Source organism: Nonomuraea sp. NPDC003560, from assembly GCF_042878785.1.
GTDB lineage: Bacteria > Actinomycetota > Actinomycetes > Streptosporangiales > Streptosporangiaceae > Nonomuraea.
This window is the reverse complement of record NZ_JBIAOF010000005.1, coordinates 212725-267815: the sequence shown is the minus strand read 5'-3', so window position 1 is coordinate 267815 and position 55091 is coordinate 212725. Positions and strand designations below refer to the sequence as shown.

Here is a 55091-nt window from a genome sequence, read left to right as displayed (position 1 = left end):
GGAGTACGGAGAGGGACGGCGCGCGCACATGACCGCGTTCGCCGCACTCAAGCACTCCTTCGAGAAGGTCGGGGACCACTGGGAGCCCAAGGGGCAGAAGGGACCGTCCGACAAGGGCGCGACCGACCGCTCCGGCAGGACCCAGGAGGGCGTGGACGCCAACGCCAGCAAGGAGCACTTGCAGGGCGTGGCGTCCAGGCTCGGGGTGCGCGGCCGATCCAGGATGACCAAGAAGGAGCTGGTGGACGCCATCAAGAAGGCCAACAGGAAGGCCACGGCGAAAGCCCGCTAGTTCCTTCACAACAACCGCTTGACCGCCTCGGCAATCGCGTGGCGGTCTATGCGGGCGTCCGCGAGCTGTTCCTCAGGCGTCGCCGACCCGGGCAACCCGGTCACGGCGAGCTTCACCACCCGCGGGCCGAGCTCGCTGACGGCGTCCAGCACGGCGTCGCCGAGACCGCCCTCCAGCCGGTGATCCTCGACCGTGATCAGGTTGCCCGTCGTCGTTGCGGCCTCCACCAGCACCGCCGCGTCCACCGGCTTGACCGAGTACAGGTCGATCACGCCGACCGGGATGCCGGCCGCCGTCAGCTCGTCGGCCGCCGCCAGCGCCTCGTGGACCGTGATCCCGGCCGCCACGATCGTGGCCCGGTCGTCGGGCGAGCGCCGCAGCACCCGCGAGCCGCCCACCGGGAAACGTTCGCCGGGCGGGTAGATGACCGGCGTCTCACCGCGGGTGGTGCGCAGGTAGGACACCCCTGACACGTCCGCCATCTCGACGGTCAGCGCCGCCGCCTGGTTGGCGTCGCACGGGTACAGCACCGTGCTGCCGTACACCGCCCGCATCATGGCCAGGTCCTCCAGGCCCATCTGCGAGGGGCCGTCCTCGCCGATCGAGACGCCGGCGTGCGAGCCGACCAGCCGGATCGACGCCTGGCTCACGCCGGCCATCCTGATGAAGTCGTGCGCCCTGGTCAGGAACGCCGCGAAGGTGGCCGCGTACGGGGTCCAGCCGCGCACCGACAGGCCGACGGCCGCCGCCACGAGCTGCTGCTCGGCGATGTACATCTCGAAGAAGCGCTCGGGGAAGGCCTGGCCGAACTCCTCGGTCTTGGTCGAGTCGGCCACCTCGCCGTCCAGCGCCACCACGTCGCCGCGGGCCGCGCCGAGCGCCGTCAGCGCCGCGCCGAACGCCGCCCTGGTCGCCGCCTTCGCGCCGACCTCGTACTCCGGCAACGTCGCCGGGCGCGGGTCGAAGTGGAACGGCTCGGCCGCGCCCTCCGGCCGGTGCACGTCCACATGGACGCTGCGCGGTCCGCCCAGCTCGTCGATGGCCTTGTCGGGGTCCTTGAGCGCCTTGCCGTGCGCGCCCTCCCGGTTCTCGACCTCGACGACCCCCTCGCCCTTGCGGGTCTTGGCCAGGATCACGGTGGGACGCCGGCGGGTGTTGCAGGCGTCCCCCAGCGCGAAGTCGATCTGGCCGGGGTCGTGGCCGTCGATCTCGATCGTGTGCCAGCCGAAGGCGCCGAACCGGCGCGCGTACGCCCCCGTGTCCCATCCGTGCCGGGTCGGGCCGCGCTGACCCAGCCGGTTCACGTCCACGATCACGACCAGGTTGGCCAGCCCCTCGGCCCCGGCGTGCTCGGCCGCCTCCCAGATGGACCCCTCGGCCAGCTCACTGTCACCGCACAGCACCCACACCCGGTACGGCAGCCGTTCCAGCCGTCCCGCCATGGCCACGCCCACGCCCACCGGCAGCCCCTGACCGAGCGAGCCGGTCGCGACGTCCACCCAGGGCAGCCGGGGGGTGGGGTGCCCCTCCAGCCGGCTGCCCCGGCGCCGGAACGACAGCAGCTCCTCGTCGTCGATGACCTTCGCCGCCTTGTAGAGCGAGTAGAGAAGGGGGGAGGCGTGGCCCTTGGAGAAGATCAGGTGGTCGTTGCCGGGGTTGTCGGGGCGGTCGAAGTCGTACCTGAGGTGGCAGGAGAACAGCACGGCCATCAGGTCCGCGGCCGACATCGACGAGGTGGGGTGCCCGGAGCCGGCCGCCGCGGCGGCGCGCACGGAGTCGACGCGCAGCTGCGCGGCCAGTTCGGTCAAGTACTGGAGATCGCGTTCAGGCATCAAGACCCTCCTCGTGAGTTTCACGCCGCCTACCCCCTGCGCGGCGCTTAACTCGGGCCTGACGTCAGCTGACCCCATTTGTCGGCAGTTGAAACCTCCCTCGCCTGGGCGGTCCGCGGGCGGCGTCAGGCGTCGAAGCGGCGGCGGGCGGCCTCGATGTCGCCGAGGTGGCGTTGCGTCCACGCGCACATCGCGTCGACCGTCGCGCGCAGGGCCCGCCCCGGCTCGGTGAGCGTGTACTCCACCCGCGGTGGCACGGTCGGATACACCGTCCGCTCGACCAGCCCGTTGCGCTCCAGCATGCGCAGGTTCTGGGTGAGCATCTTGTGGCTGATGCCCTCGACCTGGTCGCGCAGCTCGCCGAACCGCAGGGTGCCCTCGCCGATGGCCTCGATGATCAGGAACGCCCACTTGTTGGCGACGTCCGTGAAGATCTCCCGCGCCAGGGAGTCGGCCCGCCTCAGGTCCGCCGCGCCGTCCGAGCCCTTGAACTGCTTGGTCACCATGAGGTTCCCCAGTCACTGAAAAGTGCGTTCTTCCACGTCAGCGAACACTCTCCTACAGTTCCTCAGTAACCACAAGAGAGTCTTGGGGGCCGTACGCGCGTTCCGGCCCCCCTGTCAGGAGGCGCACGCCATGCCCGTCACCCTGCTGAACCCCGAGGGCCTGCCCGAGATCGACGTCTACCACCAGACGGCGGTCGCGTCGGGAACGAGGCTGATCTTCGTCGCCGGCCAGGTCTCCTGGGACGCCGAGGGCACGACCGTCGGCGCGGGCGACCTCGCCGCGCAGGTCGAACAGTGCTACCTCAACGTCGCCACCGCCGTCGCCGGGGCCGGCGGGTCGTTCGACGACGTGGCGAAGCTGACCGTCCACGTCGTGGACTGGACCCCCGACAAGATGACCGCGCTCCTGGACGGGATCTCCCGGGCGAAGGCGAAACTGGGCACGACGGCGACCCCGCCGGCGACCCTGCTGGGCGTCGCGGCCCTGTCCGTCCCGGACCACCTGGTCGAGGTCGAAGCCACCGCGATCCTCCCGTAAGGGACGCGCGACGTACTGAGAGCAACTGAGAAACGTCGTTGAAAACCCACTTCTCAGTTATCCTCAGTGAAGTGAGGCATGACGAGGTGGACGCGGCGCTCGCTGTGGTGGGGGAGGGCGTCAAGGCGGACTCCCTGGAGTCGGAGACGCTCGACTTCAAGCTGGTGGCCGAGTCGCTGAAGGCCACGTTCAATCTCATCTCCGACGCCCTCGTCTGCTTCGTCAACGCCCACGGCGGCACCCTCGTCCTGGGGGTCGACGACAAGGCGACCGACCGTGTCCGGGCACTTCGCGGTGTGCCCGAGAGCTACACGGTGGAGGGCGTCCGGAAGGGGATCTTCGACCGGACGAGCCCACCGATCACCGCCTTCGTGGAAGAGCGGGTCGTCGAAGGCGCGCGGCTGATTCTGATCACGGTCCCGCAGGGGGCGATGCCGCACAGCAACGCCGCGGGCCTCGCCACCCGTCGTCTCGGCAAGGAGTGCCTGCCGTTCCCTCCGCATCAGCAGCGCGAGGTCATGATCGCTCGCGGCCAGGTCGACTGGTCGGCCGACGCCTCCAGCCTCAGCATCAGCCAACTGAGCGCGGTGGAGTTCGAGAGGCTACGGCGGCTGCTGATCGCCAGCGGACGCGATCATCTGGCCGAGCTGGCGGACCGCGCTCTCCTGGAGTCGCTCCGCCTGATCGCCCCCAACGGAAGCGTCACGAATGCGGCAGTGCTGCTGCTGGCGGATGAAGAGCTGATTCCGCGAGTAATCCCGAGTTATGGCTACTCCTACCAGTTCCGTCCCACCTCGGGCAGCGAAGCCACCGGGCGGACGAGAGGAACCAGGCCGTTGATCGCGGCGATCCAAGCCATGACCGACGCCATGGAGAGCCGTAGAGAGGTGTGGCCGCTCAATCTGGCAGGTGGCGTGCAGCTCCAGCTCACCGACTATCCCAGCGAAGCCGCACGAGAGCTGGTCATCAACGCCTTCATCCATCGGTCGTACGAGACCGGCGGAACCGTCGACATCGAGCACTCTCCCGAGCGGATGATCATCACGAGCCCCGGTGGCCTGGTGTCGGGAGTGACCCCCGCCAACATCCTCACCCATCCGTCCACTCCCAGGAACCGGCTCCTCACGGAGACCGTGTCCGTCCTGCAACTCGCCGAGCGGACAGGACAAGGGGTGGACCGCGCCTACCGCGAGATGCTCAGAATCGGCAAGGAGCCACCGCTCTTCGAGGACCACGGAACGTTGGTCCGCGCGACCCTCGCGGGCGGCATCGGGAACGCGGCCTTCGTGCGGTTCATCAGTGATCTGCCACTGAGGGCGAGCAGGGACATCAACATCCTGCTCTCCTTGACGCACCTGCGTCACAGCAGAAGCATCGACGCGTTCGAGCTGGCTGAGATCATTCAGCGGGCGCCCGTCGAAGCGCAGGAAGTGCTGCGCATGATGCTTGACGACTACAGCCTGATCGCGCCCACCAAGCGAAGCGCCTCCAAGCGGTTCCCCACATATCGGCTGCGAGCAGAGGTGCTCGCAGCCATGTCCCGCTCGGTTTCGTATCGACATGTCGACGTGGATGACATGGGTCGAAAGGTGATCGAACACGTCCGGGAGTACGGCTTCGTCACCAACCAGACGATACGCCGCCTCTTCGATCTGCATGTCTACGCGGCGCGGGACCTGCTCAACAGTCTGCGGGAGCGCGAGATCATCGACAAGATCGGCGACGCGCGTGGGGGAGCGGGCGTGAAGTACGGGCCGGGGCCCAGATTTCCGAAGTCCAAATCCTGAAAGCCGGGTGCGCGGATGGGCCTGGCTCCGGATGTCGTCGGTGCGTCACCTTCGGCGAATGCGTTCTCGTGAACTCGTTGAAGGGGTGCGGTGGCTGACCGTGGGGCTGAGGGATCGGCCCTTCAGCCCCGGACGAGTCGGCAACGGTAGCCGGTACTAGTGTCCAGGTCATGCCTGACGTGATCACGGTTCACCCCGCGCAACCCGGTGACGGGGACGTCCTCGGCGAGATCCACGCCCTGTCCTGGGGCGTCTCGCACGGCCCGCTGTGTGCGCCGAAGGTCGCCGCGGCCGGGATCGAGGAGCGGCGCGGCAAGTGGCACGGCATCCTGGCCGAGGGCGGGGACCCGATCCTGCTGGCGCGCCTGAACGAGCGGCCCGGGGCCTTCGCCCGGTTCGGGGCCTCCACTTCCCGTCCCGGCTCCGCGGAGATCTATACCTTCTTCGCCCATCCGGACGTCTGGGGCAGCGGCATCGCCGGCGTTCTGCTGACGGCCGTCCTGGACGCGGCACGCGACGCCGGGTACGACGACGTGCACCTGTGGACGCTCCGGGACTCGGCCCAGGCCCGCCGCTTCTACGCCAAGAACGGCTTCACCGAGACCGGCAGGACCCACGACCACGAGTTCGAGGAGGGGCCTGCGCTGGCCTTGATCGAGCTGGAGCGAGCCTTGCCAGGGCGAGCCGAACTGCCCTGATCCTCGGGGCCTTCTGGAGCCGAGTGCTGCGACTCTGAAGATCGCAGTGGTCGGAGACGCTCCCGTTGCCCAGCCAGTGATCTTTGGGACGGCTGGTGGGGGATGAGTAGGTCCGCTGCCGGGTCGGACGGTAGGGGCATGGCCGGTACATCGGCAGAGGACACTTCGCTGCGCCCCTGGGCCGGGTGGGCTCCCACGGCCCACCCGGTAACCAGGTGCCAGGCGGGGGCCAGAAAGGCCCCCGGTCAGCGAGCGAGCCGGCGGGCCACCGTGACCGCCGCGGCCACACCCCCCACAGCCGCCATCACCGCCCGCCGGTGCTGGGAGAGCCACACCTGCGGGCTGTGACCGTGGGAGCGCCGGTCGAACGTGCCGTGCGCCCCGTAGTCCTTGTCCTCGTCGGCCGGCTCCCAGAGGTTCGACACCCCGCTCGGCTGCTTCTCGTCCGTCTGCTGGGACTGGATGCCGGTCCTGGCCAGGTACCGGTCCACCAGGGCGGGGGCGACGCGCTGGGCCATGAGGGTGGCCGCGGTGCTGGCGCCCACCCAGTATTCCTTGCGTCCGGGGTGCTCGGCGGCGTACACGATGGCGCGCGCCGCGACCTCCGGCTGGTAGATCGGGGGTACGGGCTGGGGGTGCCGCCGCAGCTTGGACAGGACCCACTCGAACTGAGGGGTGTTGACCGCGGGGAGCTGGACCAGCGTGACGTCGATGCCGCTCCGGTCGGCCAGGAGCTCGGTGCGCAGCGACTCGGTGAAGCCCTTGATGGCGTGCTTTGCCCCGCAGTACGCCGACTGGAGGGGGATGCCGCGATGGCTCAGGGCCGAGCCGACCTGGACGATGGTCCCGGCGTTGCGAGGGCCCATGAGGTCGAGGGCGACCTTGGTTCCCCACACATAACCGAGATACGTCACCGAAGTGGTACGAGCGTACTCATCTGGCGAAATATCGGTGAACTTGGCGAATACTGAGGAAAAGGCGGTGTTGATCCAGGTCGAGATCGGTCCCATCTCCGCCTCGACGCGCTCCGCCGCCGCCTTCACCTGCTCGTAGTCCGCCACGTCCGCCTCGTAGACCTTCGCGTCCCCGCCCGCGGTTCCCACGTCCACGGCGGCCGCGCCCAGGCCCGCCGTGCCGCGGGCGATCAGGGCCACCCGAGCGCCGCGAGCGCCCAGCTCGCGCACCACCGCCCGCCCGACCCCGCCGCTCGCGCCCGTCACCACTACCACGCGTCCTCGAAGGGATGCCATGTCGGTTGTCAGCCTGCCTCTCCCGTGTTTCGGTCCTTCTGCCGCCGGATCGCCAGGGCGATGTCGACGATCGTGATGATGAACAGCACGATCGCGATCCCTGCCATCACCGGCGCGCCTGCTATGAGTCCCAGCACCGTGAACGCGAAGAGGAACACCAGGATGAACGATCCCACCCTGATGTGCACCACGTCGCGCGGTGTGGCGGGCACCATGGGGTGGCCCTTCCGGTCACCCTCTTCGTGCCATCTACCGTCATCCGTGTTCTCAGGCATGCCGCTCACCTGCCCGTCCTGTTTGTTGCCTAACGTGCTGGGTAGCCGCCCTGCGTGCCCGAGCTACATCCCAGTGACCAGAGTGAGCCGGGGATCGTCCGGCGCCGTCGCGGGCGCGGGTTCAGCTACGAAGGACCGGACGGGCGGCCGGTGCGCGACAAGGCGACGCTGGAGCGCATCAGGTCGCTCGTCATCCCCCCGGCGTGGAAGGACGTCTGGATCTGCCCCTCCCCGTACGGCCACCTCCAGGCCGTCGGCGTGGACGCGGCCGGACGCCGGCAGTACCGCTACCACGACCTCTGGCGCGAGCAGCAGGACAAGGCGAAGTTCGACCACGTGCTGGAGGTGGCCGAGCGCCTGCCCGCGTTCCGCAAGGCCGTGGACGACCGCCTCAAGGGCCGCGGCCTGACCCGGGACCGGGTGCTGGCCGCCGCCGCCCGCCTGCTGGACGTCGGCTTCTTCAGGATCGGCGGCGAGAGTTACGACACCTACGGCCTGGCCACCCTGCGGATGGACCACGTGACCTGCAGCAACGGCGTCGTGACCTGCGCCTACCAGGCCAAGGGAGACATCTCCCGCGAGGTCGTGGTGGCCGATCCCGGAGCCTGCACGGTGCTGCGTTCGCTCAAGGCGCTCGGCGCGGAGGGCGAGCTGCTCCGCTACCGCCGCCCGGAAGGCGGCTGGGGCGACGTCAGGAGCGAGGACATCAACGACTACCTGCGCGAACTGGTCGGCTGCGAGGTCACCGCCAAGGACTTCCGCACCTGGCACGCGACCGTCCTGGCCGCGGTGGGCCTGGCGGTCTCCAAGCACGCGCGGGGGAACGGCACCGCCAGGAAGCGGGCGGTCACCCGGGTGATGCGGGAGGTGGCCGAGTATCTGGGCAACACGCCGACCGTGGCGCGGGCGTCGTACGTGGACCCGCGGGTGGTGGAGGCGTACGACCAGGACAGGACGATCGCCGGGGCCCTCACCGAGCTCGGAGCGGACGCCGATTACGGGCAGCTCGCCACCCACGGGACGGTGGAACGGGCCGTTATAGACCTTATTCGCGCCGTTTGAGCCGTTAATCCCCGGGCATGCGGCGACAATAGAAGGAGGCAAGCGATGGAAGCTCCGCAGTACGTCGCGGCCCGCGTCCAACAGGCGCTGGCCGAGGACGGACGCACGAACGAGCTGGGCATCCGGGTCGACGTCCGCGGCGACCAGTTGTTCCTGCGTGGTCAGGTGAGCGGAGCCGAGCAGCGCGACAGGCTCGGCCAGGTGGCGCGGGAGATCGCGCCCCAGCTGCACCTGCACAACGAGATACGCGTGGTCGACGTCTCGGTGCCGGGGGAGGATGAGCATCTTGACTGACCTGCGAATAGCGGCGGTGGGCGACATCCACCTGGGCGAGGACGTCAGAGGCCAGTACCGGCGCAGGCTTGAGGGCATCGAGGAACGTGCCGACGTGTTCATGGTCGCGGGAGACCTCACCCGGCACGGCACGCTGGAGGAGGGCCGGGTCGTGGCCGACGAGCTGCGCGGCCTGCCCATCCCCACCGTGGCGGTCCTGGGCAACCACGACTACCACTCCGATCTGCAGTACGAGATCGCCGCCGAGCTGCGCGACGCCGGCGTCATCGTGCTCGACGACGACGGCACGGTGATCCAGTGCGGTGACCGGAAGCTGGGCGTGGTCGGCGGCAAGGGGTTCGGCGGCGGGTTCGCCGGCAAGAGCGCCAGCGAGTTCGGCGAGCGCGAGATCAAGAACTTCATCTCCCACACGCGCTACATCGCCGAGGCGTGGAAGGTCGCGCTCAAGGAGCTCGTGGCCGACCAGCGCGTGGTGCTGTCCCACTACTCCCCGATCAAGGAGACGCTGGAGGGCGAGCCGCTGGAGATCTACCCCTTCCTCGGCAGCTACCTGCTGGCCGAGGCGGTGGACACGGCGGGCGCCGACCTCATCCTGCACGGGCACGCCCACAAGGGCACGGAGAAGGGCACGACCTCGGGCGGCATCCGGGTGCGCAACGTCGCCCTGCCCGTCCTCGGCAGGGCGTACGGCGTCTACTGCCTGGAGGAGCCGGGCAACGGCTACGACGACTGACCCCGCAGGCGTCACAACACGCGTGCCGCGATCACGCACACGTCGTCGGTGGAGTCGTCGGCGCCGAGCCGCCGCAGCAGGCAGTCGATCGTCTGCTCGGGATCGTCCCCCACGCACGAGCGCGAGGCCCGCAGGAGCGCGGCCATGCCGACGTCCAGGTCCTGCCCGCGCCGCTCCACGACGCCGTCGGTGTACAGGACCAGGGTGTCGCCGGGTTCGAGCTGGGTGACGGTCATGTCGTACTCGGCCGCGTCGAAGGCCCCCAGTAGCGTGCCGGTGACCCCGTCGATGGCCTGCCCGTGCCCGTCCCTGATGAGGACGGGCGCGAGGTGCCCGGCGTTGGTCCAGGCGAACGTGCGGCGCTCGGGGTCGAAGTGGCCGATGATCGCGGTTCCGGTGACGGTGACGTCCTCGTTGGAGTGCACGATGAGGTCGTTCAGCCAGGTGGCGAGCTGACCGGCGGGAGCGCCGGTGTACGCCAGGCCGGCCAGCCCCGAGCGCATCTGCAGCATGATGCTCGCGGCGGTCAGGCCGTGGCCCATGGCGTCGCCGATGGCCAGCAGCACGCGGCCGTCGGTGATCAGCCGGGCCTTGAACCAGTCGCCGCCCAGCCTGGCCAGGTCCTCGCTCGGCAGGTAGCGCACGCCGACGGCGAGCCCCGGGAGCGGGATGAGGCCCCGGCGGATCGGCAGGATCGTGTTCTGCAGCTGGACGGTGATCCGGTGCTCCTGCTCGGCCCGTTCCTTCTCCTTGGTCGCCTGCTCGTGCGCCACGGCCAGCGCGCGTTCCCTGCGGCGGTTCTTGGTGACGTCCTGGACCAGGCAGCGGACCTTGAGCGGCACGCCGTCCCCGTCGAGGATCGGCTCGCTGTAGACGCACAGGTGGCGTACGCCGTGCCGGTGCTGGATGCGGAACTCGTTCTCCACGGCCTCGCGGAACTCCAGCAGCGTGCGGATCTGCTCGTCCATGACGGGCAGGTCCTCGGCGACCACCACGGCGGGCAGCTCCTCCAGGGGCATCGGGCCGTCGGCGCGGGCGCGGCCGAACATCTCGTACATCTGCGGCGTCCACAGGGTGCGCTCGGTCGCCAGGTTCCACTCGCCCCAGCCCAGTTCGGCCAGGCGCTGGGCGCGTTCCCAGCCGGAGACCAGCAGCTCCTCGTCGTCGAGGATGCGCCAGCTCACCAGCAGGCCCTCGTCCACGCGCGCGGCGCGCACGGCCAGGGTCGCCGGCCACAGCCGGTAGTCCATGGCCTCGACGAACTCCAGCGGCATGTGGTGCAGGGACTCGCCCGACTCGTACACGGCGATGTAGTCGTCCAGCAGGCCGGAACTGGCCACGCCGGGGCTGACCGTGAGCAGGCGGCGCCCGGCCAGCTCGTCGGCCGTGCGCCCGGCGGGGGTCCTGGCGTGCTTGTTCGCGGCCAGGACGAGGAAGTCCACGACGCGGCCCGCGTCGTCGTGGACGGGGGTGAGGAAGAGGGCCGAGGCGTGCACGCCCGCCAGCATGCCGCGTACCCACTCGGGCACCTCGGGCCGTTCGAGCACCTGCTCGGACGGCCGTTCGATGCCCTTGGCGACCTCGGTCAGGTCCAGACCGCTGTGCTGGGCCATCCTGGCGAGTTGCTCGGCGGCCTCGCCTGGGCGGATGTTGAGCCGGGTGGCCAGGCGGGCCGTGGCCTCGTCGAGGATGGCCTGGGTACGCAGGTGGCGGCGTACGTGAACAAGTTGCTCACGGACCCGTGCCGAAGCCGCGTTCATCTCGTAGCGGCTGAACGGCGGAAATCTGCTCACTCGCTCCCCATGCCCGATCAATCGGGATTGAGGGCTGGTGGTGCTGATATTTCGGCAAAACTAGGTGGTCCGCTGGGCCGTTCTCGAGGTTCGGCCCAGCGGGTTGTCACGGACGGAGTGCGGGGCGGCGTGCGCCCTACACATTGAAGATGCTGACCCCGCCCGGGCCCACGAGGAAGCCGAGGACGATGAGCACGATCCCCCAGAGGAGGTCGCGACGGGCCAGAATCACGTAGATCCCGGAGATGACGAGGATTACGGCGATGATCCAAAGCAAAGTAGCCATGTGACTGCAACTGCCCCCACGCGCGACTCAGTAACATGTTTTCCTCCGCCGTAACGGGCAGGTGGTGATTCATGACGACATTCGGCTATTTCTTGTCGTGTGAGGAACACGGACCCAAAGAACTGGTACGTCAGGCCAAAGCCGCCGAACGCGCCGGTTTCGCGGCTCTGTGGATCTCCGACCACTTCCACCCCTGGCTGGACGAGCAGGGCCAGGCGCCCTTCGTCTGGTCCGTGATCGGCGCGCTGGCCGAGGCGACCTCCCTGCCCATCACCACCGCCGTCACCTGCCCCCTCATCCGTACGCACCCGGTCGTCGTCGCGCAGGCCGCCGCCACCACGGGAGCGCTCACCGGCGGACGTTTCCGGCTCGGCGTGGGCACCGGCGAGGCGCTGAACGAGCACGTCGTCGAGTCGCGCTGGCCGCCGCTCAGCGAGCGCCTGGAGATGCTCGAAGAGGCCGTCGGGCTGATGCGCGAGTTGTTCACCGGCAGGCTGGTGACCCACCGGGGCGCCCACTACCGCGTGGACACGGCCCGGCTCTACACGCTCCCCGACGAGCCGGTGCCCATCCTGATGTCGGGGTTCGGCGAGAAGTCCACGACGCTGGCCGGCCGGCTGGCCGACGGCTACATCTCCACCGCGCCGGACGCCGAGTCGGTCACGCGCTTCCGCGAGGCGGGCGGCGCGGGCAAACCGGCGCTCGGCGGCCTCAAGGCGTGCTACGCCGCCGACGAGGCCACCGCGCGCAAGACCGTCCACCGCCTGTGGCCCACCCAGGGGATCAAGGGGGAGGCGTCGCAGATCCTGCCGCTGCCGCGCCACTTCGAGCAGCTCGCCGAGTCGGTCACCGAGGACGAGGCCGTGGGCGGCAGCCCGGTCGGCCCCGACCCCGAGGTCCACGCGCGGGCGCTCAAGGAGTACGTGGACGCGGGGTTCGACGAGGTCTACGTCAACCAGATCGGCACGGAGCAGGACGCGTTCTTCGACTTCTACGAACGCGAGGTGCTCCCGAGAGTGCGCTGACAGCTAGTCGGCCGACTTCATCAGCTTGGCGTACCCGAGCTGCAGCCAGTCGGAGATGGCCACCGCGGTCATCGTGGCGCCGACGAGCCTGGTCACCCTGGGGGCGAAGACCAGGCCGACGGCGTACGCGGTGGCCGCCCACTGGGCCAGGCAGAACGGGCAGGCCAGCAGCTCGCCCATCGGCCCGCGCGGCTCCTCCTGGACCTCCGAGGGGCCGCCCTGGCCCTCGTACCTGGTGAAGGGCGCCCGCAGAGGGCTCATGACCGGGTCCTTGGCCAGGCGCCGGGAGACCTTGTGCGTGCAGGCCGCCATGAGCGCGAGGTCGAGGACGCCGACCCGTTCGGGCAGCTTCCGCTTGGTGAGCACCGCGGCCGCCGCCGCCCCGGCCACCCCCGCGCCGTACGTGGCGAGGATGCCCAGGTAGCCGCCCAGCGGACGATCATGCCCGTTGCCGTAGGCCCGTTCCGTCTTCTCCAGCATCTCGGTCATAGGGTGTGGCGCTACCCTCAACCCCTGCCTCTACGCGCCGTCCCCGGGGCTGTCTCTTGGGCTGTTCCCGACGTCTACATGACGATCGTGAGGGTAGCCCGGAACCATGAGCAGCCATGGTCATGCGGTCACTGACGCCATCCTTGACACGTTGAAGCGCGCCAGCTCCGGGCTGAAGGACGCCGGGGTGAAGTTCGCGCTGGCCGGCGGCTGCGCGGCCTACGCCAGAGGCGCCGCCCCCTCCTTGCACGACGTGGACTTCGTGCTCACCGAGCATGACGTGCCCGCCGCCTTGGAAGCCCTGCGCGGGCTGGGCTTCGAGACCGCCAAACCGCCGGAGGACTGGCTGGTCAAGGCATACGACGAGGGCCGGCTGGTCGATCTGATCTTCCGGGTCTCCGACCATGAGATCACCGAGGAGCTGCTGGACCGGGCCGAGCCGTTGAAGGCGTCGGCGGTGATCGTGCCGGTGCTGGAGGCCACCGACCTGGTCATCTCGTGGCTGCTGCCGCTGTCGGAGCACGCCTGCGACTACGGCTCCCTGCTGGCCCAGGTGCGGGCGCTGCGCGAGCAGGTGGACTGGCCGCGGGTGGTGGCGGTGGTGGCCGACTCGCCGTACGCGACGACGTTCGTGACGCTGCTGGAGCGGCTGGGCGTGCTGAGCGAGCCGGTGGTGGCCAGCGGCGAGAGCCGGTGGCCCTGACCCGGCAGCCCTGACCCGGCAGCCCTGAGGAGGGCGGCCCGGAACGGGCGGAGGGCCGCGCCCGGATCGGACGCGGCCCTCCCTCTAGGGCAGACTGCGAGGGTCACCCGCCGTAGCGGCCGTAGTAGTCACCCAGCCGCGTGCGGTACTCGGTCTCCTTGTAGCTGCCCTCGTCGAACTCGGGCGCGTCCTTGATCTCGGCCTTGGTGCGCGCGACGTGCACGTTGCGCTCCTGAGGGTCGATGCGCGTGACGACCTGCGCCGGCAGCATGACCTTCTTGCCGAAGATCCAGGGACCGGTGTCGACGATGATGTAGCTCTCGCCGACCTCGTACGTCGCCTCGTCGACGGACCCGATCTTCCCGTCGGTCGCCTGGACGTGGTACCCCACGAGATCCAGACTCTGACCGCGGTCATAGACGTCAGGACGATAGTTCCAGAGCTCCATCGGGCTCTCTTCCTCTCTTCTTCCGTCTTTTCTCGGGCAAGACCTCCGCTACCCGGACAGACTCCGGTAAACCCCCAACAAAGCGTCGGTGGCGGCGGCTACGATCCGCGTCACGGACTGGAAAGGGGGCCGGATGACCGTCGGCGAGGCGCAGGAGTGGGCCCCTCCGGGCGTCGACGTCACGCGTCCCAGCGTGGCCCGCGTGCACGACTGCCTGCTCGGCGGCGTGGAGAACTTCTCCGTCGACCGCTCGGTGGCGCGCCGGCTCAAGGACGCCGTGCCCGAGGTGGTCGACCTCGTCTGGTGCAACCGGGCCTTCATCGGCCGGATCGTCGACTTCCTCGTCCGCGAGGCGGGCATCAGGCAGATCATCGACCTCGGCGCCGGGCTGCCGACCATCGAGAACACGCACGAGGTCGCCCAGTTCGCCGACCCCCGTACCAGGGTCGTCTACGTGGACATCGACCCCATGGTCGAGCCGCACGCCCGCGCCATCCTGAGCGGCAACCCCGGCGCCACCGCGATCACCGCCGACGCCCGCGACGTCGACGCCGTGCTCGGCCACCCCGAGCTGGGCCGCCTGATCGACCTCGACCAGCCCACGGCCCTGCTGGCCATCGGGCTGCTGCACCTGTTCCCCGACGCCGACGACCCCCACGGCCTGGTCCGGCGGTACGTCGCCGAACTCGCCCCCGGCAGCCACCTGGCCGTCTCCAACATGCTCGCCTCCGGCAACCCCAAGGCCAAGGCCCTGGAGGCGCTGCTCCAGGCCACCATGGGCACCGGCCACTTCCGCGAGCGCGCGGCGATCGAGGCGTACTTCGACGGTCTCGTGCTGGTCGAGCCGGGGGTGGTGCACTTCCCCGAATGGCACCCCGACGAGCGGCTGCCCGGCCCGCTGGCCCCTTGGGAAGAGCTGCTGCTGGGCGGCGTGGCCCGCAAGCCGTGAAACCCGGGTGCCTTCGCGGCGGACGGACGGCTAGGGTGACGCCCATGCCGCGTCGATTCCTCGTCTGCTCCCCGCCGCCGGCCCTCTAGCGGGCGGCGGCGTTTCAGGATTCTCCGGGTCTGACCGATCCGGGGGTGGTTGCTGCCCGCATACGGGCCCATTCCAACCACTCCATCCGGAGAACTCCTGTCATGACCCCTGTCTCCGCCCGCCGTGGCGCCGTCTACGTCTCCGTGGCCGCCACGGCCTGGGGCACCGGTGGCGCCGCCGGCGCGCTGCTGTTCGAGTCGGGCCGCCTCGGCCCCGTCGGCGTCTCGCTCTGGCGTTACCTGCTCGGCGCCGCCTTCCTGCTCGCGCTCACCCGCCGCGCGGCGCGTCCGCGCCGGCTCACCTGGCACGTCCTGCCGGTCGGGGCCGGCATGGCCGTCTACCAGACCGCGTACTTCGCGGCCATCGCCGGGTCCGGCGTCGCGGTCGCGACGGTCGTGACCATGGGCGCGACGCCGATCTTCACCGCCCTCGGCGGGCGGCTGCTGCTGCGCGAGCCGCTCGGACCGGTCGCCCGCGCCTCGCTGGCCGCCGCGCCGGTCGGGCTCGTCCTGCTCACCTGGGAGTCCGTCGTCCAGACCCGCTCTCTGTCCGGCATCGGGTACGCCCTGCTGTCGGCCGCCGGGTACGCCGGCGTGACGCTCTTCTCCCGGCACCACAGGGCGGCCGATCCGCAGGCCACCGCGGTCGGCGGGTTCGCGGTCGGGGCGGCCTGCCTGGCGCCCTTCGCCCTGCCCGCGGGCGTGCTGCCCGAGCTGAGCGTGTCGTCGGTGGCGCTGCTGGTCTACCTGGGCGCGGTGCCCACCGCCCTGGCCTACGGCCTGTTCTTCCGGGCGCTCACCGCGTTGCCGGCCACCACGGTCTCGATCATCTCGCTGGGCGAGGCGGCCGGGGCGGCGCTGATCGGCGTCCTGCTGTTCGGCGAGCGGCTGACCCCGCTCGCCTGGGGCGGGTGCGCGCTCCTGCTCGCCGCGGTCGCCGTTCTCGCGCTGAAAGCGGAAACGGAGATGTGAGGTCCAGGGCCCGTGATGAGTTAAGGTCCGGTACGGCGACGCTTGCCGTATCGTCGCTCCGTTCTCTCATTTCGGCATAACGGAACGGCGCCGGCGAAACGTGCGTTGGAGGAACTGTGGCCTCGATAAAGGGAATATTCAGAAACCTCCTGGATCGTCCAGGCGGCGTGAACCTGAGCCCCTATCTGAAGATCGTCAAGGCGGCCGAAGAGCGCGCCGGCCGGGTCGGGAAGCTCGACGAGCTGCCGACGCCGGCCATGGACGATCTGGCCGAGTTCTGCGCCGTCGTGCGCGAGGCCGCCGACCGCACCCTCGGGCTGCGGCCGTACGACGTGCAGTTGCTGGGCACGCTCGCCCTGCTCGACGGCAAGGTGGCCGAGATGGCGACCGGCGAGGGCAAGACCCTGTCGGGCGCCATGGCCGCCGCCGGCTACGCGTTGCAGGGCAAGCGCGTCCACGTGATGTCCGTCAACGACTACCTGGCCAGGCGCGACGCCGAGTGGATGGGCCCGCTCTACGAGGCGCTCGGCGTCAGCGTGGGCTGGATCGACCAGAACTCCACCCCGGAGGAGCGCCGGGCCGCCTACGCCAAGGACGTCACGTACGGGCCGGTCAGCGAGATCGGCTTCGACGTGCTGCGCGACCGGCTGCGCACCGACCCGGCCGAGATCGTCGTGCCCGCGCCCGAGGTGGCGCTGATCGACGAGGCCGACTCCGTGCTGGTCGACGAGGCCAGGGTGCCGCTGGTGATGGCCGGCGCGGCCGACCCCGGCAACGCGGTGCCGGAGATGGCGGCGCTGGTGCGCACGCTCGTCCGCGGCTACCACTACGAGATCGACGAGCAGGCGCGCAACGTCTACCTCACCCCCAAGGGCGCCGACAGCGTCGAGAACATCCTCGGCGTCGAGCTCTACGACGAGCACGAGCCCGGCACCCTCATCGAGCTCAACCTCGCCCTGCACGCCCACGCGCTGCTCGCCCGCGACGTCGACTACATCGTGCGCGACGGCAGGGTGCAGCTGATCAACCCCTCGCGCGGCCGGGTCGCGCTGCTGCAGCGCTGGCCCGACGGCCTCCAGGCGGCCGTGGAGGCCAAGGAGGCGCTGCCGCCGAGCGAGAAGGGCGAGATCCTCGACTCGATCACCGTCCAGGGGCTGATCCGCCGCTATCCGCAGATCTGCGGCATGACGGGCACCGCCGTCGCGGTCAACGAGCAGCTCGGCGAGTTCTACGGCCTCAAGGTCGCGGTCATCCCGTCCAACCGGCCGTGCGTGCGGCAGGACGAGCCCGACCGCATCTACCCGACCGTCCCCGACAAGGACGCCGCGCTGGTCGAGGAGATCCAGGAGGTGCACGAGACGGGCCGGCCGATCCTCATCGGCACCCTCGACGTGGCCGAGTCGGAGAACCTCGCCAAGCTCCTGCAGCGCCGCGGCATGGAGCCGGTCGTCCTCAACGCCAAGAACGACGCCGAAGAGGCCGCGATCATCTCCAGGGCGGGCGAGCGCGGCGCGATCACCGTCTCCACCCAGATGGCCGGTCGCGGCACCGACATCCGGCTCGGCGAGGGCGTGGCCGAGCTCGGCGGCCTCTACGTGATCGGCTCCGGCCGCCACGCCAGCAGCCGCCTCGACGACCAGCTCCGCGGCCGGGCCGGCCGCCAGGGCGACCCGGGCGGCTCGGTGTTCTTCGTCAGCATGACCGACGACCTGATCACCCAGTTCGTCCCCGACGAGCGGCCGCCCGCCGCCGACCCCGACGGCCTGGTGCGCCACCGGCGCGGGGCGTACATCGTGGGCCACGCCCAGCGGGTGGCCGAGGGCGTCAACCTGGAGATCCACCGCAACACCTGGCGCTACACCCGCCTGCTCGAACACCAGCGTGAGCTGATCCTCGAATGGCGCGACAAGGTCCTCCACGGCGACGCCGCCGCCAAGGCGCTGGCCGAGGCCGACCCCGAGCGCTGGGCCGAGCTGCCCGAGGACACCAGGGACGAGACGGCCCGCCAGATCGTCCTGCACGCCATCGACACCTGCTGGACCGAGCACCTGGCCTTCCTCAACGACCTGCGCGAGGGCATCCACCTGCGCGCGCTGGGCCGGATGAGCCCGGTCGACGAGTTCCAGCGGGAGGCCGTGGCCGAGTACAAGGCGCTGCAGGCCGAGGTCGAACGCCGCTCGCTGGAGTCGTTCGAGGCCCCCGAGCCCGACCTCAAGCGCCCGTCGGCCACCTGGACGTACCTGGTGCAGGACAACCCGTTCGGCACGGAATGGGACCGGATCCTCAAGCGGGTGACCGCCGCCACGCGCCGCGGCTGAAACCGCCGGGCGTACCTGACAGAAGATGACAGGTACGCCTGCGAGCATGGACGCATGACGACGAAAGCCAAGCTCATCGCCTTCACCATCGACTGCGACGACCCCCGGAAGCTGGCCGCCTTCTACCACGAGGTGACCGGCTTCGAGATCCAGTACTCGGAGGAGGAGTACGCGGCGATCGGCGACGGCTCCACGAACATCTACTTCGGCCGCGTCCCCGGTTACAAGCCGGGCGAGTGGCCCAGCGCCGACAAGAAGTTCCATCTCGACTTCCGCGTGCCCGACCTGGACAAGGCGGTCGAGGAGTACACCGCGCTCGGGGCGGTCAAGCCGGAGTTCCAGCCGGGCGTCACCGAGGAGGGCACGCGCTGGATCGTGCTGCAGGACCCGGAGGGCCACCTGTTCTGCGTGGTTCCCGAGCAATCGTAAGCTCCGCGACGCCCCTGCGGGGGCTCAAGGATCAGCCACAAGTTCGTGCAGGTGGCGGCCCCAATTGGGCGAATTATCAGCCTAAAGAATGATGGTAGTGCTCCGCTCGGCTCTTAAGCTGGAGCAATGCTCCTGCACGGACCCCTGCCCCTGCGTGGGCGCCGATGACCTGGATCGGGCTGCTCATCGCGCTGGCCGGAGCGCTGGGATACGCGCTCGGCGCCGCCCTCCAACAGTACGAGGCCGTGGCCGCGGGCGCCTCGCTCAAGCTGGTCCGGCGCCCCCGCTGGTGGATCGGCGGCGTCATCGGCTTCACCGGGGCGTGCCTGCACGCCGTGGCGCTCAGCTTCGCGCCGCTGGTGGCCGTGCAGCCGATCAGCGTGGCCACCCTGGTGTTCGCGGTGCCGCTGGCCGCCTTCATGTACGGGCGCAGACCGTACCGGGCGGAGATCCTCGGCTCCATCGCCGTGGCCGTGGGCCTGCTCTGGCTCATGCTGCTGGTGCCGCAGCACAACGTCACGCCCCGGCTGAGCAGCGGCGCCGCGCTCGCCTTCCTGGGCGTCATCGCGGCGATCGCGCTGGTCTCGCAGGTGCTCGCGCGGCGCTTCCACGGGCCCGCGCGGGCGCTGCTGCTCTCGGTGGGCGCCGGTGTGGTGACGGCGAGCGTCTCGACGTTCGTCCGGGTGGTCGGCGGCGGGCTGGAGGGCGACTGGGGGCGGCTGATCCACTGGTTCACGCTGGCCGTGCCGGTGCTGCTGGTCTGCGCGGTGGTGCTGCTCCAGCGCTCGTACGCGGTCGGCTACTTCGGCATCGCCTACGCCGGCGTCCAGGTCATCGACCCGATCACGTCGGTGCTGGCGGGGGCGATCCTGCTCGGCGAACCGCTGCCTGCCAGCCCGTCCACGGCCATCCCCGCCCTGCTGGCCGGGGCGCTGACCATCGGCGGCACGATCACCCTCGGCCGCCTCACCCCCGACCACTCCAAGCCGGCCCCGGCCCCCGCTCCCGTGCCCCCGGTGCTCACCTCGGCGACCGTGGCCGCCGAGGCCGCGTCCAACACGGCGTCCAAGGCGGCGTCCAACACGGCGTCCGAGACGGCGTCCGAGGGCGCGGTCACCGGTCGGCGGCCCGCGTCCGGTCAGTGACCGCCTCCAGCGGCGGACGCCAGGCCAGCACGTCGTCCATCGAACGCAGCATCAGCTCCGGGCTGAGCCGGCCCGCCACGCTCACCGCGAGGTCGCGCAGCCGTACCGCGAGCGGGTTGCGCAGCTTGGTGACCCGGCAGATCGTCATCGACTGCCGCACGACCCCCGACGTGCGCGCCAGCCGCGCGGCGGTGTAGGCGGCCAGGTCGCCGTCCGCCACGTGCGCGAGCACCACGGCGTCCTCCAGCGCCTGGCAGGCGCCCTGGCCCAGGTTCGGGGTCATCGGATGGGCCGCGTCGCCCACCAGCGCCACCTTGCCCCGGTGCAGGGCGGGCAGCGGCGTCTTCAGGTAGTGGACGTCGTTGCGGATGATCCGGGCCGGGTCGGCGGCCCGGAGCAGCGCCGGGATCGGCTCGTGCCAGCCGCCGAACCTGCGCAGCAGCTCCTCCCGCTCGTCCCCGTGGGCGGCGCCGGCGGGTGACAGGTCGGTGGCGTACAGGTAGACCAGGTCGTCGGTGAGCTGGTGGACGCCGAACACCAGCCCCCTGCCCCAGCTCTCCGACCGGGGGATCTCCAGCCCGTTCCGCGGTACGAGCGCCCGCCACGCCGTCACCCCCGAGTACACCGGCCCCGGATGGCCGGGGAAGAGCGCCCGCCGGGTCGCCGACCGGATGCCGTCGGCGCCCACGACCAGGTCGGCCTCGATCTCGCCCGCGTCCGTGCGGACGATCCCGCGCTCGGCCTCCACGCCCGTCACGGTGACGCCCAGCCGCAGGACGCCCGGTTCCAGGGCGTCGGCGAGCACGTCCATGAGGGTCGCCCGCAGCATGACGACCACCGAGTCCCCGTACCGGGCGTCGGCGTGATCGGTGGTGGTACGCGTCAGCCAGCGGCCGTCCGCCCGCCGCACCCCGAGCGGCCCCTCCACCGTGGACAGCTCGCGCACCCGGTCGCCCAACCCCAGCGTGTCGAGCGCCTTGAGCGCGTTGGCGGCGACCGCCAGCCCCGACCCGACGGGCTCGACGGCGGCCGCCCGCTCCAGGACGCTCACCTCCCACCCCTTGCGGCGCAGGGCCACGCCGCAGGCCAGCCCTCCGATGCCGCCACCGATCACCACAGCCTTGGGCATGACGCCTCCTTGGTTACTACGTCTGTAGTGTCAGCGTACTACGCCTGTAGTCCGCTCGCACTACCCCTGTAGTATTCGGTCCGTGAAACGAGCTGACGCCGTCGCCGACACGGCCATCACCCTGCTGGCCGAGCGGGGCATGCGCGGCCTCACCCACCGCGCCGTGGACGAGGCGGCCGGGCTGCCGCCCGGGTCCACGTCCAACCTGGCCCGCACCCGGGCCGCCCTGCTGGAGCTGACCCTGTCCCGGCTCACCGAGCTGGAGATGAAGGCCATGGCGATCGCCTACGAGCCGGTGCCGCTCACCCTCGACGACCTGCCCGCCCGGCTGGCCGAGGCGGTGCGCGTGCAGCTCGACGACCGCAGGCGCACCCTGGCCCGCTACGAGCTGGCCCTGGAGGCCACCAGGCGTCCGGAGCTGCGCGAGATCTACAACCGGGCGGGCCGCCACTTCCGCGACCCGGCGCCCGCCATGCTGGCCGCCCTGGGGTCGAAGGACCCGGTGCGCCACGCTCGCCAGCTCGTGGCCTTCGGGGAGGGGCTGATGTTCGACGCGATCGCCGGCGCGGGCTCCGTGCCCTCTGTGCAGGAGCTCACCCTCGCGCTGCGCGACCTGCTGACCGGCATGCTGCGTGGCGAGGGCGCCGGCGGATAGGACCGCCGGCGCCCGTGTCGGCCATGCGTGGCCTCGGGCGGCCTACTCCTCGCCGCCCGCGTCCTCGCCGTCCCTCGCGTGTTTGCCGCGAGGCTCCCGGTGGCCGTCGGCCGCGCCGGACCCGGCCTCCGGCGACTCGTCCTTGGGGGGTGCCTCATGCCTGCCCATACGGGGGGAACTCTCCTTCTCTTCGACCAACAGCTCACGGTGACCGTACGACTACGGTTACGTGCCCGGCAAGGGGGTTGGTTCAAGATCCACGCCACGAATTCGAGAAAAACTCGCGTAACCCCGTGATCGGCCGGAATCGGCAAGGGTCAGCCGGGGCAGGTCGCCCGGTAGGGCACCTCGGGCAGATGCCGGGCCCAGTCGGCGGCCGACAGACCCCCGTAGCGGGCGCACACCGCCGACGCCGGGTCACCGGCCGCGGGCGAGCGGGCCAGGTCCAGCGTGAGCACCGTCCCGCCGGCGGCCAGCACGCGGGCCGTACGCCCGTCGTCCGCCAGCACCGCCCGCGGCGGCCGGTCCGCGCCGCCCACCGGCACCTGGCGTTCGGCCAGCAGCACGCGGTCCGGGACGCGCCACACCCGCACCCGGTCGTTGTCCGTCCCGGCCAGCAGCCGCCCGTCCGGGCTGAAGCGCAGGTGGCCGGGGGAGGGGCGCAGCCGGGTGCCGAGCACGGGCACGCCGTCCAGGTCGTAGATCTGGATGCCGGTCTCCTCGGCGATGGCCACCCGCTCGCCGTCCGGCGCGAACGTCGTGTACTCCCACGGCATCCGGTCCAGCCACGGCGCGGGCGTGACGCGGCCGCCGCGCCTGATCGCCGAGCGCCGTCCCTCGAACGTCAGCGCCACCCGATCGCCGGGACCGGCCACCGCGTACTCGCCGACGAAGGCCGCCCGGCGGGCCCGCAGGTCCCAGGCCCACCGCTCGCCCGACTGCCGGGCCGCCGCGAACAGCAGCCCGCCGCCCGGGCTGAACCACGCCGACTGCTCGCCCGGCGCCCCCAGCCCCCTCCCGAACGGCGGCCCCACGCCCTGCCCCGACGCGGTGTCCCACAGGTACGACCGGTCCACGCCGACGAAGGCCAGCGTGCGCCCGTCGGGGGACCAGGCCATCGCCCGCACGCTCTGCTCGGGACCGGCCGTCTCGGCCAGCCGCCGGTGCCCGGGGACGTCGTAGACGCGTACCGTGTCGTCGGTCAGCGCGGCCAGCCGGGAGCCGTCGTCGCTGATCGCGTACAGCGAGCGCGGCCCGGCCTGCGGGTCGGTGAAGACGTCCACAGCCGGGTCGGCGGCCGCCGCCGTCAGCGCCCGCCGCGCCTGCGGCACCTGGGCCAGCCGCCAGGCCGCCAGGCTCAGCCGGCGCGCGGTCACCGGATCGGCCACCCGCAGCGCCTCGGCCCGCGACGCGGCGACCTTGGCCATCGCCTGCTCCAGCCGCCCGTCGGCGGCCCCGCGCTGCCACACCGCGAGCAGCGCCGCCAGCAGCGCGACCGACAACAGGCCGGACAGCAGCCCGACCACGAGCCTCCGGCGCCTGCGCGCGCCGCCGCGGGCCCGCGCGAGCCCCTCGTCCAGGAAGGTCTGCTCGCCGGGGCTCAGGGTGACCCGCCGTCGCCCGCCGGCCGCCCACGCCATCGCCCGGTCGAGGGGTTCGCCCTGGTAGAGGTCGGACTCGCGGCGCCCGCCCGCCTCCCAGGCGCGGGCCGCCCTGGCCAGCTCCCGGTGCACGGCCAGGCCCTCCCGCTCGCCGTCCAGCCATTCGTGCAGGCGCGGCCAGGCCCGCAGCAGCGCCGTGTAGGTGATCGTGAGGGATCCCCGGTCGCCGATCGTCAGGATTCCGGCCTTCCCGTACGCCTCCAGCACCCGGTCGATCGCGGCCACCTCGTCGGGGGCGCGTCCGGCGACCAGGTCGTCGCGGAGGGCGGGGGCCACGGTGTCGCCGCCGGACTCGTCGAGCCCGACCAGGCGCAGGAAGACCTCGGGCACCAGATCCTGGTCCGCCCGGCAGAGCTGGAGGTAGAGGGCCTCGGCGCGGACGCCGAGCGGCGGGTCGTCGATGGGCTCCGGCGGCAGCAGGCGGCCGAGCTGGGACTGCGGGGCGTCGAGCAGGGACATGAGCAGGTGGCGGGCGTCCGGGCGCCGCTCGGGGTCGTCGTGGAGCGCGGCGGCGACCAGGCCGCGTAACAGCCGGTCGAGGCGCTCCCCGTTGCCTAATCGCTCGGTGAGCCCGTACGCGGCGAACAGCAGGACGCGCCCCCACGCCCGCACGTCGTCCGCCGGGCCGGCCTCGGCGTCGGCCAGCCCCAGCCCGACCAGGCGCGGCCCCTCGGCGCCCAAGATGATCTTGTCGGGCGTGAGCGACCCGTGCACCGCCCCGGTCTCGTGCACCGCGGCCAGCGCGGTGGCCGTGGCGGCGGCCAGGCGGTAGAGGTCGTCACCGGCGAAGGGGCCGTGCCGCTCGACGACCTGGCGCAGCGTCGGCCCCTCGATGTACTCGCTGACCAGGTACGGCGGATCGCCCTGCGGGCACGCCTCGACCAGTCGCGCCGCGTGCACCGAGCGCACCTGCGGGACCGTCGCGTACGCGCCCGGTCCGGGCAGGTGGAGGGCATGGCGACCGCCCGACTCGTCGTAGGCCTCGCGGACGGTGGTCCGCCCGCCGCCGTCGAGCCGGGCGCCGAGCCAGTAGCCTCCCAGCCGATCAGTCATGCGGGATTAGATGCCGCCTTCCGTTCAGCGGTTCAGTCGAGCCCGGTGCTCCGGCCATTCCTCTTCGAGGATGCCGAAATAGACCGTGTCGCGCCAGGTGCCGTCGGGCCTTCTGCGGTGGCGGCGCAGGGTTCCCTCGTGCACGCCGCCGATGCGCCGGATGGCGGCCTGGGAGCGCAGGTTCAGCACGTCGGTCTTGAGCAGGACCCGGTTGTATCCGAGGCCGAAGGCGTGGTCGAGCAGCAGCAGCTTGCAGTTGGTGTTCACCGCGGTGCGCCAGTGGGCGCGGCCGTACCAGGTCCAGCCGATCTCGACGCTGTCGTCGAAGCCGGGCACGTCGATGTAGGTGGTCCAGCCGCCCGGCCGTCCGGTCTCCTTGGGGATCACCGTGAACGGCACGTGCCGGTCGTCGCCGATGAGCTCGCGGGCCGCCCTGGCCAGATCGTCCTCGGTGCGCGGGGTGGCGATCGGCAGCCAGCGCCACAGCTCGTCGTCCCCGCCGCCGGCGGCGAACAGGTCGGGGACGTGGTCCAGGGTGAGCGGTTCGAGGCGCACGACGTCGTTCTCCAGCACCACGGGCGCGGGCAGCTTGGCGGTCATGCCGCCACGATAGGCGGCGCTCCCGTCGCAGGTTGACGGCCACCTGGCCCTTTTTACGGGGAACCACCTGTCGACATCCATACCGGCCGGTCGGTAGGCTCACCGGCATGGACTTCGCCTTCGACACCGTCACCGAGGACCTGCGCGAGCGCCTGCTCCGCTTCATGGACGAATGCGTCTATCCGGCCGAGCCCGCCTTCGAGGAGCAGGCCGCGGCCGCCGGCTGGAGCCCGCCACCGCTGCTCGACGACCTCAAGGACGAGGCGAGGAAGCGCGGCCTGTGGAACCTGTTCCTGCCGGGCGCGCACGGCGCCGGCCTGACGAACCTCCAGTACGCCCCGCTGGCCGAGATCATGGGCCGCAGCCCCAGCATCGCCCCCACCGCCACCAACTGCGCCGCCCCCGACACCGGCAACATGGAAGTGTTGTCGATGTTCGGCAGCCAGTGGCAGCGCGAGGAGTGGCTGCGCCCGCTGCTCGACGGCGAGATCCGGTCGGCCTTCGCGATGACCGAGCCCGACGTCGCCTCCTCCGACGCCACCAACATCGCCACCTCGATCGTCCGCGACGGCGGCGAGTACGTCATCAACGGCCGCAAGTGGTTCATCTCCGGCGCGATGAACCCCAACTGCAAGATCTTCGTCGTCATGGGCAAGACGAACCCCGACGCGCCCAAGCACCGGCAGCAGAGCATGGTCCTGGTGCCGCGCGACACCCCGGGGCTGCACGTCAAACGCGGCATGCACGTCTTCGGCTACACCGACGCCGACCACGGCGGCCACGCCGAGGTGATCTTCGAGGACGTGCGCGTACCGGCCGAGAACCTGATCGGCGAGGAGGGCGGCGGCTTCGCCATCGCGCAGGCCAGGCTCGGCCCCGGCCGCATCCACCACTGCATGCGCCTGATCGGCATGGCCGAGCGCGCGGTCGAGCTGATGTGCGAGCGGGCCCTGGCCAGGACGGCGTTCGGCAAGCCGGTCGCCCAGCAGGGCGTGGTCCAGGACTGGATCGCCGAGTCCCGCATCAGGATCGAGCAGTTGCGCCTGCTCGTGCTCAAGACCGCCTGGCTCATGGACACCGTGGGCAACCAGGGCGCCCACACCGAGATCCAGGCCATCAAGATCTCCACCCCGATCACCGTCGAATGGATCCTGGACAAGGCCATCCAGGTGCACGGCGCGGGCGGCGTCTCCCAGGACTTCCCGCTGGCCGCGCTCTGGGCGGGCGCCCGGTCCCTGCGCCTGGCCGACGGTCCCGACGAGGTGCACAAGCGGTCCCTGGCCTATCGCGAGCTGAAGAGGTTCATGTGAACGAAGCGCAGATCAAGGAGCGCGTGCGCGCGTTCCTGGGCGAGCACGACCCCGAGGGGGACCGGCTGGAGTTCCTGCGGGCCAGGTTCGACGCCGGGCTGGCCTGGGTCTGGTTCCCCGAAGGGCTCGGCGGCCTCGGCGCGGCCAGGGAGCTGCAGCAGGTGGTCGAGCACGAGCTGGCCGGCACGCCGCAGATCAACAGCGGCGTCCAGGGCATCGGCCTCGGCATGGCCGCGCCGACGATCCTGGCGTTCGGCACGCCGGAGCAGAGACGGCGCTTCCTGCGCCCGCTGTGGACCGGGGAGGAGATCTGGTGCCAGCTCTTCAGCGAGCCCGGCGCCGGCTCCGACCTGGCCACGCTCGCCACCCGCGCGGTCCGGGACGGCGACGAGTGGGTGGTCGACGGCCAGAAGGTCTGGACGTCGGGCGCCCACCACTCCCGCTGGGCCATCCTGGTCACCCGCACCGACCCGGACGTGCCCAAGCACCGCGGCATGACGTACTTCGTCTGCGACATGCACGCCCCCGGCGTCGAGGTGCGGCCGCTGCGGCAGATCACCGGCGAGGCCGAGTTCAACGAGGTGTTCCTGACCGGCGTGCGGCTCTCCGACGACCTGCGGCTGGGCGAGGTCGGCGACGGCTGGCGGGTCGCGCAGACCACGCTGATGAACGAGCGCGTCGCGATCGGCGGCGCGCCCGTCCGGCGCGGCGGCGGCATGGTCGGCGCGGTGCTGGAAGCCTGGCGCGCGCACCCCGAGCTGCGCACCCACGACCTGCACCAGCGGCTGCTGGCGCTGTGGGTGGAGGCCGAGGTCACCCGCCTGTCCGGGGCCCGGCTGCGCGAGCAGCTCGCCGCCGGCCAGCCCGGTCCCGAGGGCTCGGGCATGAAGTTGTCGTTCGCCAAGCTCAACCAGGCGCTGTCCGGCTTCGACGTCGAGCTCCGCCGCGACCTGGGCTACGACGACTGGACGTTCCGCCGCTCGGAGGACGTCGACTTCTACGGCCGCGGCCCCGGCTACCGCTACCTGCGGGCCAAGGGCAACTCGATCGAGGGCGGCACGTCCGAGATCCTGCGCAACATCATCTCCGAACGGGTGCTCGGCCTGCCCTCCGAGCCCCGCGTCGACAAGGACGTGCCCTGGAAGGACCTGCCGCGATGACTCTGCTCTACTCCGAGGTCGAGGAGGAGCTGCGGGCGGCCGTGCGCGGCCTGCTCGCCGACCGCTGCCCGCCCGCCGCGGTGCTCGGGCGCGTCGAGTCGCAGCCCTACGACCTGGACCTGTGGAAGACGCTGGCGGGCGAGATCGGCGTCGCCGGGCTCCTCGTGCCCGAGGAGCTGGGCGGCGCGGGCGCGTCGGCCAGCGAGGTGGCCGTCGTGCTGGAGGAGCTGGGCCGGGCCGTGGCGCCGGTGCCGTTCCTGACCAGCGCGGTGCTGGCCACCAAGGCGCTGCTGCCCACCGGTGACGCCCTGCTCGGCGAGCTGGCCGAGGGGCGCAGGACGGCGGCGCTGGTCGTGTCGTTCGCGGCCTCGCCGTACCGGCCGGAGCGCGGGTCGTCGGTGCGGCTGGAGAGCGGGCGGCTGTCCGGCGCCGTCACCGGCGTGGCCGGCGCGGACGTGGCCGACGTGCTCCTCGTCCCCTTCGAGGGCAGGCTGTACGAGGTCGAGGACGCCACCGTCGAGGTCGTGCCCTCGCTCGACCTGACCAGGCCGGTCGCCACCGTCACCCTGTCCGGGACGCCGGCCCGCGACGTGGGGGAGTGCGACCTGGCCGGCGTGCTGAGGTTCGGGGCCGGGCTGCTGGCCTCCGAGCAGGTCGGCGTGGCCGAGTGGTGCCTGGACACGACGCTCGCCTACGTCAAGGAGCGCCACCAGTTCGCCCGGCCGGTCGGCTCGTTCCAGGCGATCAAGCACCGGCTGGCCGACCTCTGGCTGGACGTGGTCAGGGCCAGGGCCGCCGCCCGCGGCGCGGCCGCCGATCCCGGGGACATCGCGGTCGCGGTGGCGCAGTCGTGGAACGCCGGGGTGGCGGTGCACGCCGCCGAGGAGGCGGTGCAGCTCCACGGCGGGATCGGGATGACCTGGGAGCATCCCGTGCATCTTTATCTCAAGCGCGCCAAGGCCACCGAGATCGCGCTCGGCACGCCCGGCGACCATCGGGAGGCGCTGGCCTCACTCGCCGGCGTCCCCGGCCCCGAGGGAGTTCAGCAGTAGGTCGGCGAAGTGCTTGCCCACCTGGGCGCCGGTCAGCGGCCCGTCCGCGTGGAACCAGGTGCCCAGGTGGTGCACCGAGCCGAAGAAGTAGTCCACGACCAGTTCGGCGGGCACCCGGTCGCTGAGGACGCCCGTGCGCTGCCCCTCGGCCACCAGGTCGCGGAATCGTTCGTGGTAGCGGCGGCGCTCGGCGCGCACGGTCTTCTGCTTCTCGGTCGCGAGCAGGTGCATCGACCTGAAGAAGATCTTGGAGTCGTCGAGGTTGGCGGTCGTCGTCTCCACGACGTCGGCCGCGGCCCGGTGCAGCCGCTCGCGGATCGTGCCGGGGCCGTCGGCGATGCGCGTCAGCCGGTCCATCTGCATGCGGAGCAGGCGGGCGTAGATCTCGTGCAGCAGATCGTCTTTTGAGTCAAAATAGTGGTACATGGCGCCCTTGGTGACGCCGGCCGCCTGGACGATCTCCTGGACCGAGGTCCCCTCGAATCCACGGGCCGCGAACAGCCTGGTCGCCTCGGCGAGCAACCGCTGCCGGACGGGTTCTTCCTTCACATCGTCCCCCTTGTCACCCGCCATAGCATACCGACTGGTCGGTTGACGGTCTTGCAGGTTTTATTTGCGTCACCTTAGGCTCACCTTGGTTCGTGCTTGGGTATGCCTTAGACCGGCGAGGGATCTTCGGAGTGGCAGATCCTGAGGGTTTCTACTCATTCGGGGAGTTTGCCGTGCCCGGTGGCTCTATCTACGTGCAGCAGGACGAAAAGTACACAGGCTCATCCCCGCAGTGGTGGTACGAGAAGTTCTGGCGTGAGGACGCGCCCAACCGGCGCCGGTCCCGGTACGTCAAGGCGGGCGTGGGCGCGGTGGGCGGCATCCTGCTCGCGCTGCGGTTCGGCTCGGAGTACATGCTGTTCTGGGGGGCCGTCACCGCCGGTCTCGTGGCCGCCGTCGACTGGTACATCGACTGGCGCTCCTTCCGCGCGACGGCCGTCTGGCGGGGCGCCCGGCGCGGCGAGCTGATCACCGGCCGGCTGCTGCGCAGGCAGCTCGCCCGGCGCGGCTACCAGGTGCTCGACGGCCGCGCGATCCGCGACCAGGCCTCCATCGACCACCTCGTGATCGGCCCGACCGGCATCTGGGTCATCGACAACGAGTCCTGGAGCCCCGACACCGAGATCGGCTGCTACAACGGCAGGCTGTTCTTCAGCGAGAAGTACGGCACCAAGTGGGCCAAACCGCTGGTGGACACCGCCGAGGCCTTCGCCGAGCTGCTGACCCGCGAGACCGGGATCGAGGTCACGATCTCACCCATGCTGGCCGTCCACTGCGGGCTGCTGCCGCGCGGCGGCGTCGTGGTCGGCGAGGGGCTCACGCTGCTCAAGCCGCGCCTGGTGGCCAGACGCATCAAGGCGGTCGACGGCGTGGTGTTCACCGACGAGCAGGTCGAGCTGCTGGCCCGCACCGCGGCCAGGGAGCTGCAGAAGGTCTGACCGCCGTCAGGCCAGCGTCTCGATGAACGCGGTGAGCTGGGCGACGTTGCGGCACTCGTGCATCTCGACCACGGTGCCGTACTCGCTCGCGACCGAGTCGCCGGTGTCCCACTGCTGCCTGGGCTCGGGGTTGAGCCAGTAGGCGTGGCGGGCCCCCGACGTGAGGCGCCTGAGCACGTCGAGGGCCGGCGGCTGGTAGTTGGAGCGGGCGTCGCCGAGGATCAGCAGCGAGGTTCTCGGGCCGATGGCGTCGGAGTGGCGCTCGGCGAAGCCCTCCAGGGCGTGGCCGTAGTTCGTGCGTCCGAAGCGCGACATGTCGGCCTCGTCCGCGAGCCGCGTCATGGCCTCCACGACGTCCGCGCCGGGCACGAAGAAGCGGGTGATCTCGTCCACCCGGTCCACGAACCCGAACGCCCGCACCTTCGTGAACTGCTCCCGCAGCGCGTACGTCAGCAGCAGCGTGAAGTGGGCGAACGACGAGACCGAGTCACTGGTGTCGCAGAGGATGACCAGCTCGGGCTTGTGCGGCCGGGGCGGTCTGAAGTGCGTGGTCAGCGGCACGCCGCCGCTCTGCAGCGAGGCCCGTACGGTGCGCCGGAAGTCCAGCCGCCCCCTGCGCCCCTTCCTGTGCTTGATCGTCAGCCGCGCGGCCAGCCGCCTGGCCAGCGGATGGACCTCCTTGCGCAGCCTGGCCAGGTCGGCCCTGGTGATGCGGAGGAAGTCGATCTGGTCGAGCGGCGGGCGCACGGCCGAGCGGGCGATGCGCTCGATCCCCGAGTCCTCGGCGATGCGCCGGCGCACGTCGGTGGCCACGGCCTCCTCGAACCGCCGGATGTTGCCGTTGACGCGTTGCCGCACGGTCTTCTCGGCGAGCCCGCCGCGCTCCTGCCCGGCCAGCACGTTCTGCAGGATGCGGGCCATCAGCGTCTCGGGCGACAGGGCGCGCAGGACGCTGTAGGAGAACCAGTTCTGGCGGCCAGGACCGGTGGTCTGCTGGCGGCCGAACCGCTCGACCATGGCCTGGGCGAACTCCCGCAGCTCGGCGTCCGTGCTGCCGGTGAGCAGCTCCGCCAGGCGCTCGCGCAGCTCGTCCACCGGGGCCGTGCGCGGGTCCAGGCGGGCCTCGGCGGGGCGGGGGGCGTACATGCCGGTCGTGGACGAGGGGAACCACAGGTCGAACAGCACGTCGAAGCCGGGACGGTAGGCCGGCTTCTTGACCAGCGTGGCCGCGTAGGCGGCGCGCAGCGACTCCCGCTCGCTCAGGTCGATCACCCGCAGCGCGCGGGCCGCGTCGAGCCCCTCGGCGAGCGACACCGGCAGGCCCGCCTCGCGCAGCGCGTGCACGAAACCGACATGCCGGTCCACCAGCGATCCGCGCTCAGGCATCCGGCAGCCCCAGCTCCTTGATCGCCCGGGTCTGGTCGGAGGCGTGCTTGAGCACCACGCCCAGCGTCCCGGCCACCGTCGCCTCGTCCAGCTCCGCGCGGCCGAGGGCCAGCAGCGTGTTGGCCCAGTCGACGGTCTCGGCGACCGACGGCGCCTTCTTCAGCTCCAGCGCCCGCATGGTGGCGACCGTCCTGGCGAGCTGCTCGGCCAGGTCGGCGCGGATGGTCGGCACCTGCGCGAGCACGATGTCGCGCTCCCGTTCCGGCGTCGGGTACTCGATGTGCAGGTAGAGGCAGCGCCGCTTGAGCGCCTCGGACAGCTCGCGGGTGGCGTTGGAGGTCAGCAGCACGAACGGCTTACGGGTGGCGGCGATCGTGCCCAGCTCGGGGATGGTGACCTGGAAGTCCGACAGCAGCTCCAGCAGCAGGCCCTCGACCTCGACGTCGGCCTTGTCGGTCTCGTCGATGAGCAGCACGGTGGGGGCGGCCGACCTGATCGCCTTCAGCAGCGGGCGTTCGAGCAGGAACTCCTCGGTGAAGATGTCGTCGTCGGCGCTGGTGGCCTGGATGCGGAGCAGCTGCTTCTTGTAGTTCCACTCGTACAGGGCGCGGGCCTCGTCGAGACCTTCGTAGCACTGGAGGCGGACCAGCTCCGAGCCCGTCGCCTGGGCCACGGCCTTGGCGAGCTGCGTCTTGCCCACGCCGGCGGGCCCCTCGACCAGCAGCGGCTTGCCCAGCGCGGCGGCGAGGAACACCGAGGTGGAGATGGCGTCGTCGGAGAGGTAGTCCACGGCGGCGAGCCGCGCCGTCACGTCGGCGGGCGAGTCGAACATCGATGCTCCCTGTCTGCAGGCCGAACTTTATTCTAGCGGCAGGAGCCCGACCCAGGTCGATTCGACCAACATGCGGATCACCGGTATATTCCTCTCTGCAAGCGCCGCTAGCTCAGTTGGTTAGAGCAGCTGACTCTTAATCAGCGGGTCCGGGGTTCGAGTCCCTGGCGGCGCACCGCACGAAAACCCCAGTTCAGTACGCTGAGCTGGGGTTTTCGTATTTTCCCGCAGGTCTGGCCGAAGGTGTGAGCCCCTGCGTCCCCCGCGCCGTTATGCAATCTTTGCTTGCGGCCATGAGGAAGCTGCGTAATATGAACGTTCATATCGCTGAGCCCTGTTATCCCCGGTCAGCAGCACACTTCCCACGTCGTCATGCCTGGATGAGCCGTCAGAGGATATGAACGTTCAAATTTTTGCGGAGCCACCCGGCTACCTCGACTTCGCCCGGCTGGGGCCGCTCTCCCGCGCGGTCGCGGCGGTCCTGGCCGAGTCGGCCCGCCGCCGCGTCGGCGACATGCCGCTGGCCTGGTTCGAGGAGCAGGCGGCTCGGACGCGCTCGGCGGCGGCGCGGCTGCTGCGGGCGGCCGAGCATGAAGTGGCGTTCGTCTCCTCCACCAGCCACGGGCTGTTCGCCGCCGCCGCCGCGCTGCCCGGAGAGGGCGTGGTGCTGGTGCCCCGGGGTGAGTTCCCCGCCAACGTCTACCCCTGGCTGCGGTTCGAGGGGCGCGGCGGGCTCCGGGTGCGGTGGATCGACGAAGTGCGCCTCACCCCGCAGGTGCTGGCCGAGCACCTGGACGCGTCGGTGCGGGCGCTCGCGGTCAGCGCGGTCGACGCGCTCACCGGCTACCCGGCGCCGCTGGGCGCGCTGAAGGAGGTGCTCGGGCCGGGACGCGTGCTGGTCGTGGACGCCATCCAAGGGCTGGGCGCCGTGCCGCTGGAGGTGGAGGCCGCCGACGTGCTGGTCTGCGGCGGGCAGAAGTGGCTGCGCGCCGGATGGGGGGCGGCTGTCTTCCTGGCCCGCGACCGCGTCGCCGGGCTGATGGCGCCAGGGCTCGGCGGGTGGTCGGGGGTCGAGGGCCCGCTGACGGGGCCCGCGCCCCGGCCGCCGCTCGCGGGAGCGGCCGCGCACACGATGACCAATCCCGACTATTCCGGCGTCGCCGCCCTGGGTGTCGCGATCGAGCTGGTCCTGGAGGCCGGCGTCGCGGAGATCGGCCGCAGGACGGCCGATCGGCTGGGTGAGCTGCTCGACACGGCGCGCGCCGCCGGGGCACGGGTGCTGCTGGACGCGCCCGCCGGCGGACCGGCGCCGCCCGGCGCCGGCCGTGGCTCCGCGGAGTGGAGCGGGATCGGGTCCTTCACGATGCCCGGCCGGGAGCCGGCGGCCGTCCATGCCGCGCTGACCGCCGCCGGGCTCACCACGACTCTGCGGGGCGAGTGGATCCGTCTCTCGCCCCACGCCACCACCTCGGGCGAGGCCGTACAGCGTCTGGCCGCCGCCCTGCACCCCCCGAGAAAGGAATCGTCATGAACCGACGTGCCGTCCTGGTCGTCTCCGCGACTCTCGCCCTGGCCGTCACGGCCTGCGGCGGCGGGGGCGGGAGCGACCAGAGGTCCACCGGTCCGGTGAAGATCACGGTCTGGAGCTGGAAGCCCGCCTCCGACGGGCTGGCCTCGGTGGCCAAGGACTTCGAGCAGGCGAACCCCGGCATCAAGGTCGACGTCCAGGTGGTCGGGAACCCCGCGATCTGGGAGAAGATCACGGTGGGGCTGGCCGCGGGAGGCAAGGGCCTGGGGGACGTCCTGCACATCGGCATCGACTACCTGCCCGGATACATGGAGAAGTTCCCCGGCGGGCTGGCGGACCTGAGCGAGCTGGGCGCCGACAAGTACAAGGACGCCTTCGCCAAGGGCCTGTGGCCGACGGTCACCGGCAAGGACGGCAAGGCGTACGCGATGCCGTGGGAGGTCAACCCGGTCGGGTTCTTCTACCGTTCGGACCTGTTCGACAAGGCAGGCATCGACTCCGCGGCGATCAGGACCTGGGACGACGCCATCGAGGCGGGCAAGAAGCTCAAGGAGAAGACGGGCGCCTATCTGATCGGCCTGAACAAGCCGGCGGCCGGCAGCGTGGACATGGACCTCTTCCAGTCGCTCCTGCAGCAGCAGGGCGCCTTCTACTTCGACCGTCAGGGAGGGGTCACGCTCTCCTCGCCGCCCGCCGTGCAGGCGATGACCCTGATCAAGAAGATGAACGACGCCGGGATCGTCGCCGACACCTCCGGCGAGGGGACGCGGAAGAAGCTGATCAGCCAGGGCAAGGTGGCGGTGCTGCCGTGGGCGGCCTGGGGGGTCGGCTACATCCCCGAGACGTGGCCGGAGCAGAAGGGGCTCTGGCGCGTCATGCAGCCGCCGGCCGTCGTGCCGGGCGGCAAGCGCACCGCGATCGTCAACTCCACGTACCTGTCGGTCTCCGGAACCAGCCCGCACAAGGCGGAGGCGTTCAAGTTCCTTGAGTACGCGCTGACCAGGCCCGAGGTCATCAACAAGATGTTCAAGGACGGCGGGGTCTTCCCCGCTCTGAACGCCGCCTACGCCGACCCGCGGTTCACCGCCGGCACGGACTACTACGGCGGGCAGCCCGCGCTCAAGACCTTCGTGGACGCGCTGGGCGAGGGCGCGGACGCCACCTACTACTCCGGCGACTACGCCCGCGCGCTGAAGCTCGCCAGTGACGCGCAGACCCAGGTCCTGCTGAAGGGCGCAGACCCGGCCGCCGCGCTGAGCCAGGCGGCCCAGCAGCTGTCCCAGCAGTCCGGCAGGAAGCTCGCGGGATGACCGCCCGCCTGCTCACCAGGAGAAACGTTCCGTACTTCCTGGTGCTGCCCGCGCTGCTCGGCTTCGTCTGCTTCAAGGGCTATCCGATCCTGGCGGCGGCCTACATCAGCCTGACGACCGGCGCCGGGGCGGCGCGCTCCTTCGCCGGACTGGACAACTACGTCAGGCTGGTGCACGACCCGCTGTTCTGGACGTCGTTGTGGAACACCGCGCTGATCCTCGTCGTCCAGGTCCCGATCATGCTGATCCTCGCGCTGCTGCTGGCGCTGGGCCTCAACTCCAAGCTCGTACGGCTGCGCGCCCTGTGGCGGCTCGGCGTCTTCATGCCCTCGCTGACCGGCCTGGTCGCCTACGGCGTGATGTTCTCGGTGATCCTCAGCAAGGACTCCGGCCTGCTCAACTGGCTGCTCGGCCTGTTCGGCGTCAGCCCGATCGACTGGCTGGGCAGCCCCTTCTGGGCGCGAATCGCCATCGTCATCGCGCTGACCTGGCACTACTGCGGCTACAACGCGGTGATCTACCTGGCCGGGCTGCAGAGCATCGCGAAGGAGCTGTACGAGGCGGCGATGGTCGACGGCGCGGGAGCGGTCCGCCGCTTCTGGTCGATCACCGTCCCGCAACTGCGGCCGATCCTGCTGCTGACGATCGTGCTGTCGGCGATCGGCACGCTGCAACTGTTCGACGAGCCGTTCGTGCTCACCGGCGGCGGCCCGGACAACTCCACCCTGACGATCTCCCTCTACCTGTACCAGAACGGCTTCCGCTACTTCGACTTCGGTTACGCCTCGGCGATCGCCTACGCGCTCACGCTGATCGTGGCCGGCTTCGGGCTGGTGCAGCTCAAGCTCACCGGAGGCAGGAAATGAAGGGCTGGCTGCTGACCTTCGCGCTCGCCGCGTGCTTCGCCCTGTGCGTCGGCCCGTTCTACTGGCTGACCATGGCGGCCACGCACGCCAACGCCGACATCTTCGGCGCCACGCCCACGTTCTCGCCGGGCGACCAGCTCGGCGCGAACACCGCGAAGCTGGAGGAGTCCATCGGCCTGCTCCGCGTGCTGGGGAACACGCTGCTCGTGGCGGCCGTCCAGACGTCGATCGCGCTGGTCGTGGCGTTGCTGGCGGGCTACGCGTTCGCCAAGTTCGAGTTCCGCGGCAGGAACGCCTTCTTCGTCCTGCTGCTGTCGACGCTGGTGATCCCGGGCGGCGTCACCATCATCCCGATCTTCGAGATGATGAACGACCTCGGGCTGATCGACACCTTCCCGGCGCTCATCCTGCCGAACCTGACCGTTCCGTTCGGGATCTTCCTCATCCGGCAGTCGCTGCAGGCCGTGCCCGACGAGTTGCTCGACGCGGCGCGCGTGGACGGGGCGGGCGAGCTCCGGGTGCTGTGGCGGGTGGTGGTGCCGGTCATGCGGCCCGCGCTCGCGGCGCTGGCGGTCTTCCTGTTCCTCGGCGCGTGGAACGACTTCCTGTGGCCGCTGATCGCGCTGCGCACACCTGAGATGTTCACCCTGCCGGTCGCGCTGGCCACCCTCCAGGGGCTGGCCAGGACCGACTTCGGCCAGGTCATGGTGGGCACCGCGATCTCCGCGCTGCCCATGATGATCCTCTTCCTCGTCCTTCAGAAACAGTTCATCTCCGGCCTGCTGGCCGGGGCCACGAAAGGTTGACCATGCAGATCTGGGAGCCGCACGCCCTCGGGGAGACGACCGTCGTCCGCGCGGGCGAGGTCGAGGTGGCGATAGCCGGTACGGAGGCGATCACGGTCACCCCGGTAGCGCCGGACGTCTGGCTGATCGACGCCCCCGAAGGGACCGCGGCGCAGTGGAGACTGCCGTGCGTCGACGCCGCGGCCTTCTGGACGCCGGGCTCGGGCACCCGCTGGATCCCGCCGATCTGGAGCTCTCCGGCGGCGGCCGGGCTGGTCTCCGGCGCGCCCGTCGTCAGCCTTGTCGGCACGGCGGGGGCCAACCTGTGCACGGTGGCCCTGGCCTCGGTGACCGGCAGCTTCACCGGCGGCGTGATCGAGGAGACCGGCGAGTTCGTCTTCACCGTGCAGAACGAGGGGCTGCGGATCCGGCTGGACCTGTCGGACCGGCAGTTCTCCGCGGCGCTGACCGAGGTCGCCGGATGGTGGCAGGAGGGCCGCGACCTGCCGCCCACGCCGCGTCAGGCCCGGCTGCCCGTGTACTCGACCTGGTACAGCATGCACCAGGAGGTCTCGCGGGAGTCGGTGGAGCTCCAGGCCAGTCTGGCGAAGGAGCTGGGCTGCGCCACGATGATCGTGGACGACGGGTGGCAGACGGCCGACCGGTCGCGGGGGTACGCCTTCTGCGGCGACTGGGAGCCCAACATCTCCGACATCCGGCAGCACATCCAGCGGGTCCAGAGCGACGGCATGGCCTACCTGCTGTGGTACGCGCTGCCGTTCGTGGGCAAGCACAACGCCGCGTTCGAGCGTTTCGAGGGGAAGTTCCTGCGCTACCTCGACCACATGGACGCGGCCGTCCTCGACCCGCGTCACCCCGAGGTGCGCGCGTTCCTCGTCGACAAGCTGGCGCGAGCGGTGGAGGAGTGGGGCGCGGACGGCCTGAAGATCGACTTCGTCGACCGTTTCGGCACCGACGAAGGGGTGGCGGAGCTGCTGAGCGAGCTCGACGTCAGGCTCCGGGCGGCGAAGCCGGACGTGCTGATCGAGCACCGCCAGCCGTACACGAGCCCGGGCCTGTGGCCGTACGCGAACATGGTCAGGGCGGTGGACTGCCCGCTCAGCCCGCAGGAGAACCGGCAGCGGACGATCGACCTGCGGCTGACCGCCGGACCTCAGGCCGTGCACTCGGACATGATCCTCTGGCATCCGGACGAGTCCGCCGAGCAGGTCGCGGTCCACCTGATCAACGTGCTCTTCTCGGTGCCGCAGATCTCCGTGGACCTGGCGGCCCAGCGGCCCGACCAGCTCGCCGCCATCCGGTTCTGGCTGGGCGTCTTCCGGCGCCACCTGGCCACGCTGCAGCTCGGCGTGCTGGAACCGCACGGGGTCGAGCACGGATACCCGCTCGTGCGGGCCTACAGTGAGGAGACCGAGGTCGTGGCCCGGTACGCTGCCCTGCCTGTGGACGTGCCGGAGATCGCGGAGCTGCTCGTGGCCAACGCCGCCCCCGACACCCGCGTCGTCCTGTACGGGCGGGGTGTCGCGGCGGCCGAGGTCCGCGACTGCGGCGGGCGGCTCGTGAGCGAGAGCGAGCTGCGCTTCACCTCCGGCGCGAGCGTGGTCGAGGTACCCGTGGGGGGCCTGCTGACGGTGAGGAGAGACTGAGTGGCGGCACGCCGTGGGATCACCATCGAGGACGTCGCCCGCGCGGCGGGCGTGTCCCGCCAGACGATCTCCAACGCGCTCAACGCCCCCCAGCGGCTCAAGCCGGAGACGCTGGAACGGGTGACCCGGCTGATCGAGGAGCTCGGCTACCGGCCCGACCAGTCGGCGCGCAGCCTCAAGTCGGGCACCAGGCGCATCATCGCCTACCCGACCCCGGTGGACGACCCCGCCAACCCCAACCCGCTGATGGGCGGGTTCCTGGAGGCCGTGGTGGCCTCGGCCGGTGAGGTCGGCTACCGGATCCTGCTGCTGCGGCCGCGCCCGGGCCAGAGTCAGGAGCAGGCACTGGACGAGGTGATCGCGGCCCGCACCGTGGACGCCTTCCTGCTGTCGGACGTGATGCGTGACGACCCCAGAGTCGCGCACCTGACCGCGGCGGGGTTCCCGTTCGCCGCGTTCGGCAGGACGATGCCGGACCAGCCGCAGTCGTGGGTGGACGTCGACAGCGTTCAGGCGGTCATCGAGCTGGTCGGGCTGCTGGCCGCCAGGGGGCATCGGCGCGTGGCCTTCCTGGCCTCCGTCGGCGCGCAACCGTGGATGGAGGACCGCAGAGACGGCTTCCGCGCCGGCGTCCGCAGGCACGGCCTGGTGGGGCAGGAGTTCTCCGCGCCGGGCGACGGCCCCGCGGAGCTCGTCACGGTCACCCGTGAGCTGCTGCGCGGCCGCAACCGCCCGACGGCCGTCGTGGCCGCCGGTGACTGGCTCGCGCTCGGGGTCTACGCCGCGGCCAGGGAGGAGGGCATCGAGATCGGCGCCGATCTCGCCCTGGCCGCCTTCGACGACCTTCCCCTCACCGCGTTCCTCCATCCCGCCCTGACCACGGTACGGCTGCCGCTCCAGCGCATCGCGCGGGCGCTGATCGGCCGTCTGATCCAGACGGTGGAGGACGGCACGACCCCTCAGGCGGGGCTGCTGCTGCCCGGGGAGCTGGTGGTCCGTCCCAGCATCGGCCCATGATGCGCATCGGCTCGGCCAGCTCCGAGCTGGTCGCGATGTTCGAGTGGGCCCGGGCGAGGGCGCTGCGCCTGCGGCACGAGGGCGGCTCGCAGGGCCCCGTCGACGTTGACGAGCACCGGCCCGCGGGGACGGGACAGAGCCGCTACCTGCCCTCGTACTGGGCGGGTTACGCACACCGCAGCGGCTTCTACGCCCGCGACTTCGCCCACCAGATCGTCGGCGCGCACCTGCTCGGCATGGCCGAGGCCAACCTCACCATGCTGCGCTGCTTCGCCGCCTCGGCCACCCCCGAGCACGGCTTCCACCCGGTGTGGGCGTTCAACTTCGACGGCTCCTACCTGTCCATCGACTACCGCGGCCCCGACTCCTTCGTCCGCGAGCTGCCCGCGGTGTACGAGCTGGTGGAGAAGGCCGGGACCGCCTACCGATGGACCTGGGACCGCGCCTACGCCGAGGATCCCGTGCTGTGGTCCTACTACCGCAACGCGCTGACGGAGGTCGTGCCGCGTGCCACCGGAAGGGGGATCTTCGAGGGCGTGGCCAGCTACAACGAGCTGGCCGGCGAGCACCTGGCGGAGGCGGGGGACTCCGTCGGCTCCCGGTACCAGGCATACCTGGCGATGAGCGCCCTGAGCCGGGCCCGCGGCCTGGACGGCGAGGACTTCGCCCGCCGGGCCGCCGAGCTGAGGCGACACTTCAACGAGGTCTGGAGCGTCGGCGAGAACCCCGCGGACCTGGTGCGCGGCTACACCGTGGACGGCGCCCCCGTCACCGGATGGGGCTGTGAGAACAGCTGGTTCATGCCGCTCAAGGACCTCATCGAGCCGGGTCCGCGCAACGAGGCCTACCTCGACTTCATCGACGGCCAAGCCGCCGGCCCCGAGCGTCCGCGCAACATCGAGGCCTACACGTACCTGCCCGACACCTTCTTCCGCCACGACAGGAACGCGGCCGCCTGGCGCTGGATGCGGCACGTCTTCGACCGGCGTGCGGAACCGCACGTCGCGGGCGGGCTCAACGGCGACTACCCGGAGGTGTCCTTCACCCTCGTCAGCCAGGTCGTCGAGGGCCTGCTCGGCGTCACACCCGACGTGAACGCCGTGACCACGCTGTCCCACCTGCCCGACGACATCGCCTGGGCCGAGGTCTCGGGCATCCCCTTGGGCGACGGCACGATCACCGTCCGGCACGACGGCAGGACCGCCACCACGCTCACCAACACCTCCAGCGGCACCACCTACCGCTGGGAGGCCCGCTTCCCGGACGCCCCCGCCGTGGTCACGCAGGTCGCACCGGGGCAGAGCGCCCTGGTCACCGCTCCCGGCCGTCCAGGGTGAGAGCGGGCTCGGCCGGCCTCCCGAAGGGGGGGCCGGCCGAGCGGCCCTATTCGAAGAGGGACGGGTCTCCGGTGCCGCGACGAAGGATCTCGGGCTCGTCCTGTGAGAGGTCCACGACGGTCGTCGGCGTGGCGCCGCATTCCCCCGAATCGATGACGGCGTCCACCATGTGGTCGAGGCTCTCCTTGATCTCCCAGCCCTGCGTCGAGGGCTCGGTCTCGCCGGGCAGGATCAGCGTGCTCGACACCAGCGGTTCGCCGAGCTCGGCCAGCAGCGCCTGGGTGACGACGTGATCGGGGATCCGGACGCCGACGGTCTTCTTCCGGGGATGCAGCAACCGTCGCGGCACCTCCTTGGTCGCCGGCAGGATGAACGTGTACCCGCCCGGCGTCGCCGCCTTGACCAGCCGGAACACCGCGTTGCTCACATGGACGAACTGACCGAACTGCGCGAAGTCCTTGCAGACCAGGGTGAAGTGATGATCGCTGCCGAGGTGCCGGATCTCTCTGATCCGGTCGAGGCCGTCCTTGTTGCCCAGCCGGCACCCCAGCGCGTAGCACGAGTCCGTCGGGTACGCGATCAGCCCGTCGGCGCGCAGGGACTCGACCACCTGGCCGATCAGGCGGGGCTGGGGGTTGTCAGGGTGCAGGTCGAAGTACTTGGCCACGCATCGGATCATAGGAGCACGTACCTCCACGCATGACACGTGGCCCGGCCCGTACGGCCGAGTCGCGTACCCGGCGCGGATCGTCTACGGGCGGGACGGGCGGCGGAGGCGTAAGCCGGTGAGGGCGGCGGCGAGGACCAGCGAGCCGGCCAGCACCAGCGCCCGCCCGTCGGGGCCCGCCTCGCCCCCGCCGCCGGTGTTCGCGCCGCCCGTCGGCGTGGCGGTGGGCGTGTCCTCGGCGGTCTCGTCCGGGGGCGTGGCCTCCGTGTCCGAGGTGTCCGGGGTGTCTGACGTGTCCGGGGTGCTCGGGGTGGTGCCGGCGGCGGTGACGGTCAGGGGGTACGACGCCGGCGCGTCCTTGTTCTGGAGTTCGCACTCGATCAGGCGCTGCTGCGGGGGCGGCCCGAAGTTCACCGACGCGGGCCGGACCGTGCCCGTTCCCGGGTCCCGGGGCGTGGTCCGCAGCTCGACCGTGTCCCGAGGGAGGGGGATGACCGCCCCGGGGACGATCAGGCCGGTGCTGCCGACGCCCGTGGCCGAGGTCAGCCGGTCGATCCCGCTGACGGCGGCGTAGGCGTAGAGGTTGACCTCGCCGTCCAGGCCGGTGGCGGGGGCGCGGAGCTCGGCGCCCTCGACGTACGAGCCGCGCCAGCCGATGGTCATCTGCCGGCCTGCGGAGGCGGTGGCGGGCACGGTGAGCTTGATGTCCATCTTGACGATCTGCGTCTCGTTCGTACCGGTGGTCCTGCACGTGTACGCCGCCACCGTGCCGCTCTCGGGCGCGGGCGTGGCGAACAGCAGGACGGCCAAGGGCAGGATCAGTGGCAGGCGCACGACGTTTTCCCCTTGCGACGGATGTGACACAGAAGGGACGGCGGACGGATGCGACAGGTTGACCGGACCGTCCACATCCGGACAACACATGTTGTGCGGAGCCGGTTCTGTCGGACCCGGGTGGTATCCATGGCTCCCATCAAGATGATCACGCTGGACGGCGGAGGCCCCGGGCTCTCGTGGAGAACGCGCAACTGAAGGTAATCGGTCTGCAACAATTCGTGCATGGCGATGTTGCGGTCAGTCAATGGCCTGCCCCACCACGGGTGCGGCGAGCTCGGGCGGGTGGCTCACGGCGCGCTGACCGGCCCCTCGGAGTCGGCCGGGTGGCCGAGGCTGTTCCTCGGCTACAACACCCTCCCCGACCCGCCGTTCCCGCTGGTCGGCTACCTGCAGTACGAGCTGGCTCCGCCGGCGGGCGAGCTCGACCTGCCCGCGCTGCTGCGCACCATGGCCGAGTCGATGCGGGCCCAGCCCGTGCCGCCCGAGACGGCCTTCGACGAGTCCCGGCGGCGGGTGGCGACGGCGATGCGGGTCGACGCGATGGTGGTCGTCGCCCCCGCGCCTGCCCTCGCGCCCGCGGAGGGCCAGGCCGCGTGGCGACCTCCGGCGCACCGGGAGGGGCCGCGCAGGCCCGCCGCGGCGCACCGGGACGGCGCATGGGAGCCGGCCGCGGCCCTGGCGGTCGACCGGGCGGGCGCGCGGGTGCTGCTGGTGGCCGGGCGGAGCGCCGAGGGCGGCCGCATCGGGCCGAGGCAGTCGGCCGGGCGGCCCGATCCCGCGCTGGCCGGCCTGCTGGGCGAGGTTCTCGACGCCCAGTTCGCCTGGACCAAGGCGGCCTTCGCGCTCTGACGCGGCGCGGCGAAGGCGGCAATGAGCCGGACGCATCCCCGGCCCCCGACTACTCTCCTTTGGAAGGGCATGTCTGGTGGTGGAGGGATTCGTGACGGTCAACGGGGCTGCGAGCCGCGAGGCGTCTCCTGCGGCGATGGCGACCGGTGAGGCGGTCGGCCGGGTCCTGGGCACCCAGGCCGCCTCGCCGCTGTCGTTCTGGGTCGGCCTGGAGCCCGGCAAGGTGCTCCAGCTCGACGACGTCGTGGTCACCAGGCGCGATGTGCCCGGCTACGGTCCGGTGCTGGTCGCCGGGGTGGTGACCACGGTCGAGGCCAGGCACGAGGGCGCCGCCTACGACTCCGACGTGTTCCTCATCGCCGAGGGCGCGCTGCCCGCCGCCGTGGTCGAGGTGGCCGAGGTGCGGGTGACCAGGGTCGAGCCCGAGGTGTTCGTGCCGCCGCTGCCGGGCGCCAAGGTCTTCCTGGCCGGGGCCGGCGACCGCGACCAGGCGCTCTACTTCGACGTGATGGATCGCCGGGTGCCCATGGGCATGGGCCGCGACGGCCTGCCGCTCTACGTCAACTTCGACTTCCTCGACGGCACCCGCGGCGCGCACGTGTCGATCTCCGGCGTCTCCGGCGTGGCCACCAAGACGTCCTTCGCCACGTTCCTGCTCTACTCGATCTTCAACTCGGGCGTGCTCGACGCCGAGTCGGCCAACACCAAGGCGCTGATCTTCTCCGTCAAGGGCGAGGACCTGCTCTTCCTCGACCACGACAACGTGCGCCTCGACGAGCAGGCGCGGGCCGCGTACGCCCGGCTCGGGCTGCCCGCCCAGCCGTTCGGCAGCGTGCACGTGTTCGCGCCGCCGCGGCCCGGCGACCCCAACGGCGTGCCGCACGTGTCCGCCCGCACCCAGGGCGTCAGCTCGTTCTACTGGACGCTGGTCGAGCTGTGCGAGGAGGAGCTGCTGCGGTTCGTCTTCGCCGACGCCGACGACGAGCGCGCCGGCTACTCCCTGCTGGTGGGCCAGGTGGCGGCCCGGCTGAAGTCGTGGGCCGAGCCGGTCGGCGACGGCGGCGCGGTCATGATCAGGGGCACCGCCTGCCGCACCTTCGGCGACCTGGTCGAGCTGCTGTCCGACCAGTTGCAGGACGAGGCCACCCGCATCGAGTGGACCGGCGCCCAGACCCCGCTCGGCACGGTCAACGCCTTCCTGCGCCGGCTGCGCAGCGCGGTCAAGCCGCTGTCCCCGATCGTCCGCGGCGACCTGCCGTTCTTCCGGGCCCACTCGGTGCGCACGTCCGACGCCCAGGTCACCATCGTCGACCTGCACAACCTGCCCGAACGCGCCCAGCGGTTCGTGGTGGGCGTCGTGCTGCGCGGCGAGTTCCACCGCAAGGAGACCTCGGGCACGGCCAAGCCGCTGCTGTTCGTGGTGCTCGACGAGCTGAACAAGTACGCGCCGCGCGAGGGCGACTCGCCGATCAAGGAGATCCTGCTCGACGTGGCCGAGCGCGGCCGGTCGCTCGGCGTGATCCTCATCGGCGCGCAGCAGACCGCCTCCGAGGTGGAGCGCCGCATCGTCTCCAACAGCGCCGTACGCGTCGCCGGTCGCCTCGACCCGGCCGAGGCCGCCCGCTCCGAGTACGGCTGGCTGCCCCCGGCCGTCAGGGAACGCGCCACGATCGCCAAACCGGGCACTATGTTCGTCGCCCAGCCGGAGATCCCGGTGCCGCTGGCCGTCGCCTTCCCGTTCCCCGCCTGGGCGACCCGGCCGGCCGAGGCGGCCTCGAAGGCCAGCCCGTCGGCCGACCCGTTCCAGGGCTTGCCGGGCGTCGAAGACGACATTCCGCCGTTCTGAAGGGAGCTCGGTGAAATTCCTGCACACCGCGGACTGGCACGTGGGCAAGGTGCTCAAGGGCCGCTCCCGCATGGACGAGCACCGGGCCGTGCTGCGCGAGCTGGTCGCGGCGGCCCGCACCCACGACGTCGACGCGGTCGTGGTGGCCGGCGACCTGTTCGACACCTCGGCGCCGACGCCGGAGGCCCAGTCGCTGGTGCTCAACGCGCTCATGGCGCTGCGCGGCGACGGCCGTGACGTGGTGGTGCTGGCCGGCAACCACGACAACCCGCAGCTCTTCGAGGTCTACCGGCCGGTGCTCGGCAAGCTCGGCATGCACGTGGTGGGCGTCTTCCGCCGCCCCGACGCGGGCGGCACGCTGGCCTTCACCGCCCGCTCGGGGGAGCCGGTGCGGCTGGGCGTGCTGCCGTTCCTGTCCCACCGCTATGTCGTACGCGCCGCGGAGGTGCTCACCGGCACCACCGCCGACCACAACCGCGACTACGCCACCCGCATCTCCGAGCTGATCGGCGCGCTGACCGCGGGCTTCCAGAGCGACACCGTCAACCTGATCACCACGCACGGCACCCTGCCGGGCGGCGCGTTCGGCGGCGGCGAGCGCGAGGCCCAGTCGATCTTCTCCTACTACTTCGAGTCCAACGCCTTCCCGGTCTCCACCCAGTACGCCGCGCTCGGCCACCTGCACCGCAGGCAGCAGATCCCCGGCCCGTGCCCGATCTGGTACAGCGGCTCGCCGCTGGCCGTCGACTTCGGCGAGGAGGGCAACACGCCGGGCGCGCTGCTGGTGGAGGTCACGCCGGGGCGGCCCGCGGTGGTGCGGGAGCTGACGTTCGCCTCGGCGCGCCGGTTGCGCACGGTCCGCGGCACGCTGGAGCAGCTGGAGGGCCTGGAGGCGGGCGACGACTGGCTCAAGGTCATCGTGGAGGAGAAGCCCCGCGTCGGCCTGTCCGACCAGGTGCGCGACCTGCTGCCCGGCTCGGTCGACGTCGTCCTCGACGAGCGGTTCCGGCCGGTGCCCGCGGTGCGCCGGGCCGGGTCGGCCGCGCGCAGCCCGCGCGAGCTGTTCCGCGAGTACCTGACCGCGACCGGCCGCCACGACGACCAGGTCGCCGCCCTGTTCGACCGGCTCTACGACGAGGTGACCGGCTGATGCGTCCCCTGCTGCTGCACCTCGACCACTTCGGCAGTTTCCGCGAGCCGGCCACCGTCGACTTCTCCGACACCGAGTACTTCGCCCTGGTCGGGCCGACCGGCGCCGGCAAGAGCACGATCATCGACGCCATCTGCTTCGCCCTGTACGGCACCGTCCCGCGCTGGGGCAAGGAGAACGTCATCGCCCACGCCCTGGCGCCGTCGGCGAGCTCGGGCAAGGTGGCGCTGGTGTTCGAGAGCGACCGGCGGCGCTACGGTGTGGTGCGCTCGCTGGTCCGCGACGCCAAGGGGACCGTCCGCACCAAAGAGGCCAGGATCGACGAGCTCGACCCGGCGGCGCCGCTCGACGCGGCGTACGAGATGGTGCTGAAACCGCTGGCCGAGGGCGAGAACGTCACGCCCGAGGTGCAGCGGGTGACCGGCCTGGAGTACAAGTTCTTCACCCAGTGCGTGGTGCTGCCGCAGGGCCGGTTCGCCGAGTTCCTGCACGCCGCGCCGCGCGAGCGCCAGGACCTGCTGGTGCAGCTCCTCGACGCCGACGTCTACGAGCTGATCAGGCAGCGGGCCGCCCGCGACGAGGAGGCCGCGCGCAACGCCGCCGCCTTCGCCCGCGACCAGCTCGCCAAGCTGGCCGGGGCGTCCGACGAGGCCGAACGCGAGCTGGCCGACCGGCTGGCCGCGCTGCGGCGGCTGGCCGGCACCATCGACACCGACCTCGACCTGCTGCGCTCCCGCGAGGCCGACATCGGGCGGGCCGAGCAGGAACGCGCGTCCGTGGCCGAGCGGCAGTCGGCGCTGGCCGCGCTGCGCATGCCGCCCGCGGTGCCGACGCTGGCCTCGGCCCGCCGCGAGGCCGCCGACGCGGTCGCCGCGCTGGAGACCGAGGCGGCCTCCGTGGAGGCCGACGAGCACGAGGCGTTCGAGGCGCTGGCCGCGCTGGGCGACCGCGCCGAGCCGGTGGCCGCGCTGGCCGCCCTCGACGCCCGCGAGCGCCTCACCGCCCAGGCCGCCGACGCCCGCAGGGCGGCGGCCGAGGCCGCCACGGCGCTGGAACGCCTCACCCCCGCGGTCGCCGACGCCGAACGCGCCCTGACCGACGCCGAGCACGAGCGCGAACGGCTGCGCGACGCCCACACCGCGGCCGGTCTGAGCCACCGGCTGGCCGTGGGGGAGCCGTGCCCGCTCTGCCTGCGCCCGCTCACCGAGCTGCCCCACCACGACCGGCCCGCCGATCTCGGCGCCGCCGACCGCGCCCTGGCAGCCGCCCGCGACCACGCGACCCGTGGCCGGGCGGCCCTGGCCAAGGCCGAGACGTCGGCGTCGATGCTGGCCACGCAGTCGGGCAGGCTCGACGCCGAGCTGGCCGCGCTGCCCGCCCCCGGCGACCGCAACGAGATCGAAGGCCGCCTGGCCGCCATCGCCAAGGCCGAGGCCCTGGCCACCGAGGCCCGTACGGCCATGCGCAACACGCGCAAGAAGCTCGAACGCGCCCGTACCGCCGCCGAACAGGTCGAACGGCAGGCCGAGAGCGCCTGGCAGACCCTCGCAGCCACCCGCGACCGGCTGCTCGTGCTCGCGCCCTCCGGCGAGGCCCCGCCGCCGCTCACCCGCGACGACCTCCACCGCGCCTGGACCGAGCTGCTCGGCTGGCGCGACCGGGCCGCCGAGGCCGCCCGAGCCGCCCTGACCGAGCGGGAGCAGGAGCTCGCCCAGGCCACCGCCCGGCTCGCCGCCGAACGCCACCGGCTGACCGAACGCCTGGCCGAGCACGGCGTCACCGTCCCGCGCAACGCCACCCCCGACCAGCTCGGCGCGGCCGTCGCCGGAGCGGTCGCGCGGGCCGACGGCGCCCTCGAACGGGTCCGCGAGGAACGCAGGCGCGCCGCCGAGCTGGAGACCGCCGTCGCGGAGAAGGATCACGAGGCCAAGGTCGCCCACGAGCTGGCGCTGCGCCTGCGGGCCAACGCCTTCGAGCGGTGGTTGTGCGCCGAGGCGCTGGCCGTGCTGGTCGCCGCGGCGTCCGAGACGCTGATGGAGCTGTCCGACGGCCAGTACGAGCTGGCGCTCGGCGAACGCACCGGCGACATCGAGGTCATCGACCACGGCGAGGCCGGCCTGCGGCGCAGCGCCCGCACGCTGTCCGGCGGCGAGACCTTCCAGGCCGCGCTGTCCCTGGCCCTGGCGCTGTCGGGGGCCGTCGCCAGAGGGCTCGACTCGATCTTCCTGGACGAGGGCTTCGGCACCCTCGACCCGGCCACCCTCGACACCGTCGCCACCACCCTCGAACGCCTGGCCGCCGGTCAGGAACGCATGATCGGCGTCGTCACCCACGTCCCGGCGCTGGCCGACCGGGTGCCGGCGCGCTTCGAGGTGCTGCGCGACGCGAAGGGCTCGCACGTGCGCAAGGTGGGGCCGTGAACCCGGGCTTCACCGTCGACCCCTGGGACCCGGGTTACGCCGCCGCGATCGCCGTCGAGGCCCTGTCCGAGCTGGGCGCCACCAGCGCCGAGCTGGTCCTCGACATCGAGCGGCCGGCCGCCGACTGGAAGCCGGTCACGCCGGGCCCCGGCGCCGCCGCCCCCGAGACGCTGCTGGTCGCCGACGGGGTGCGCCGGATCGACGCCCGCGTGTGGGTGCACGATCCCGACCTGCCGATGCCCGTCCCCGGGATCGCCGCCTCCTACGCCGCCGGGATCGTCCGCTGCGGGCGCGAGGGGGCCGAGCTGGCCGCGATCGAGGTCAACAGGACGCTGATCTCGGCCTCCCCGTACGCGCCCGAGGTCAAGACCGCGCACGCCTCCTACCTGCCGAACAAGGCCGCCGACTCCAGCTTCGAGGAGCTGTCGCTCGCCCTGCAACGCCAGGTCACCCAGCTGGAGGTGGACCTCGCGGTCCGCCACCGGTCGCTGGGCGACGACCTGCTGCTGGTGGACGGCCCGCTGCGGGGGCGCACCCACCTGCCGCGGACGGTCGGCTACATCAAGACGCACCACGCGGCGTACCTGCCGCAGCCGCAGTCGGCCGTGGTGGCCGCGCTCACGCCGGGGCAGCGCACGCCGGTGTTCCTCATGGGCACGAGCTGGCGCCGGCACGCCTGGTACCTGCGGCTGCCGGTCCAGTCGACGGCGCCGTGGGCGGGGATCGCCCGCTGCGAGGCCAGCGCCGAGCTCGACCCCGCGCAGGTCGTCGAGCTGGCCGACGCCGTCACGCTGGCCCTGCCGGCGCTGGCCGGCGTCGACTACAAGGACCCGCGCGCCCCCCAGAACCTGGTCCCGATCGGCGGCCTGGAGAAGCTGCTCCGCCACCACCTGGGCGACCCGCGCCTGCTCTACCGCTCACTGCGCACGGCCGCCCACCAGTAGCCGGGTCAGCCGGCCGGGAGGGTGGCGGTGACGACCAGGCCGCCGCCCTCGCGCGGGCGGGCCGTCACGTCACCTCCGTGCGCGACGGCCACCGAGCGCACGATCGACAGCCCCAGCCCCGCGCTCATCCCGGTGACCACCCGTTCGGCGCCGTGCCGGTGGAACGGCTTGAACAGCAGCGGCACGTCGTACGGCGGCACGCTGGGCCCGCTGTTGGTCACCTCCACCTCGGCCAGGCCGCCGGGCGCCGTCCGGCTCACCACCCGGACCCATCCGCCGTCACTCAGGTTGTGCCGGATGCCGTTCTCGACCAGGTTGTGCACCAGTCGTTCGAGCAGCAGCGCGTCGCCCGCGGTCGGCGCGGGCCCGGCCTCCTCCTTCACGACGACGTTCGCCTCCGCGGCGGCGCGGGCGGTCTGGGCGACCACGTGCGAGACGATGTCGGCGAGGTCCACCGGGGAGCGGTCGGTGATCTCCTGCTCGGAGCGGGCCAGCAGCAGCAGGCCCGAGATGAGCCGCTCGTGGCGGGCGTTGATCTGCAGCAGGCTCTCGCCCAGCTCCTTGACGTCGTCGGAGGCGGTACGCCGGTGCATCGCCAGCTCCACCAGGGCCCGGTTGAGCGTCAGGGGCGTGCGCAGCTCGTGGGAGGCGTTCGCGACGAACCTGCGCTGGCCGTCGAAGGAGTGGTCGAGCCGCTCCACCATCGTGTCGAACGTGTCGGCCAGCGTCTTGACCTCGTCCGGGGGGCCGCCGAGCGCGATGCGCTCGTGCAGGCCGCGTTCGGCCATGGGGGCGGCGGCGATCCTGCGCGCGGCCTCGGTCACCAGGTGCAGCGGGGCCAGCACGCGTCCGGCCACCACCCAGCCGAGCCCGATGGCGGTCCCGCACACCACGACGAGCGCGATCGCGCCCTGGGTGAGCAGCGAGGTCACGGCGGCCTCCCGCACCCCTTCCTCCTGCTGCCGCATCCAGTCGACGGCGGCGGGGCCGACCAGCTCGACGCCGTCCTGCTTGAGGAAGATCACGTTCTTGCGGGTGCCGGCAGTGGTCACGAACCGGTTCTCGAACGACTGCGCGAGCTGCTGGTTGAACAGCAGGTACGTGACGCCCAGCAGGGCCAGCCCGGCCACCAGGAACAGGGCGCCGTACACGAGGGTGAGACGCAGCCTGAGGGTGGGGTGGGGCAGTCTCATGCGATCCGGTACCCCACTCCCGGCACCGTCTCCACCACCGGCGGGTCGGCCAGCTTGCGGCGCAGCTTGAGTATCGTCAGCCGCACCGCGCCGGTGAACGGGTCGGCGTGCTCGTCCCACGCCTTCTCCAGCAGGTGCTCGGCCGAGACGACCGTGCCCTGCGCCCGCATCAGCTCGGCCAGGACGGCGAACTCCTTCTTCGACAGCGGCACGAACCGCCCGTTCCTGAACACCTCCCTGCGCCCCGGGTCGAGCGTGATCCCGGCCCGGCGCAGCACCGGGGGAGTGGCCGGCCGCGAGCGCCGTCCCAGTGCCAGGACGCGCGCCGCCAGCTCGGGGAAGGCGAACGGCTTGGACAGGTAGTCGTCGGCCCCGATGGACAGCCCGCTGACCCGGTCGTCGAGCTGGGCGGCGGCCGTGAGCATCAGCACCCGCGCGTCGGACTCGGAGGCGACCAGCTCCCTGCACACGTCGTCGCCGTGCACGCGCGGCAGGTCGCGGTCCAGGACGACCACGTCGTAGTCGTTGACCGCGATCCGCTCCAGCGCCGCCGCGCCGTCGTGCGCGAGGTCGACCGCGTGGGTCTCGTCGCGCAGCCATTCGGCGATCGCGCCGGCGAGCACGCGCTCGTCCTCCACCACCAGCACCCGCATTCCGTACCTCCGGCTCGATTCTTGCGCGGGTGGTATTTGATCCGGATAAGCCGGAGATGGAAACGCTGGAGAAACACGTCCGCGTATTGCATCTCCCCTCGTAAGGCCACCGGCTTTCGATGGAGGAGAACATTCATGCGAGGACGATCCCTCATGGCGCTGGCCGCGGCCGCGCTGTTCCTGACGGCGTGCGGCGCCCAGGAAGGCGGATCGGACGTGGCGTCGGTGACCGGCACCGGCGCCAAGCCGACGGCCGGCGCCCCGGCCACCGCCGACCGCAACGCGCAGGCCGTGAAGTACACCACCTGCCTGCGCGAACAGGGCCTGGACATCGCCGACCCCGGCCCCGACGGCCGGATCCAGATGAAGTTCGACAAGAGCTCCGGCGGCCCGGAGAAGGTCCAGAAGGCCATGGACGCCTGCAAGGCGCTCCAGCCCGCGGGCATGAACCTGGGCAAGGGCGGCGACCCCAAGCAGGCCGAGAACATGCGCAAGCAGGCGCAGTGCATGCGGGACAACGGCGTGGAGGCGTTCCCCGACCCCGAGGGCGGCATGATGCGCATCACGCCCGAGGTCGGCGAGGACCCCGACTTCAAGGCCGCGCAGGAGAAGTGCCGGATGAACATCGGCGGGGGACAGGGGGGCTCTTGATGGGCACGGCCACCATCGACGGAAAGGCCGAGCCGGACGCCCCCTCCCCCCGCGCCCGCCGCCGCCGCGGCGGGCGGGCGGTCCTCGCCCTCGTCGGGGTGGCCGCCGTCGCGGGAGCGGCGGTCCTGGCGGTCAATCCCGGCGGGGTGCTGGACGGCGGCGCCGCCCCGTCCGCGTCGGCCGGCGCGCTGCCGCCGGCCACCACCCCGGTCACCCGCCAGACGCTGAACGACACCAGGGACGCCGACGGCGAGCTCGGCTACGGCCCGGTCACCACGGCCATGGCCAGGAAGGCCGGCACCGTCACCTGGCTCCCGGACAGCGGCGACCTGATCACCCGCGGCCGGTCCCTGTACCGCCTGGACAACAAGCCGGTCATGCTCCTGTACGGCACCACCCCCGCCTACCGCGACCTGCGGATCGGCAGCGAGGGCAAGGACGTCGAGAACCTGGAGCGCAACCTGCGCAAGCTCGGCTACGACGGCTTCACCGTGGACGACGAGTACACCTACGACACCGCCCAGGCGGTGCGCGAGTGGCAGGAGGACCGCGGCCTCGACGAGACCGGCGAGGTGGAGCTGGGACGGGTCGTCTTCGCCCCCGGCAAGGTCCGGGTGGAGAGCCTGGAGGCCGAGCAGGGCCAGCCCACCGGCCCCGGCCAGAAGATCCTCACCTACACGGGCACGAAGAAGGTCGTCACCGCCGAACTGGCCGCCGAGGACCAGCGGATGGCCAGGAAGGGCACCAAGGTCTCGGTCACCATGCCGGACGGCAAGGACGTGACCGGCCGGATCACCGAGGTGGCCACGATCATCGACCCCGGTGACGGGCAGAACGCCGACCCAGAGACCCGCCTGGAGGTGCAGGTCTCGCTGGGGAACGCCAAGGCCGCCAAGGGGCTGGACCGGGCGGCGGTGAAGGTGACGTTCACCGCCGACCGGCGGAAGGGCGTGCTGACCGTGCCGGTGTCGGCGCTGGTCGCGTTGCGGGAGGGCGGGTTCGGGGTGGAGGTGGTGGAGGGCGGCAGGTCGCGGTACGTCGCCGTGCGGACCGGGTTGTTCGCCGGTGGCCGCGTCGAGATCTCCGGCGACGGGCTCACCGACGGCATGACAGTGGGAATCCCGAAATGACCCCCACCCCGACCCCTTCCGAGCCCGCCACCCCGTCCCCCGCGGGTGCGGGGCGGGGCATGATCGTGCTCACCGACGTGTCCAGGACCTATCCGGGCGGGGTGGCCGCGCTGGACTCGGTGTCGCTGGAGGTCCGGCACGGCGAGCTGGTCGCCATCGTCGGCCCGTCGGGCTCGGGCAAGTCCACGATGCTCAACGTCGTCGGCACCCTCGACCGTCCGTCGGCGGGTCGCGTCGAGATCGACGGCCACGACGTCTCCAAGCTGTCGGACAACCAGCTCTCGGCCCTGCGCGCGACCACGATCGGCTTCGTCTTCCAGCACTTCCACCTGGCCGCCAAGGTCACCGCCCTGGACAACGTGGCCGACGGCCTGATCTACACCGGCCTGCCGCCGGCCGAACGCCGCCGCCGGGCCGGGACGGCGCTGCGCCGCGTCGGCCTCGGGCACCGCGTCGACCACGAGCCGCACGAGCTGTCCGGCGGCGAGCGGCAGCGCGTGGCCATCGCCAGGGCGGTGGCCGGCGACCCGCCGCTGCTGCTGGCCGACGAGCCCACCGGCGCGCTGGACTCGGTGTCGGGCGCCGGCGTGATGGACCTGCTGCACGAGCTGAACGGGAGCGGCACCACCATCGTGATCATCACCCATGACCGGGAGATCGCCGCCGGCCTCCCCCGCCAGGTGAGCATGCGAGACGGCCGGATCGTCTCCGACTCGGGCTCTGAACCCGGTGCGGAGCGGCGCGGGCGCGGCGAAGAGGGCGGCGGCCGGTGCGTGCGCGAGCCCGTCGAATCCGAGGTGGCGTGATGGCGACCCTGGAGCGCCCCCGGCTCTCCCCGGCCAGGATGCGTCCGCGCGACGTGATGCGGGTGGGCGCGGTCGGCCTGCGTACGCGCCCGCTGCGGGCGTTCCTGTCGGCGCTCGGCATCGCGATCGGCATCGCCGCGATGATCGGCGTGGTCGGCATCTCGTCCTCCTCCAGCGCCGAGCTGGACCGTACGCTGTCCGCGCTGGGCACGAACCTGCTCACCGTCTCCTCCGGCACCACGCTCCTGGGCGAGGCGGCCCAGATGCCGACGGACGCCGAGGCGATGATCGAGCGCATCGGCCCGGTGGAGTCGGTCTCGTCCACGGGCAAGGTGCCCGAGGCGAAGGTCTACCGGAGCGAGGAGATCCCGACGCCCCAGACCAACGGCCTGGTCACGATCGCCGCCCGCCTCGACCTGCTGCCGACCGTGGGCGCGACGGTCCGCCGCGGCACCTGGCTCAACGCGGCCACCGAACGCTACCCGGCCGTGGTGCTCGGCTCGGCCGCCGCCCAGCGGCTCGGCATCGGCACGGTCACCCCCGACACGCAGGTGGTGATCGGCGGCATCCGGTTCACGGTGGTCGGGCTGCTCGACCCGGTGCCCCTGGCCGCGGAACTGGACAGCGCGGCCCTGGTCGGCTGGCCGGTCGCGGAGTCCAGGCTGGACTTCGACGGGCATCCGACCACGCTCTACACCCGCTCGCAGGAGGCGAGGCTGGAGGACGTGCGGTCGGTCCTGGCCGGCACGGCCAACCCCGAGGCGCCCAACGAGGTGGACGTCTCCCGCCCGTCCGACGCGCTGGCCGCCAAGCAGGCGACCAGCCAGGCCTTCGCCGGGCTGCTGCTCGGCGTCGGGGCGGTGGCGCTGCTCGTCGGCGGCGTCGGCGTGGCCAACACGATGGTCATCTCGGTGCTGGAGCGCCGCGCGGAGATCGGCCTGCGCCGTTCGCTCGGCGCGACGCGCGGCCAGATCCGCACCCAGTTCCTCGCCGAGTCGCTGCTGCTGTCCGCGCTGGGCGGCGCGGGCGGGATCCTGCTGGGGGCCGGCGTCACCGTCGGCTACGCCTTCTCCCGCGGGTGGCCGGCCGTGGTGCCCGCGTGGGCGACCGTCGGGGGCCTGGCGGCCACGCTGCTCATCGGCGCGGTGGCCGGGCTCTACCCGGCCGTGCGCGCCTCCCGGCTGTCGCCGACGGAGG

General features: G+C 71.8%; 54 protein-coding genes and 1 tRNA gene (2 of these 55 only partly in view). 36 read left to right on the top strand and 19 right to left on the bottom strand.

Going from position 1 to position 55091, the window contains the following annotated elements; translation table 11 throughout:
• Positions 1-292, top strand: partial view of a ChaB family protein gene (locus tag ACFYUV_RS21885; RefSeq protein ID WP_364330157.1) — the 3' portion only. The gene continues 92 nt to the left of window position 1, outside the view; 292 of the gene's 384 nt are visible here — the last part of the coding sequence; the start codon falls outside the window, past its left edge; its stop codon occupies positions 290-292.
• Positions 293-297: 5 nt separating this feature from the next.
• Here the strand turns inward: ACFYUV_RS21885 and ACFYUV_RS21880 are convergent, their stop codons facing one another.
• Entirely contained in the window at positions 298-2124 is a 1827-nt protein-coding gene (locus ACFYUV_RS21880) for a transketolase (protein ID WP_387670880.1), read from the bottom strand.
• Positions 2125-2249: 125 nt separating this feature from the next.
• Positions 2250-2630 carry a helix-turn-helix domain-containing protein gene (locus ACFYUV_RS21875; RefSeq protein WP_358288320.1) on the bottom strand — a complete coding sequence of 127 codons (381 nt, stop codon included), beginning with the start codon at positions 2628-2630 and terminating at the stop codon, positions 2250-2252.
• A gap of 130 nt (positions 2631-2760) precedes the next feature.
• Here ACFYUV_RS21875 and ACFYUV_RS21870 point away from each other — a divergent pair, with 130 nt between their 5' ends.
• The 3 genes from ACFYUV_RS21870 to ACFYUV_RS21860 all read left to right on the top strand — a co-directional run bounded on the left by ACFYUV_RS21870 (position 2761) and on the right by ACFYUV_RS21860 (position 5653).
• Positions 2761-3168: a RidA family protein gene (locus tag ACFYUV_RS21870; RefSeq protein WP_387670878.1), complete on the top strand. Its 408-nt coding sequence runs from the start codon at positions 2761-2763 to the stop codon at positions 3166-3168.
• A 71-nt stretch (positions 3169-3239) separates the two neighbouring features.
• Positions 3240-4955 (top strand): ATP-binding protein, encoded by a 1716-nt coding sequence (locus tag ACFYUV_RS21865; RefSeq protein ID WP_387670876.1) that lies wholly within the window; start codon positions 3240-3242, stop codon positions 4953-4955.
• A gap of 170 nt (positions 4956-5125) precedes the next feature.
• Complete coding sequence (locus ACFYUV_RS21860; protein ID WP_387670874.1) at positions 5126-5653, top strand: GNAT family N-acetyltransferase; 528 nt, start codon at positions 5126-5128, stop codon at positions 5651-5653.
• Positions 5654-5898: 245 nt separating this feature from the next.
• Here ACFYUV_RS21860 and ACFYUV_RS21855 read toward each other — a convergent pair whose 3' ends face one another.
• Positions 5899-6903 carry an SDR family oxidoreductase gene (locus ACFYUV_RS21855; RefSeq protein WP_387670872.1) on the bottom strand — a complete coding sequence of 335 codons (1005 nt, stop codon included), beginning with the start codon at positions 6901-6903 and terminating at the stop codon, positions 5899-5901.
• Positions 6904-6911: 8 nt separating this feature from the next.
• The gene (locus ACFYUV_RS21850; RefSeq protein ID WP_352319527.1) at positions 6912-7178 is read right to left on the bottom strand and encodes a hypothetical protein; all 267 of its coding nucleotides are present in this window, start codon (positions 7176-7178) and stop codon (positions 6912-6914) included.
• A 54-nt stretch (positions 7179-7232) separates the two neighbouring features.
• Here ACFYUV_RS21850 and ACFYUV_RS21845 point away from each other — a divergent pair, with 54 nt between their 5' ends.
• From ACFYUV_RS21845 to ACFYUV_RS21835, 3 genes are read left to right on the top strand one after another with little or no spacing between them, the layout of a single operon-like run.
• Positions 7233-8240, top strand: a complete 1008-nt coding sequence (locus tag ACFYUV_RS21845; RefSeq protein ID WP_387670870.1) for a DNA topoisomerase IB — start codon at positions 7233-7235, stop codon at positions 8238-8240.
• Between the two features lie 45 nt (positions 8241-8285).
• Positions 8286-8534: a BON domain-containing protein gene (locus tag ACFYUV_RS21840; RefSeq protein WP_387670869.1), complete on the top strand. Its 249-nt coding sequence runs from the start codon at positions 8286-8288 to the stop codon at positions 8532-8534.
• Positions 8527-9267, top strand: a complete 741-nt coding sequence (locus ACFYUV_RS21835; protein ID WP_387670867.1) for a metallophosphoesterase — start codon at positions 8527-8529, stop codon at positions 9265-9267. Before ACFYUV_RS21840 ends, ACFYUV_RS21835 begins: the two co-directional genes overlap by 8 nt.
• Positions 9268-9278: 11 nt before the next feature.
• Here the strand turns inward: ACFYUV_RS21835 and ACFYUV_RS21830 are convergent, their stop codons facing one another.
• Both ACFYUV_RS21830 and ACFYUV_RS21825 read right to left on the bottom strand, forming a co-directional pair.
• Positions 9279-11060 (bottom strand): PP2C family protein-serine/threonine phosphatase, encoded by a 1782-nt coding sequence (locus tag ACFYUV_RS21830; RefSeq protein WP_387670865.1) that lies wholly within the window; start codon positions 11058-11060, stop codon positions 9279-9281.
• 136 nt (positions 11061-11196) lie between these two features.
• Positions 11197-11346 (bottom strand): GPGG-motif small membrane protein, encoded by a 150-nt coding sequence (locus tag ACFYUV_RS21825; RefSeq protein ID WP_165959640.1) that lies wholly within the window; start codon positions 11344-11346, stop codon positions 11197-11199.
• A gap of 71 nt (positions 11347-11417) precedes the next feature.
• On the opposite strand from ACFYUV_RS21825, the gene ACFYUV_RS21820 reads away from it, so the two are divergent.
• A complete protein-coding gene (locus tag ACFYUV_RS21820; RefSeq protein ID WP_364330130.1) occupies positions 11418-12371 on the top strand; it encodes a TIGR03557 family F420-dependent LLM class oxidoreductase in 954 nt (317 codons plus the stop codon).
• A gap of 3 nt (positions 12372-12374) precedes the next feature.
• Here the strand turns inward: ACFYUV_RS21820 and ACFYUV_RS21815 are convergent, their stop codons facing one another.
• Entirely contained in the window at positions 12375-12860 is a 486-nt protein-coding gene (locus tag ACFYUV_RS21815) for a DUF1360 domain-containing protein (protein WP_358288293.1), read from the bottom strand.
• Positions 12861-13011: 151 nt separating this feature from the next.
• Between ACFYUV_RS21815 and ACFYUV_RS21810 the strand changes: the two genes are divergently transcribed.
• Complete coding sequence (locus tag ACFYUV_RS21810; RefSeq protein WP_352319540.1) at positions 13012-13563, top strand: nucleotidyltransferase; 552 nt, start codon at positions 13012-13014, stop codon at positions 13561-13563.
• Positions 13564-13666: 103 nt separating this feature from the next.
• On the opposite strand, the gene ACFYUV_RS21805 is transcribed toward ACFYUV_RS21810, so the two are convergent.
• The gene (locus ACFYUV_RS21805) at positions 13667-13954 is read right to left on the bottom strand and encodes a PRC-barrel domain containing protein (protein WP_364330124.1); all 288 of its coding nucleotides are present in this window, start codon (positions 13952-13954) and stop codon (positions 13667-13669) included.
• Positions 13955-14144: 190 nt separating this feature from the next.
• Here ACFYUV_RS21805 and ACFYUV_RS21800 point away from each other — a divergent pair, with 190 nt between their 5' ends.
• From ACFYUV_RS21800 to ACFYUV_RS21780, 5 genes are all read left to right on the top strand, one after another.
• Positions 14145-14960 (top strand): SAM-dependent methyltransferase, encoded by an 816-nt coding sequence (locus tag ACFYUV_RS21800; RefSeq protein WP_387670862.1) that lies wholly within the window; start codon positions 14145-14147, stop codon positions 14958-14960.
• Positions 14961-15151: 191 nt separating this feature from the next.
• Positions 15152-16021: a DMT family transporter gene (locus ACFYUV_RS21795; RefSeq protein WP_387670860.1), complete on the top strand. Its 870-nt coding sequence runs from the start codon at positions 15152-15154 to the stop codon at positions 16019-16021.
• A gap of 167 nt (positions 16022-16188) precedes the next feature.
• On the top strand, positions 16189-18339 hold the full coding sequence (gene secA2 / locus ACFYUV_RS21790; RefSeq protein WP_387670858.1) for an accessory Sec system translocase SecA2: 2151 nt from the start codon (positions 16189-16191) through the stop codon (positions 18337-18339).
• Between the two features lie 54 nt (positions 18340-18393).
• Positions 18394-18768 carry a VOC family protein gene (locus tag ACFYUV_RS21785; RefSeq protein WP_352319548.1) on the top strand — a complete coding sequence of 125 codons (375 nt, stop codon included), beginning with the start codon at positions 18394-18396 and terminating at the stop codon, positions 18766-18768.
• Between the two features lie 164 nt (positions 18769-18932).
• A complete protein-coding gene (locus ACFYUV_RS21780) occupies positions 18933-19913 on the top strand; it encodes a DMT family transporter (protein ID WP_387670856.1) in 981 nt (326 codons plus the stop codon).
• Here ACFYUV_RS21780 and ACFYUV_RS21775 read toward each other — a convergent pair.
• Positions 19882-21042 (bottom strand): FAD-dependent monooxygenase, encoded by a 1161-nt coding sequence (locus tag ACFYUV_RS21775; RefSeq protein WP_387670854.1) that lies wholly within the window; start codon positions 21040-21042, stop codon positions 19882-19884. The genes ACFYUV_RS21780 and ACFYUV_RS21775 overlap by 32 nt on opposite strands.
• An 82-nt stretch (positions 21043-21124) precedes the next feature.
• Between ACFYUV_RS21775 and ACFYUV_RS21770 the strand changes: the two genes are divergently transcribed.
• A complete protein-coding gene (locus ACFYUV_RS21770; RefSeq protein ID WP_387670852.1) occupies positions 21125-21697 on the top strand; it encodes a TetR/AcrR family transcriptional regulator in 573 nt (190 codons plus the stop codon).
• A 42-nt stretch (positions 21698-21739) separates the two neighbouring features.
• Here ACFYUV_RS21770 and ACFYUV_RS21765 read toward each other — a convergent pair whose 3' ends face one another.
• From ACFYUV_RS21765 to ACFYUV_RS21755, 3 genes are all read right to left on the bottom strand, one after another.
• On the bottom strand, positions 21740-21865 hold the full coding sequence (locus tag ACFYUV_RS21765) for a hypothetical protein (RefSeq protein WP_358288272.1): 126 nt from the start codon (positions 21863-21865) through the stop codon (positions 21740-21742).
• 149 nt (positions 21866-22014) lie between these two features.
• Positions 22015-24411, bottom strand: a complete 2397-nt coding sequence (locus tag ACFYUV_RS21760; protein WP_387670850.1) for a hypothetical protein — start codon at positions 24409-24411, stop codon at positions 22015-22017.
• Between the two features lie 24 nt (positions 24412-24435).
• Positions 24436-25011, bottom strand: a complete 576-nt coding sequence (locus ACFYUV_RS21755; RefSeq protein ID WP_387670848.1) for a GNAT family N-acetyltransferase — start codon at positions 25009-25011, stop codon at positions 24436-24438.
• Between the two features lie 107 nt (positions 25012-25118).
• Between ACFYUV_RS21755 and ACFYUV_RS21750 the strand changes: the two genes are divergently transcribed.
• From ACFYUV_RS21750 to ACFYUV_RS21740, 3 genes are read left to right on the top strand one after another with little or no spacing between them, the layout of a single operon-like run.
• Entirely contained in the window at positions 25119-26321 is a 1203-nt protein-coding gene (locus ACFYUV_RS21750; protein ID WP_352352052.1) for an acyl-CoA dehydrogenase family protein, read from the top strand.
• Positions 26318-27481: an acyl-CoA dehydrogenase family protein gene (locus ACFYUV_RS21745; RefSeq protein ID WP_387670845.1), complete on the top strand. Its 1164-nt coding sequence runs from the start codon at positions 26318-26320 to the stop codon at positions 27479-27481. The genes ACFYUV_RS21750 and ACFYUV_RS21745 overlap by 4 nt, the downstream gene beginning before the upstream one ends.
• Positions 27478-28533: an acyl-CoA dehydrogenase family protein gene (locus ACFYUV_RS21740; RefSeq protein ID WP_387670843.1), complete on the top strand. Its 1056-nt coding sequence runs from the start codon at positions 27478-27480 to the stop codon at positions 28531-28533. Before ACFYUV_RS21745 ends, ACFYUV_RS21740 begins: the two co-directional genes overlap by 4 nt.
• Here ACFYUV_RS21740 and ACFYUV_RS21735 read toward each other — a convergent pair.
• The gene (locus ACFYUV_RS21735; RefSeq protein WP_387655549.1) at positions 28492-29106 is read right to left on the bottom strand and encodes a TetR/AcrR family transcriptional regulator; all 615 of its coding nucleotides are present in this window, start codon (positions 29104-29106) and stop codon (positions 28492-28494) included. The genes ACFYUV_RS21740 and ACFYUV_RS21735 overlap by 42 nt on opposite strands.
• Before the next feature lie 149 nt (positions 29107-29255).
• Between ACFYUV_RS21735 and ACFYUV_RS21730 the strand changes: the two genes are divergently transcribed.
• Positions 29256-30020: a nuclease-related domain-containing protein gene (locus ACFYUV_RS21730; RefSeq protein ID WP_358288252.1), complete on the top strand. Its 765-nt coding sequence runs from the start codon at positions 29256-29258 to the stop codon at positions 30018-30020.
• Between the two features lie 6 nt (positions 30021-30026).
• Here ACFYUV_RS21730 and ACFYUV_RS21725 read toward each other — a convergent pair whose 3' ends face one another.
• Positions 30027-31406, bottom strand: coding sequence for a VWA domain-containing protein (locus tag ACFYUV_RS21725; RefSeq protein ID WP_387670841.1), 1380 nt, complete (start codon positions 31404-31406; stop codon positions 30027-30029).
• Entirely contained in the window at positions 31399-32238 is an 840-nt protein-coding gene (locus ACFYUV_RS21720; RefSeq protein ID WP_387670840.1) for an AAA family ATPase, read from the bottom strand. The genes ACFYUV_RS21725 and ACFYUV_RS21720 overlap by 8 nt, the downstream gene beginning before the upstream one ends.
• A 101-nt stretch (positions 32239-32339) precedes the next feature.
• On the opposite strand from ACFYUV_RS21720, the gene ACFYUV_RS21715 reads away from it, so the two are divergent.
• The 8 genes from ACFYUV_RS21715 to ACFYUV_RS21680 all read left to right on the top strand — a co-directional run bounded on the left by ACFYUV_RS21715 (position 32340) and on the right by ACFYUV_RS21680 (position 40748).
• Positions 32340-32413, top strand: a tRNA-Lys gene (locus ACFYUV_RS21715).
• 222 nt (positions 32414-32635) lie between these two features.
• Positions 32636-33769 (top strand): aminotransferase class V-fold PLP-dependent enzyme, encoded by a 1134-nt coding sequence (locus ACFYUV_RS21710; protein ID WP_387670838.1) that lies wholly within the window; start codon positions 32636-32638, stop codon positions 33767-33769.
• Complete coding sequence (locus ACFYUV_RS21705) at positions 33766-35076, top strand: ABC transporter substrate-binding protein (protein WP_387670836.1); 1311 nt, start codon at positions 33766-33768, stop codon at positions 35074-35076. Before ACFYUV_RS21710 ends, ACFYUV_RS21705 begins: the two co-directional genes overlap by 4 nt.
• Entirely contained in the window at positions 35073-35942 is an 870-nt protein-coding gene (locus tag ACFYUV_RS21700; protein WP_387670834.1) for a carbohydrate ABC transporter permease, read from the top strand. Before ACFYUV_RS21705 ends, ACFYUV_RS21700 begins: the two co-directional genes overlap by 4 nt.
• Positions 35939-36748: a carbohydrate ABC transporter permease gene (locus ACFYUV_RS21695; RefSeq protein WP_387670832.1), complete on the top strand. Its 810-nt coding sequence runs from the start codon at positions 35939-35941 to the stop codon at positions 36746-36748. The genes ACFYUV_RS21700 and ACFYUV_RS21695 overlap by 4 nt, the downstream gene beginning before the upstream one ends.
• A 2-nt stretch (positions 36749-36750) precedes the next feature.
• Positions 36751-38394, top strand: coding sequence for a glycoside hydrolase family 36 protein (locus ACFYUV_RS21690; protein WP_387670830.1), 1644 nt, complete (start codon positions 36751-36753; stop codon positions 38392-38394).
• Positions 38395-39411 carry a LacI family DNA-binding transcriptional regulator gene (locus ACFYUV_RS21685; RefSeq protein WP_387670828.1) on the top strand — a complete coding sequence of 339 codons (1017 nt, stop codon included), beginning with the start codon at positions 38395-38397 and terminating at the stop codon, positions 39409-39411. It abuts the gene before it with no gap.
• Positions 39408-40748, top strand: coding sequence for a hypothetical protein (locus ACFYUV_RS21680; protein WP_387670826.1), 1341 nt, complete (start codon positions 39408-39410; stop codon positions 40746-40748). The genes ACFYUV_RS21685 and ACFYUV_RS21680 overlap by 4 nt, the downstream gene beginning before the upstream one ends.
• A 46-nt stretch (positions 40749-40794) precedes the next feature.
• On the opposite strand, the gene ACFYUV_RS21675 is transcribed toward ACFYUV_RS21680, so the two are convergent.
• Positions 40795-41415: an L-threonylcarbamoyladenylate synthase gene (locus ACFYUV_RS21675; RefSeq protein ID WP_387670824.1), complete on the bottom strand. Its 621-nt coding sequence runs from the start codon at positions 41413-41415 to the stop codon at positions 40795-40797.
• An 84-nt stretch (positions 41416-41499) separates the two neighbouring features.
• Positions 41500-42249: a hypothetical protein gene (locus tag ACFYUV_RS21670; RefSeq protein ID WP_387670822.1), complete on the bottom strand. Its 750-nt coding sequence runs from the start codon at positions 42247-42249 to the stop codon at positions 41500-41502.
• A gap of 225 nt (positions 42250-42474) precedes the next feature.
• On the opposite strand from ACFYUV_RS21670, the gene ACFYUV_RS21665 reads away from it, so the two are divergent.
• From ACFYUV_RS21665 to ACFYUV_RS21645, 5 genes are all read left to right on the top strand, one after another.
• Entirely contained in the window at positions 42475-43101 is a 627-nt protein-coding gene (locus ACFYUV_RS21665) for a hypothetical protein (protein WP_387670820.1), read from the top strand.
• Positions 43102-43237: 136 nt separating this feature from the next.
• Positions 43238-44947: an ATP-binding protein gene (locus ACFYUV_RS21660; protein ID WP_387670818.1), complete on the top strand. Its 1710-nt coding sequence runs from the start codon at positions 43238-43240 to the stop codon at positions 44945-44947.
• 10 nt (positions 44948-44957) lie between these two features.
• A complete protein-coding gene (locus tag ACFYUV_RS21655; RefSeq protein WP_387670816.1) occupies positions 44958-46097 on the top strand; it encodes an exonuclease SbcCD subunit D in 1140 nt (379 codons plus the stop codon).
• A complete protein-coding gene (locus ACFYUV_RS21650) occupies positions 46097-48517 on the top strand; it encodes an AAA family ATPase (RefSeq protein ID WP_387670814.1) in 2421 nt (806 codons plus the stop codon). The genes ACFYUV_RS21655 and ACFYUV_RS21650 overlap by 1 nt, the downstream gene beginning before the upstream one ends.
• Complete coding sequence (locus ACFYUV_RS21645) at positions 48514-49461, top strand: hypothetical protein (RefSeq protein WP_358288212.1); 948 nt, start codon at positions 48514-48516, stop codon at positions 49459-49461. The genes ACFYUV_RS21650 and ACFYUV_RS21645 overlap by 4 nt, the downstream gene beginning before the upstream one ends.
• A 5-nt stretch (positions 49462-49466) precedes the next feature.
• Here the strand turns inward: ACFYUV_RS21645 and ACFYUV_RS21640 are convergent, their stop codons facing one another.
• Complete coding sequence (locus ACFYUV_RS21640; RefSeq protein ID WP_387670812.1) at positions 49467-50654, bottom strand: sensor histidine kinase; 1188 nt, start codon at positions 50652-50654, stop codon at positions 49467-49469.
• The gene (locus ACFYUV_RS21635; protein WP_352352030.1) at positions 50651-51307 is read right to left on the bottom strand and encodes a response regulator transcription factor; all 657 of its coding nucleotides are present in this window, start codon (positions 51305-51307) and stop codon (positions 50651-50653) included. Before ACFYUV_RS21635 ends, ACFYUV_RS21640 begins: the two co-directional genes overlap by 4 nt.
• 135 nt (positions 51308-51442) lie before the next feature.
• Between ACFYUV_RS21635 and ACFYUV_RS21630 the strand changes: the two genes are divergently transcribed.
• The 4 genes in view from ACFYUV_RS21630 to ACFYUV_RS21615 are tightly spaced (at most 59 nt apart) and all read left to right on the top strand, a layout consistent with a single transcriptional unit that may run on beyond the window.
• Complete coding sequence (locus tag ACFYUV_RS21630; protein ID WP_387670810.1) at positions 51443-51958, top strand: hypothetical protein; 516 nt, start codon at positions 51443-51445, stop codon at positions 51956-51958.
• Complete coding sequence (locus tag ACFYUV_RS21625; RefSeq protein ID WP_387670809.1) at positions 51958-53088, top strand: efflux RND transporter periplasmic adaptor subunit; 1131 nt, start codon at positions 51958-51960, stop codon at positions 53086-53088. The genes ACFYUV_RS21630 and ACFYUV_RS21625 overlap by 1 nt, the downstream gene beginning before the upstream one ends.
• Positions 53089-53147: 59 nt before the next feature.
• Positions 53148-53894 carry an ABC transporter ATP-binding protein gene (locus ACFYUV_RS21620; RefSeq protein WP_387671296.1) on the top strand — a complete coding sequence of 249 codons (747 nt, stop codon included), beginning with the start codon at positions 53148-53150 and terminating at the stop codon, positions 53892-53894.
• Positions 53894-55091, top strand: the 5' portion of a protein-coding gene (locus tag ACFYUV_RS21615; protein WP_387670807.1) for an ABC transporter permease. 17 nt of this gene lie beyond the right edge of the window; the window shows 1198 of its 1215 coding nt (coding positions 1-1198); the start codon lies at positions 53894-53896; its stop codon lies beyond the right edge, outside the window. The genes ACFYUV_RS21620 and ACFYUV_RS21615 overlap by 1 nt, the downstream gene beginning before the upstream one ends.

Bases quoted from the DNA above. Each gene is read 5' to 3' on its own strand.
- ACFYUV_RS21625 (WP_387670809.1), top strand. From the start codon at position 51,958: ATGGGCACGGCCACCATCGACGGAAAGGCCGAGCCGGACGCCCCCTCC.
- ACFYUV_RS21765 (WP_358288272.1), bottom strand. From the start codon at position 21,865: ATGGGCAGGCATGAGGCACCCCCCAAGGACGAGTCGCCGGAGGCCGGG.
- ACFYUV_RS21710 (WP_387670838.1), top strand. From the start codon at position 32,636: ATGAACGTTCAAATTTTTGCGGAGCCACCCGGCTACCTCGACTTCGCC.
- ACFYUV_RS21850 (WP_352319527.1), bottom strand. From the start codon at position 7,178: ATGCCTGAGAACACGGATGACGGTAGATGGCACGAAGAGGGTGACCGG.
- ACFYUV_RS21860 (WP_387670874.1), top strand. From the start codon at position 5,126: ATGCCTGACGTGATCACGGTTCACCCCGCGCAACCCGGTGACGGGGAC.
- ACFYUV_RS21635 (WP_352352030.1), bottom strand. From the start codon at position 51,307: ATGCGGGTGCTGGTGGTGGAGGACGAGCGCGTGCTCGCCGGCGCGATC.
- ACFYUV_RS21620 (WP_387671296.1), top strand. From the start codon at position 53,148: ATGATCGTGCTCACCGACGTGTCCAGGACCTATCCGGGCGGGGTGGCC.
- ACFYUV_RS21760 (WP_387670850.1), bottom strand. From the start codon at position 24,411: ATGACTGATCGGCTGGGAGGCTACTGGCTCGGCGCCCGGCTCGACGGC.
- ACFYUV_RS21795 (WP_387670860.1), top strand. From the start codon at position 15,152: ATGACCCCTGTCTCCGCCCGCCGTGGCGCCGTCTACGTCTCCGTGGCC.
- ACFYUV_RS21665 (WP_387670820.1), top strand. From the start codon at position 42,475: ATGGCGATGTTGCGGTCAGTCAATGGCCTGCCCCACCACGGGTGCGGC.
- ACFYUV_RS21840 (WP_387670869.1), top strand. From the start codon at position 8,286: ATGGAAGCTCCGCAGTACGTCGCGGCCCGCGTCCAACAGGCGCTGGCC.
- ACFYUV_RS21785 (WP_352319548.1), top strand. From the start codon at position 18,394: ATGACGACGAAAGCCAAGCTCATCGCCTTCACCATCGACTGCGACGAC.
- ACFYUV_RS21700 (WP_387670834.1), top strand. From the start codon at position 35,073: ATGACCGCCCGCCTGCTCACCAGGAGAAACGTTCCGTACTTCCTGGTG.
- ACFYUV_RS21705 (WP_387670836.1), top strand. From the start codon at position 33,766: ATGAACCGACGTGCCGTCCTGGTCGTCTCCGCGACTCTCGCCCTGGCC.
- ACFYUV_RS21725 (WP_387670841.1), bottom strand. From the start codon at position 31,406: ATGCCTGAGCGCGGATCGCTGGTGGACCGGCATGTCGGTTTCGTGCAC.
- ACFYUV_RS21780 (WP_387670856.1), top strand. From the start codon at position 18,933: ATGACCTGGATCGGGCTGCTCATCGCGCTGGCCGGAGCGCTGGGATAC.
- ACFYUV_RS21740 (WP_387670843.1), top strand. From the start codon at position 27,478: ATGACTCTGCTCTACTCCGAGGTCGAGGAGGAGCTGCGGGCGGCCGTG.
- ACFYUV_RS21660 (WP_387670818.1), top strand. From the start codon at position 43,238: ATGGCGACCGGTGAGGCGGTCGGCCGGGTCCTGGGCACCCAGGCCGCC.
- ACFYUV_RS21640 (WP_387670812.1), bottom strand. From the start codon at position 50,654: ATGAGACTGCCCCACCCCACCCTCAGGCTGCGTCTCACCCTCGTGTAC.
- ACFYUV_RS21815 (WP_358288293.1), bottom strand. From the start codon at position 12,860: ATGACCGAGATGCTGGAGAAGACGGAACGGGCCTACGGCAACGGGCAT.
- ACFYUV_RS21775 (WP_387670854.1), bottom strand. From the start codon at position 21,042: ATGCCCAAGGCTGTGGTGATCGGTGGCGGCATCGGAGGGCTGGCCTGC.
- ACFYUV_RS21875 (WP_358288320.1), bottom strand. From the start codon at position 2,630: ATGGTGACCAAGCAGTTCAAGGGCTCGGACGGCGCGGCGGACCTGAGG.
- ACFYUV_RS21800 (WP_387670862.1), top strand. From the start codon at position 14,145: ATGACCGTCGGCGAGGCGCAGGAGTGGGCCCCTCCGGGCGTCGACGTC.
- ACFYUV_RS21630 (WP_387670810.1), top strand. From the start codon at position 51,443: ATGCGAGGACGATCCCTCATGGCGCTGGCCGCGGCCGCGCTGTTCCTG.
- ACFYUV_RS21880 (WP_387670880.1), bottom strand. From the start codon at position 2,124: ATGCCTGAACGCGATCTCCAGTACTTGACCGAACTGGCCGCGCAGCTG.
- ACFYUV_RS21690 (WP_387670830.1), top strand. From the start codon at position 36,751: ATGCAGATCTGGGAGCCGCACGCCCTCGGGGAGACGACCGTCGTCCGC.
- ACFYUV_RS21825 (WP_165959640.1), bottom strand. From the start codon at position 11,346: ATGGCTACTTTGCTTTGGATCATCGCCGTAATCCTCGTCATCTCCGGG.
- ACFYUV_RS21870 (WP_387670878.1), top strand. From the start codon at position 2,761: ATGCCCGTCACCCTGCTGAACCCCGAGGGCCTGCCCGAGATCGACGTC.
- ACFYUV_RS21750 (WP_352352052.1), top strand. From the start codon at position 25,119: ATGGACTTCGCCTTCGACACCGTCACCGAGGACCTGCGCGAGCGCCTG.
- ACFYUV_RS21755 (WP_387670848.1), bottom strand. From the start codon at position 25,011: ATGACCGCCAAGCTGCCCGCGCCCGTGGTGCTGGAGAACGACGTCGTG.
- ACFYUV_RS21650 (WP_387670814.1), top strand. From the start codon at position 46,097: ATGCGTCCCCTGCTGCTGCACCTCGACCACTTCGGCAGTTTCCGCGAG.
- ACFYUV_RS21855 (WP_387670872.1), bottom strand. From the start codon at position 6,903: ATGGCATCCCTTCGAGGACGCGTGGTAGTGGTGACGGGCGCGAGCGGC.
- ACFYUV_RS21695 (WP_387670832.1), top strand. From the start codon at position 35,939: ATGAAGGGCTGGCTGCTGACCTTCGCGCTCGCCGCGTGCTTCGCCCTG.
- ACFYUV_RS21720 (WP_387670840.1), bottom strand. From the start codon at position 32,238: ATGTTCGACTCGCCCGCCGACGTGACGGCGCGGCTCGCCGCCGTGGAC.
- ACFYUV_RS21680 (WP_387670826.1), top strand. From the start codon at position 39,408: ATGATGCGCATCGGCTCGGCCAGCTCCGAGCTGGTCGCGATGTTCGAG.
- ACFYUV_RS21820 (WP_364330130.1), top strand. From the start codon at position 11,418: ATGACGACATTCGGCTATTTCTTGTCGTGTGAGGAACACGGACCCAAA.
- ACFYUV_RS21735 (WP_387655549.1), bottom strand. From the start codon at position 29,106: ATGGCGGGTGACAAGGGGGACGATGTGAAGGAAGAACCCGTCCGGCAG.